43 protein-coding genes and 1 pseudogene (2 of these 44 cut by a window edge) are annotated in these 57,671 nt (G+C 44.1%); 21 read left to right on the forward strand and 23 right to left on the reverse strand.

The features are described 5' to 3' along the window. Nucleotides 1–663, reverse strand: partial view of a tyrosine-type recombinase/integrase gene (locus tag AC5JPT_RS03120; protein ID WP_493857088.1) — the 5' portion only. 603 nt of this gene lie to the left of the window's left edge; 663 of the gene's 1,266 nt are visible here — the first part of the coding sequence; it begins with the start codon at nt 661–663; its stop codon lies off the left edge, out of view. A 767-nt stretch (nt 664–1,430) separates the two neighbouring features. Between AC5JPT_RS03120 and AC5JPT_RS03125 the strand changes: the two genes are divergently transcribed. Continuing rightward, nucleotides 1,431–2,144, forward strand: a complete 714-nt coding sequence (locus AC5JPT_RS03125) for a DarT1-associated NADAR antitoxin family protein (protein WP_493857089.1) — start codon at nt 1,431–1,433, stop codon at nt 2,142–2,144. 442 nt (nt 2,145–2,586) lie between these two features. Here AC5JPT_RS03125 and AC5JPT_RS03130 read toward each other — a convergent pair whose 3' ends face one another. Then, on the reverse strand, nt 2,587–3,069 hold the full coding sequence (locus AC5JPT_RS03130) for a hypothetical protein (protein ID WP_493857090.1): 483 nt from the start codon (nt 3,067–3,069) through the stop codon (nt 2,587–2,589). A gap of 198 nt (nt 3,070–3,267) precedes the next feature. On the opposite strand from AC5JPT_RS03130, the gene AC5JPT_RS03135 reads away from it, so the two are divergent. Beyond that, on the forward strand, nt 3,268–3,936 hold the full coding sequence (locus tag AC5JPT_RS03135) for a hypothetical protein (protein WP_493857091.1): 669 nt from the start codon (nt 3,268–3,270) through the stop codon (nt 3,934–3,936). Nucleotides 3,937–4,035: 99 nt separating this feature from the next. On the opposite strand, the gene AC5JPT_RS03140 is transcribed toward AC5JPT_RS03135, so the two are convergent. From AC5JPT_RS03140 to AC5JPT_RS03155, 4 genes are all read right to left on the reverse strand, one after another. Beyond that, a complete protein-coding gene (locus tag AC5JPT_RS03140) occupies nt 4,036–4,788 on the reverse strand; it encodes a M90 family metallopeptidase (RefSeq protein ID WP_493857092.1) in 753 nt (250 codons plus the stop codon). A 29-nt stretch (nt 4,789–4,817) separates the two neighbouring features. Continuing rightward, a complete protein-coding gene (locus AC5JPT_RS03145; protein WP_443526462.1) occupies nt 4,818–5,171 on the reverse strand; it encodes a helix-turn-helix transcriptional regulator in 354 nt (117 codons plus the stop codon). Nucleotides 5,172–5,270: 99 nt separating this feature from the next. Beyond that, nucleotides 5,271–6,668, reverse strand: a complete 1,398-nt coding sequence (locus AC5JPT_RS03150) for a type II toxin-antitoxin system HipA family toxin (RefSeq protein WP_493857093.1) — start codon at nt 6,666–6,668, stop codon at nt 5,271–5,273. A 151-nt stretch (nt 6,669–6,819) separates the two neighbouring features. Then, entirely contained in the window at nt 6,820–7,389 is a 570-nt protein-coding gene (locus AC5JPT_RS03155; protein WP_319051687.1) for a TetR/AcrR family transcriptional regulator, read from the reverse strand. Nucleotides 7,390–7,508: 119 nt separating this feature from the next. On the opposite strand from AC5JPT_RS03155, the gene AC5JPT_RS03160 reads away from it, so the two are divergent. After that, the gene (locus AC5JPT_RS03160; protein ID WP_493857094.1) at nt 7,509–8,948 is read left to right on the forward strand and encodes an NAD(P)-binding protein; all 1,440 of its coding nucleotides are present in this window, start codon (nt 7,509–7,511) and stop codon (nt 8,946–8,948) included. 25 nt (nt 8,949–8,973) lie between these two features. Then, on the forward strand, nt 8,974–10,068 hold the full coding sequence (locus tag AC5JPT_RS03165) for a DUF2855 family protein (RefSeq protein ID WP_493853121.1): 1,095 nt from the start codon (nt 8,974–8,976) through the stop codon (nt 10,066–10,068). A gap of 179 nt (nt 10,069–10,247) precedes the next feature. On the opposite strand, the gene AC5JPT_RS03170 is transcribed toward AC5JPT_RS03165, so the two are convergent. Further along, complete coding sequence (locus AC5JPT_RS03170) at nt 10,248–10,886, reverse strand: GDSL-type esterase/lipase family protein (RefSeq protein ID WP_493857095.1); 639 nt, start codon at nt 10,884–10,886, stop codon at nt 10,248–10,250. Between the two features lie 348 nt (nt 10,887–11,234). Here AC5JPT_RS03170 and AC5JPT_RS03175 point away from each other — a divergent pair. From AC5JPT_RS03175 to AC5JPT_RS03190, 4 genes and pseudogenes are all read left to right on the forward strand, one after another. Next, nucleotides 11,235–12,731: pseudogene (locus tag AC5JPT_RS03175) on the forward strand (circularly permuted type 2 ATP-grasp protein); the annotation flags it as partial. Nucleotides 12,732–12,869: 138 nt separating this feature from the next. Continuing rightward, nucleotides 12,870–13,502: an alpha-E domain-containing protein gene (locus AC5JPT_RS03180; RefSeq protein WP_443526639.1), complete on the forward strand. Its 633-nt coding sequence runs from the start codon at nt 12,870–12,872 to the stop codon at nt 13,500–13,502. Nucleotides 13,503–13,589: 87 nt separating this feature from the next. Beyond that, entirely contained in the window at nt 13,590–14,375 is a 786-nt protein-coding gene (locus AC5JPT_RS03185) for a transglutaminase family protein (RefSeq protein WP_443526454.1), read from the forward strand. Between the two features lie 41 nt (nt 14,376–14,416). Next, a complete protein-coding gene (locus AC5JPT_RS03190; RefSeq protein WP_319051692.1) occupies nt 14,417–15,157 on the forward strand; it encodes a proteasome-type protease in 741 nt (246 codons plus the stop codon). A gap of 61 nt (nt 15,158–15,218) precedes the next feature. Here the strand turns inward: AC5JPT_RS03190 and uvrA are convergent, their stop codons facing one another. From uvrA to yghU, 5 genes are all read right to left on the reverse strand, one after another. Continuing rightward, entirely contained in the window at nt 15,219–17,786 is a 2,568-nt protein-coding gene (uvrA, locus tag AC5JPT_RS03195; protein ID WP_493857096.1) for an excinuclease ABC subunit UvrA, read from the reverse strand. A gap of 245 nt (nt 17,787–18,031) precedes the next feature. Continuing rightward, complete coding sequence (locus AC5JPT_RS03200) at nt 18,032–19,276, reverse strand: DUF819 family protein (RefSeq protein ID WP_443526450.1); 1,245 nt, start codon at nt 19,274–19,276, stop codon at nt 18,032–18,034. Nucleotides 19,277–19,545: 269 nt separating this feature from the next. Beyond that, nucleotides 19,546–21,216, reverse strand: a complete 1,671-nt coding sequence (gene csdA, locus AC5JPT_RS03205; protein ID WP_443526449.1) for a DEAD/DEAH box helicase CsdA — start codon at nt 21,214–21,216, stop codon at nt 19,546–19,548. 569 nt (nt 21,217–21,785) lie between these two features. Next, the gene (locus AC5JPT_RS03210; protein WP_493857097.1) at nt 21,786–23,063 is read right to left on the reverse strand and encodes a DUF1176 domain-containing protein; all 1,278 of its coding nucleotides are present in this window, start codon (nt 23,061–23,063) and stop codon (nt 21,786–21,788) included. A gap of 230 nt (nt 23,064–23,293) precedes the next feature. Beyond that, complete coding sequence (gene yghU / locus AC5JPT_RS03215; RefSeq protein WP_493857098.1) at nt 23,294–24,133, reverse strand: glutathione-dependent disulfide-bond oxidoreductase; 840 nt, start codon at nt 24,131–24,133, stop codon at nt 23,294–23,296. Between the two features lie 384 nt (nt 24,134–24,517). Between yghU and AC5JPT_RS03220 the strand changes: the two genes are divergently transcribed. Next, nucleotides 24,518–25,894 (forward strand): DHA2 family efflux MFS transporter permease subunit, encoded by a 1,377-nt coding sequence (locus AC5JPT_RS03220; protein ID WP_493857099.1) that lies wholly within the window; start codon nt 24,518–24,520, stop codon nt 25,892–25,894. 193 nt (nt 25,895–26,087) lie between these two features. Here AC5JPT_RS03220 and bfr (AC5JPT_RS03225) read toward each other — a convergent pair whose 3' ends face one another. The 3 genes from bfr (AC5JPT_RS03225) to AC5JPT_RS03235 all read right to left on the reverse strand — a co-directional run bounded on the left by bfr (AC5JPT_RS03225) (nt 26,088) and on the right by AC5JPT_RS03235 (nt 27,691). After that, nucleotides 26,088–26,570 carry a bacterioferritin gene (bfr, locus tag AC5JPT_RS03225; RefSeq protein WP_443526441.1) on the reverse strand — a complete coding sequence of 161 codons (483 nt, stop codon included), beginning with the start codon at nt 26,568–26,570 and terminating at the stop codon, nt 26,088–26,090. 63 nt (nt 26,571–26,633) lie between these two features. Then, the gene (gene bfr, locus AC5JPT_RS03230) at nt 26,634–27,122 is read right to left on the reverse strand and encodes a bacterioferritin (protein WP_319051701.1); all 489 of its coding nucleotides are present in this window, start codon (nt 27,120–27,122) and stop codon (nt 26,634–26,636) included. 377 nt (nt 27,123–27,499) lie between these two features. Next, complete coding sequence (locus AC5JPT_RS03235; RefSeq protein ID WP_319051702.1) at nt 27,500–27,691, reverse strand: (2Fe-2S)-binding protein; 192 nt, start codon at nt 27,689–27,691, stop codon at nt 27,500–27,502. A 290-nt stretch (nt 27,692–27,981) separates the two neighbouring features. Between AC5JPT_RS03235 and AC5JPT_RS03240 the strand changes: the two genes are divergently transcribed. Then, nucleotides 27,982–28,311, forward strand: coding sequence for an ArsR/SmtB family transcription factor (locus tag AC5JPT_RS03240; protein WP_443526439.1), 330 nt, complete (start codon nt 27,982–27,984; stop codon nt 28,309–28,311). 101 nt (nt 28,312–28,412) lie between these two features. Here AC5JPT_RS03240 and AC5JPT_RS03245 read toward each other — a convergent pair whose 3' ends face one another. The 5 genes from AC5JPT_RS03245 to AC5JPT_RS03265 all read right to left on the reverse strand — a co-directional run bounded on the left by AC5JPT_RS03245 (nt 28,413) and on the right by AC5JPT_RS03265 (nt 33,775). Continuing rightward, nucleotides 28,413–29,135, reverse strand: coding sequence for a sulfate/molybdate ABC transporter ATP-binding protein (locus tag AC5JPT_RS03245; protein WP_319051705.1), 723 nt, complete (start codon nt 29,133–29,135; stop codon nt 28,413–28,415). Nucleotides 29,136–29,245: 110 nt separating this feature from the next. Next, entirely contained in the window at nt 29,246–30,181 is a 936-nt protein-coding gene (gene cysW / locus AC5JPT_RS03250) for a sulfate ABC transporter permease subunit CysW (RefSeq protein WP_443526436.1), read from the reverse strand. A gap of 1 nt (nt 30,182) precedes the next feature. Continuing rightward, nucleotides 30,183–31,067 carry a sulfate ABC transporter permease subunit CysT gene (gene cysT / locus AC5JPT_RS03255; RefSeq protein WP_443526434.1) on the reverse strand — a complete coding sequence of 295 codons (885 nt, stop codon included), beginning with the start codon at nt 31,065–31,067 and terminating at the stop codon, nt 30,183–30,185. A 208-nt stretch (nt 31,068–31,275) separates the two neighbouring features. Then, nucleotides 31,276–32,370, reverse strand: a complete 1,095-nt coding sequence (locus AC5JPT_RS03260) for a sulfate ABC transporter substrate-binding protein (RefSeq protein WP_443526432.1) — start codon at nt 32,368–32,370, stop codon at nt 31,276–31,278. Nucleotides 32,371–32,653: 283 nt separating this feature from the next. Next, nucleotides 32,654–33,775, reverse strand: coding sequence for a sulfate ABC transporter substrate-binding protein (locus tag AC5JPT_RS03265; RefSeq protein WP_493851881.1), 1,122 nt, complete (start codon nt 33,773–33,775; stop codon nt 32,654–32,656). Nucleotides 33,776–34,122: 347 nt separating this feature from the next. Between AC5JPT_RS03265 and AC5JPT_RS03270 the strand changes: the two genes are divergently transcribed. Continuing rightward, entirely contained in the window at nt 34,123–34,644 is a 522-nt protein-coding gene (locus AC5JPT_RS03270; protein WP_443526430.1) for a hypothetical protein, read from the forward strand. Nucleotides 34,645–34,753: 109 nt separating this feature from the next. On the opposite strand, the gene sat is transcribed toward AC5JPT_RS03270, so the two are convergent. Next, a complete protein-coding gene (sat, locus tag AC5JPT_RS03275) occupies nt 34,754–36,004 on the reverse strand; it encodes a sulfate adenylyltransferase (protein WP_443526428.1) in 1,251 nt (416 codons plus the stop codon). A gap of 344 nt (nt 36,005–36,348) precedes the next feature. Here sat and AC5JPT_RS03280 point away from each other — a divergent pair, with 344 nt between their 5' ends. The 6 genes from AC5JPT_RS03280 to AC5JPT_RS03305 all read left to right on the forward strand — a co-directional run bounded on the left by AC5JPT_RS03280 (nt 36,349) and on the right by AC5JPT_RS03305 (nt 46,973). Beyond that, entirely contained in the window at nt 36,349–38,040 is a 1,692-nt protein-coding gene (locus AC5JPT_RS03280; protein WP_443526427.1) for a nitrite/sulfite reductase, read from the forward strand. Beyond that, on the forward strand, nt 38,033–38,650 hold the full coding sequence (locus AC5JPT_RS03285) for a DUF934 domain-containing protein (protein ID WP_443526426.1): 618 nt from the start codon (nt 38,033–38,035) through the stop codon (nt 38,648–38,650). Before AC5JPT_RS03280 ends, AC5JPT_RS03285 begins: the two co-directional genes overlap by 8 nt. A 72-nt stretch (nt 38,651–38,722) precedes the next feature. Next, nucleotides 38,723–39,361 carry a phosphoadenosine phosphosulfate reductase domain-containing protein gene (locus tag AC5JPT_RS03290; protein ID WP_443526424.1) on the forward strand — a complete coding sequence of 213 codons (639 nt, stop codon included), beginning with the start codon at nt 38,723–38,725 and terminating at the stop codon, nt 39,359–39,361. Nucleotides 39,362–39,649: 288 nt separating this feature from the next. Beyond that, entirely contained in the window at nt 39,650–41,269 is a 1,620-nt protein-coding gene (gene cysG, locus AC5JPT_RS03295; RefSeq protein WP_443526422.1) for a siroheme synthase CysG, read from the forward strand. Nucleotides 41,270–41,444: 175 nt separating this feature from the next. Further along, a complete protein-coding gene (locus tag AC5JPT_RS03300) occupies nt 41,445–43,022 on the forward strand; it encodes an exonuclease SbcCD subunit D C-terminal domain-containing protein (protein ID WP_443526421.1) in 1,578 nt (525 codons plus the stop codon). Nucleotides 43,023–43,109: 87 nt separating this feature from the next. Beyond that, nucleotides 43,110–46,973, forward strand: coding sequence for an AAA family ATPase (locus AC5JPT_RS03305; RefSeq protein ID WP_493857100.1), 3,864 nt, complete (start codon nt 43,110–43,112; stop codon nt 46,971–46,973). 164 nt (nt 46,974–47,137) lie between these two features. Here AC5JPT_RS03305 and AC5JPT_RS03310 read toward each other — a convergent pair whose 3' ends face one another. Further along, nucleotides 47,138–51,982 carry an NAD-glutamate dehydrogenase gene (locus tag AC5JPT_RS03310; RefSeq protein WP_493857101.1) on the reverse strand — a complete coding sequence of 1,615 codons (4,845 nt, stop codon included), beginning with the start codon at nt 51,980–51,982 and terminating at the stop codon, nt 47,138–47,140. A 470-nt stretch (nt 51,983–52,452) separates the two neighbouring features. On the opposite strand from AC5JPT_RS03310, the gene purD reads away from it, so the two are divergent. Next, complete coding sequence (gene purD / locus AC5JPT_RS03315; protein ID WP_493858419.1) at nt 52,453–53,769, forward strand: phosphoribosylamine--glycine ligase; 1,317 nt, start codon at nt 52,453–52,455, stop codon at nt 53,767–53,769. Nucleotides 53,770–54,075: 306 nt separating this feature from the next. Beyond that, nucleotides 54,076–55,467, forward strand: coding sequence for an ABC1 kinase family protein (locus tag AC5JPT_RS03320; RefSeq protein WP_493857102.1), 1,392 nt, complete (start codon nt 54,076–54,078; stop codon nt 55,465–55,467). A 130-nt stretch (nt 55,468–55,597) separates the two neighbouring features. Here the strand turns inward: AC5JPT_RS03320 and AC5JPT_RS03325 are convergent, their stop codons facing one another. Next, entirely contained in the window at nt 55,598–56,275 is a 678-nt protein-coding gene (locus tag AC5JPT_RS03325; protein ID WP_319051720.1) for a DUF938 domain-containing protein, read from the reverse strand. Between the two features lie 182 nt (nt 56,276–56,457). On the opposite strand from AC5JPT_RS03325, the gene AC5JPT_RS03330 reads away from it, so the two are divergent. Together AC5JPT_RS03330 and AC5JPT_RS03335 are read left to right on the forward strand one after the other, a co-directional pair. Further along, nucleotides 56,458–56,649 (forward strand): DNA gyrase inhibitor YacG, encoded by a 192-nt coding sequence (locus AC5JPT_RS03330; protein ID WP_493857103.1) that lies wholly within the window; start codon nt 56,458–56,460, stop codon nt 56,647–56,649. Between the two features lie 41 nt (nt 56,650–56,690). Continuing rightward, on the forward strand, nt 56,691–57,671 hold the 5' portion of the coding sequence (locus AC5JPT_RS03335; protein WP_493857104.1) for an aspartate aminotransferase family protein. Its footprint extends 201 nt past the window's final position; 981 of the gene's 1,182 nt are visible here — the first part of the coding sequence; its start codon is at nt 56,691–56,693; the stop codon falls past the right edge of the window.

Consider the following 57,671-nt stretch of genomic DNA (forward strand, 5'->3'; position numbering starts at 1 on the left):
ATTGCCTGAATTGGCGGGAGCCAGCTCACCGCGAGTATCGATAGCCACATTTCTATCGCACAATCCTCGAGCCACTGCAAACGAAAACACTTTTTCAGTATACAAGCGAGTGCTCGCACCAACAAAAGTGGCTTGATTGTTATTATTTTGAATTGACTCACATACACTCAGTATCATCTCGCTGGTGATATCGTTCATTCTCAAATCACCAATCTCGCTACACATATATCCTAGACATAAATCCCAAAATTTGAGGGTAGAGTCACTAAATGCGGATCTTTTAGACTTATTTTGATGGCGACCTGCTGTCTTGTGGTCGCGCCATGCTTGTGCAATCTCAGAAAACGTTGCATTTTTGAGGTGTGTGTATCTGTTGACTTGTTCTTTTTGCTGAATAGCTTTAGGGTCAGAGCCTTTGGCGACCATGTTGAGGATAGTCTCGGCTTTGTACTTCACCTCATATAAATCAATATCCTCGACTTTACCGAGCATCATTCTGGGGCGCTTGCCCTCGATATGCGGATGAGAGTAACGCAGGTAGTATTCTTTTTTGCCGTTTGGATAGACACGAATGCTCAAGCCTGCCACACCTGAGACACTAACTGAATAGTCCTTGTCTAGGTATTCAAGCTTATTGATATCGTTTATGTGATCGACAGCCATAAGGTATATCCGTAAATTTGATTGGGCAGTTGCATAAGGTTAATAACCAAAGAAGAGTATTCTCCAAAAAAGTACAAATAGTCATTGGACACCAATATGGACACTGGTATTTGTTCTAAAAATAAAGAATCTCTTATTTTATAAGGTCTGAAACGTACAATTATCCCCAAAGTTCACTTGGGGATAATTGTACCATATTTACCTACATATTCAGTAGACTACGTAAAAGTTGAGTTATAGAGCATTTTAACCGCTATTTAAAGACATAAATTTATAAAATAACAAGCTAAACGCTTTATTTGGTAAGCGTTACAGACGATTAATTACTAAACAAGCAGCCTTCTACTTGCATAGAATATAATAAACAGGGTGGTAGTACGGTTCTATGCAAGTAGGAGAGCGTATTTTGAGGTCTATATTTGTATCTTTTATCCTAAAAATGAATGTGTTCTACAAGTAACAGATAATTGATTACAGAAATCTAAAAATAGCAGTGAGTGTTTTATGGATTACTTACACCGAATCTATAGGAGATATCAATAATATTTAAATAGGGTAGGATAAATGACAAAGAATAAGATAAACTGCCATCGCAAGCGTTGACTTGATATATTTTATTTCAGACCAAGCAGTGGTATTAAATTACCAAGAGCTATCAGCCAAAACGGATAAATCTGAGCAAGAGCATAGAGTGATTAGTTAGGAATATAGTAGGTCGAGCATAAAAGAGCGCTTATAAAAGATTATTGATATTAAGGTGAATTACTATGGAACCAACACAAAACGCTATAGAACATAAACCTGTATTCATGCCCAAAGTCAACAGTGACAATCTGGTAAAAACAGATATGGTAAGAGTTGAGCGGCATGTGGGATTTGCTACCAGACAAAAGAAAAAAACGATCAATGACTTGCATCAAGTCATTCGTAAAAAATATGGGTTTAAACAAGTGCTGGAGCTGTCCAGTAAATCGGGCAATAAACTGAGTTTTCCGCTGAGTCCATTTAGCCTACAAATCACTAATGAGTATGATGGCAAGCAGTATAGTGTCGAAAATGCTTTTCAAGCCAGTATGGTGTTTGAAGATGGTGGTCCTTATGAAGACTTGTTGACTGTAGCACCCAGACAAGCCAGAAAAGATGAGCGATTGATGACATCAGGAGAGCTCACTGGTTACGACTACTTCGGTATGGAATGGGGCGTAGAGCCATTGACGACGTTTTATGATTGGCTATATGTGAATGCACTAAAGCAAAATCCTCATTTACATGAAGAGGTAATGCAATATCAAGCCTTTACTGATATTACTTTTAATCCTGCAAAATCTATTCATAATGCAGCCTACGCACTAGCTCTATTTGTGGCACTAAATAAACGTGAGCTGCTCGGTAATATCGAAGATCCAATGGCGTTTTATGACTTATGCAATGAGTTCAAAGTTAGCAATACCGAGCACCTGTTAGAAGAAGGTTGGGTTTAAGCGCTAGGCTAGCGCTCAATTGAGAATAATAAATAGTTTTGAATAAAGGTTGGGTTGCAGACAATAGTGCTAATCCAGATCTGAATCATTCCGCAAAATGTCATTTGCGAAATTAAGACTACCGAGGATGATTCGGTAGTTCATAGTAATGATAGCGATCACTTATTAAATACTTAGAAAGCAGTTGTCGCAAATTTTGCGACAACTTAAGTAATAGAATAGTTTTAACTTATTCTGGTTTTCATGTACTTAATGTACAAAGACCTGAAAACAATCTATGAACCCAGTCTTTTATAGAATCTATTTAACATAATATACATTATGCGAAAACAAACCAGCGGTTTTAGTAATTGACTGAATAGCAATTAGTCATAATATAATTTAGATTTTTTGCCCTGTGTTTTATCTTGGCTCAGTACTTTCAATATTAGTTTGGCCGTTGTTAGCGGCAAGTTTCAAGCAAATGATTACGCAAAGTATCGCCATCTTTGTTTAAGATCACGTCTGCAACTTGGCAATTGGCATTCTTATCATCACATGATAACTCATAATAAATATCGCTACCTTGCGCTAAGCTGACGTGAACCAATCCTTTATCAGTTACTGAAAACTTCTTATCCTGCGTATAGTCAGGATCTTGAGCGTTCCACAACACATCATAATCCACATTGCATGACATTTGGTGCTTATCAAAATAATCCTGTTCGAGCTGTATGGCTGCTTGTAAATCATCATCAGCATACTGCTGTAACACGGTAGGATTACTCATACCTTCGTCATCGATGTCTTGTTTATACATCTTGGTGATGGCAGCGATTTTCGTAGCGGCTCTTGTGTCATCTATTTGTGTTACATCTGCTATAGCACTACCGACAGTTGTCAGTCCTATGATCGATAGCAATGTTAGCGTTCTATACGTTGACATGTCAGTCTCTACAAGCTTTATCCTATAAGTGTTACGGTCTATTACATCATAGCCATATTAGGACTATGATGTAATATCGTATCATTCAGGTTCACTTACCAAGATCTTGATTACATAGTGCTTTTATATTGTTCCCTTTATCGGTTTCTATGATGATTTTTGGGGCTAATACACTCATTCATTGCCAAGGATATTTCTATGGCTATATTGACCACTTCTTATGAGAAAAAATCTGTAACATTGGCCTGTAGTAGCTTGTTATTGGCTACTTTGACTGCGACTGGCTGCCAGTCTGCCGCTGAGCCCGTCGAAACTACTAACTCTCAGGCTATGAGTAGCTCATCAACGATTGTCAGTACTGATATAAGTCGACAAACCCTTAGACAGCAAGCATTACGTATACAACGCGCACTGGCAAATAAGGACTTTTCTAGGATTGCTAATGACATTCATCCCACACGTGGCGTTCGTTTTTCCATGTATGCTTATGTACGTCCTGAATCTGATAAAGTCTTTAGTCGCATTCAATATGAGCAGTATTTGAGTCAGTCCAATATCCGCTTTACTTGGGGCAAAAAAGACGGCACTGGCGATTTACTCATCACGACACTACCTACATATTTGGATACATGGGTGAATGGTAAAACGTTCGATAACGTAGCCATTAGGGTTAACGAGTCAACCAATAATGGTAATTCAATCAATAACCTAAAAGAAATATACCCACAATCAGAGGTTGTAGAGTTTTATTATAATAGTACTGAAGCATACGCTGGCATGGACTGGCGTGTACTACGCTTGGTATTTGACGAATATCAAGGCAAACGTTATCTCATTGCGGTTATTAACGATCAATGGACGACTTAAAGACTTCAAAGGTGGATACCAAACTTAAGGAAGAATTATCGTAGCGCACTACCCTTTTCTGATTTTTAATAGTATATATTCATTTGAAAGAATGTTTTACTATTTTGACTCGAGAGGCTCTTGACGAAAAAACTTCACCATAATCTCATAAATATCGGGATAAGCATCTACCAGCTTTTGCGGGGTTTCAAAAAACACCTCACTAAGCACCGCAAAAAACTCCGCGGGATTGGTCGCTCCATAGCGATCTAATCCTGACTTGCGATGTGTTTGAAAATCCTCGAAATCACGGCTCATAATCTTTGTCCATCGCGCAGGATCCATATCGGGTTGCATTGGTGGAAAGCCATTGGCGCGGCCATTCATCATATCGAGTTTATGGACAAACTCATGAATAACCACATTGTGCCCATCGCGTTCGCCTGAATGTTTGGCATCCTTCCATGAGAGAATGACAGGCCCGCGCAGCCATGCTTCTCCACTACGATGCTGAGTACCTTCGTGGACAACACCGAACTCATCTATTGTGGTACTGCTGCTCTTGTATGAGCCGGGATAAATGATAATGGATGACCAACCAGCATACCATTCAAGACTTAGGTTTAAGATCGGCAGACACGCTTGTAGTGCAATGGACTGTTTGACAGCATCGGTAATCTCAAAGTCATGGGCACCAGTGATTGATTTGTCAGCTAAGAATAAAGTTGCTAAATCAAATAAATGTGACCTCTCATCAGCATTTAATCGATCTAAGATAACGATACGTTTGGCAGCCTGCATCCAATCAGCATGGTTGAACTCACTATTGTCTAATATACGCTGCTCACGCCAGTCTTTTATAATACCAAACATCGTCGCTACCCCTATTCTTAAGTTATATGTTATCTGTTTTTTATTGGTACTAAGCCTACTTGCAAGCCAAATGGGCGAAAAACTTGATTAAGCAGATCCACACTATAGTTGCCATTATCATTCTCTATATCTGATATCGTCTTGCGCGATACTTTTACAAGTGTTGCAAACTGCTCTTGGCGTACGTTTAATACTTGTACACGCAATATCTTTAATGCTTCACCTTGAGTAAGTATACCGTCTTGTAACTGTTCGACGACGTTGTTTTTGAATACCTTACGTGCATGACTGTCAAGCGGCAGCGCGTTTTTTGATGCACGCTGTTTTTGGTTGTTATTGATGAGTAAAGCCTTGTCTTCATGAATATCTTTATGGTAATTCATAATCCTACCTTTATCTTCGATACGTCTGATAGTGTCTGTTCTATCGGTCGATCTTTGAGTTTCTCAATTATGCAGGTCACACAGTTCATATAGGTCATGTTAATTCAGCAATCGCCATGCTTCTAAATTCTGGGGTAAATAATCAAAACCAATGGCTGGAAAGGATAGAATGTGCTCAGGCACACCCCTAGCAGCTAAGCGCGTCTTTAAATTCAATAATTTTTCTGCTGTGGTTTTAAGCTCGCCTAATAACACTTCAGGCGGTACTACGTCTGCTAGCTGCTCAGCGATTAAATCAAAGCGATAGCGACCTCCTGATTCAAGCTTATCAGGTGACCGTGCATCTGCCGTTTTCCATTTTATGCTGCGCGGTATCCCTTCAGGGTCTGCACGCATCGTTGCAAAGTCGTATATAGGTGTCAGCCAAATCTGATCTGCATCTCGCATAAAAGCATGATTACGTCCATGATTGTCTGAGTTGCCAAAAGCAATATTTAATAAATCGCACTGTACCCATTCGATGACAAAGGCTTGCTTATCAAAATAAAAGCCCTCATCCACCATGTTTGAGCTTTCAATAATTGCAATAAGTTCATGTATCACTGCATAATGATCCAACATAGCACCAGCACCCTTCTTCAGCATGCTATAAATAGACTCCATCGCAAAGCGCTTATAAGGCGAAGCTGACTGACCTATCTGAATATCAAAACGAGGCAACCACAATGAGGGGTACCTATCACCTTCGATTAGCCTCATACCATCAATATCAATCGTCTTAAACCCCATAGCCGTCAACTCATGATAATAATGATACTCTGCACGCAAGATGTCACAGTCTAGACTCGTCCGCTGACCTCGAGGGTATTTGACCAAATAGTACCTGTCCTCGCTGTCCGCCAGTTGCTGATTATCAATCCAAATTGCTTCGTCATCACGCCAGCGTAATAGTAACTTGGGGGCCTCACCGCCAGCACCCGTTGCACCGCCTGCCATGGCACCCTGCTCGCTTGCATACTCCAAAAAATTGACGTCGCGATCCGTGATGTCAGCCAGCGTAAATAAACGCTGCTCGTCTTGTGTAGGTAGAGGGACAGCCTCTTTGATACGCAAATGACCTATCGGTGCGATAGTTGCACGCCTGAGCAGCTCATAATCTTGCTCTGTCTTTGATAGCCGCGTTAAATCTAAACGTTGCATCCAATATCTGCGACTAGCGCCAGCCGGTATCATGTCATCTAAGACAGGTAACCAACCCTCTGTTATTGTCGTACCAAATAGTTCTACAGGATAATTGATAGATACGGCAAAGTGATTATCAGCTAAAAAATGCTCATAGCTATAATTATCACTGCCTTTATTATCTTGAGACAGACTTGTCGTCTCATCACTATATATAAGCTCTATCAATTCTTTGTCATCATTAAATATTAGCTTAGCAATGTCTTGCCAGCTATCATCAAGAAAGGCTTGTATGGTTAGTGATAAATCAGTCATATCAACTCAGATATATGATAAATATATTACTCATTATATATAGAATTTATTGATTATGAGTAATATATTTATCATATCATACTAATTTACAAATTTATGAGCGTTATATTACTCATAAAACTGTATTATTTTTTACCTTATTCATCCTCTTCTAACCTATCGAATCAAGCTGTACTTCAACCACACGCAGCGCCATTGATTTCCAGTCCAAGTCCAAACCATCAGTAAATACCACATGATGACTGATACTGACGTACCCGTGCACAATTGCCCATATGTCTAGAGCGATTTGCTGACGCTCTATCATACTCGTATCTTCGGATAAGTAAGATCCTGCGACTCGTACCAATTTTGCAAATGCGCTGTCCCGTGCAGCAATGGCTTCCTCTGATGGCTGATAGCCTGCATCAGACTCTCCAAAAATTAGCCGGTAATGCGCTTCATATTTTTCAGCCACGTTGAGATACCCCAAGCACGACTCTAGTACTTGCGCTTTGCTGGCTCTGCCATCATCAGGTATGACATCCATGGCTTCACGTACCAGATGAAACCCCTCGATATACAATGCATCTAATATGCCCTGCTTACCTTGGAAATGACTGTATATGCCGATGGTAGATAGTCCTGCACGCTTAGAGATAGCACGTACACTCAAAGCACTCCCGCCACCCTCCAAAAACAGTTGGGAGGCTGCATTTAGGATTTTAGTTCTAGCGTCCATTAGATTCTCACTATGTCTTGACAATTATAACAGTGTTATTTTAGTATATAACACTGTTATATACAAACAGTTGTTATTAAATATCATGGATGAATCATTACCTTAGGAGCAAGGATGCGATGAGTATTCAACAACTAGAAACGGACTACCTAATTATAGGCAGTGGTGCAGTCGGCATGGCTTTTGCTGACGTATTGCTAGCAGAGACAGATGCCAATATCGTTATCGTTGATAAGCATCATAAGCCAGGCGGTCATTGGAATGATGCCTATTCATTTGTCACACTACATCAGCCATCATCATTCTATGGCGTCAGTTCGCGCGAGCTGTGCGGCGGTACCCTTGATAATATAGGCTTAAATAAAGGGTTGTCTGAGCTAGCGACAGGCGCTGAGATCATGTCTTACTACGATAAAGTCATGCGGCATACCTTTTTACCTAGCGGGCGCGTCCAGTACTTCCCTATGTGTGAGTATCAAGGAGACGGTCACTTTACGTCATTGCTGTCAGGCACTACTCACAAGGTCAAGGTCAATAAAAAAATCATCGATGGTACCTACTTTAAAACCTCCGTGCCAGCAACCCACACGCCAAGTTTTGATATTGCTGATGGCGTCAAGTTTGGTCCATTGAACGACTTACCAAACCTAACTGAACCATGCGATGTTTATGTGGTCGTTGGCGGCGGTAAAACAGGTATTGATGCAGTTTTGTGGCTATTAGAAAACCAAATTGACCCTGATCAGATCACGTGGATTATGCCTAGGGATGCTTGGTTGATTGATCGTAAAAACACCCAACCATCACGCGACTTCTTTGTGCATACTATTGGGGCACAGGCGACTCAAGCAGAGGCAATTGCTGAAGCTAAAAGTATCAGCGATTTGTTTGATCGTTTAGAGCAAGGTGGGGTGTTGATGCGCATCGATCCAAATGTACGACCGAAAATGTTCCATGGTGCCACCGTCAGTAGTGAAGAAATAAAACAGCTACGCCGAGTCAAAAACATCATACGTAAGGGCCGCATCACTCGCATAGATAAAGACACTATTTATTTTGCTGATACGCATATCCCAACGACAACCAACACTATGCATATTGATTGCTCTGCCCGTGCGGTACCAGTGACAGAGACCTATACCGTATTTCAGGATAACACCATCATCGTACAAAATATGCGTACTTACCAGCCTGTATTTAGTGCCGCATTTATCGCGCACATTGAAGCCAGTTACGATGACGACGCCATCAAAAATAATCTATGCCGCGTGGTACCACTACCCAATCATGACACGGACTGGTTGGTAGGTATCGTGGCACAAATGCAAAACCAGATGCGCTGGTCACAAGAGCCTGCACTACGTGAATGGTTGGTGAACAATCGCTTGGATGGTTTTACCAAGTTGGTACAGCCCTGTGAGAGTAGAACGCCTGAAGAGCTGGCTATCTTGCAGCGTCTAAAAAAATCGATGCCACAAGCTGCTGCCAATATGCCCAAACTAATGGGTGAAGTCATGCAAATCAATGCAGAGCGTCAAACTAATACTGCCCACGCCTAAATAGATAGCTATCAAGGAGATAGATATGCAAGAATTTCAGACCAATAAAACGGATTTTTCTAAAGCACGTTTACAGGAAACACCAGCATGTACCCTCAATGAGGGTGAAGTACGTGTCAAAGTCGATCGCTTTGCCTTTACGGCTAATAATATTACTTACGCTGTCATGGGTAATCAGCTGCGATATTGGCAATTTTTTCCGCCGAATGGTGACGAGCCTGAAAAATGGGGAGTCATTCCAGTATGGGGATTTGGTGATGTTGTGGAGTCTAGTAGCGACGCCCTACCTGTTGGTGAGCGTCTATTCGGTTATTTCCCGCCAGCGAACGAGCTGATTATCACGCCCAAACGCATCACGCAAACCAATCTGATGGATGGTAGCGCCCACCGTTCCGAGCTACCACCTGGTTATAACCTGTATCAGCGCGTCAATCACGAACGAGGTTATGATCGCGCCAACGACAACCAGCGGATGCTGCTCTTTGTACTGCATCTAACTTCATTTTGCTTATATGACTTACTAAAAAGTAATGATTGGTTTGATGCAGAACAGATCGTTATCATCAGTGCCTCGAGCAAGACCAGTATAGGTTTGGCATACGGTCTGGCCGAGGATACAGATGCCCCGCATGTCGTCGGTCTTACCTCCGACCGCCATACAGACTTCGTTGATTCGATTGAGGCTTATGACAGTGTATTGAGCTACGACGCTCTTGAGCGAATTGATGCAACCAAACCTACCGTTATTGTAGATATGTCAGCCAATACCGATGTCCTGAGTAGGCTACATAAGCACTTAGGCGACAACATGCGTTACACCAGCAATGTCGGTCTTACCCATTGGGATGAGCCGAGACATTCTGAGGGCATCATTCAAGCGCGTAGTCAGCAGTTCTTTGCACCCAGTCATGTGCAGCAGCGTATGAAAGAATGGGGCCCTGAAGCGTTCAATAAGCGCTCTATGCGCTATATTATGATGAGCATGGCAAAGACCAGTTCATGGCTGAACATTCAAGAGCTTGACGGAGTAGATGGTTTATTGAGTGCTTATCAAGATATCTGTGATGGCAGGATAGATGCTGATAAAGGCTTGGTAGTGGTCATGAAGGATGAAGATTGATATAAGTCAAAGTGACTGTTTATTCGTTACTAATAACTAATTAGCTGCTAATAGCGTTACTCATAACATCAAATAAAAAAGCAGAGAGCCAATTACTGCGCTCGCTGCTTTTTTGTGTTGGGTCTTTATTGGGAAGTCTCAAGTTAAGTTTTTAGAGACTATAACTTCAAGACTTAATATCAGGGCGCCAAACCTTCCTCTTGTAAGTAATCATGCAGTCCTTCTGCAAACTGACGATATCCTGTAGCATTGGCATGGATTCTATCGGATTTTAGTGTGTCATCAGATAGTACCGCTGACCAGCCGCCTGAGTATAGCGGTATGTCCTTCTCACCAGCTACCTCTTCATACAGCGGATTGTCACTTACTTTACCGAATAATGCACTGGCACTTAGGTATGGTTCAGCAATCAGGACGACATCAATATTTGCAGAGTGTAAGGTATCAACCGTTCGCTCAATATTGGCACGGGTCGTATCAGGCTTAATACGCTGCAATACATCGTTCCCGCCCACCCCAAGCAGTACCAAATCAGGGGACTGTTTGGTGATATCTTCTACTCGAGCCAGCACATCGGCAGAGGTATCACCGTTGACACCTGCATTCACCACTTCCCACTGGCTCAAGTCAGCAAGCACGCTAGGGTAAGCTGTCTCTGTACTAGCGCCATAGCCATAGGTGAGTGAGTCCCCAAGCGCTATCACCGTACTACCAGCGGGCAATACCTGGTTCTGTGGTTCACTACTGCACCCAGTCAATCCGATACCAAATGAGAGTCCTATACTCGCCAGCAGCGAAAACCGTCCCCGTAGCTTCATGCCTGCTCCTGTTTCTATACCAATTAAATTAAATTTATCATCATCAAGCTGTTATTTTCTAAAACCTATTATTTAACTCTTGTTGTATGTTACTCAGTAACCGTTGTATAGTTCATACAGGAGATAGACTGCCTGTTGGGCGAAATACAAGTGCTACCTAGCTTAGCACAGACAGCGTAGTCGTCATAAAGTATAACTTTACCAAGGATACGTGAGGTACTTATGAACAAAAAATCATCTCAATCCCAGTCTCAGAGTCAATCTCAAGAAGACTCTTCAAAAGATCAAACCAAAGAACAAAGTCAGACGCAAAACTCGAATAAAGCCAAAGCCACCTCTGACGCCAGTATAAAAGACAAAAACAAGGATAATGTTTCGGAGCAAGCGCAAAACCAATCACAAAATTCAGCAGATGCCACCCCCTCACAAGCACCCAGCTTTGATGAACTCCAAATAAGCGAAGGTCAGTATCGTCCAGTTGCAAAGGCCGTTGGTGATTGGCTTGATAACATCAATATGGACGCCCTCAATTATCTAAACGAACAGGCAGAAAACATCTTTTACCGCAAAGGGGTTACCTTCACGGTCTATAGCGATGCCAAGAATATTGAACGTATGATTCCGTTTGATATTATTCCGCGTATTATTGCCGCGAGTGAGTGGAAACAAATAGAGGCCGGCTGTAAACAACGTATTACCGCTCTGAATGCTTTTTTGCATGATATTTACCATGACCAAGCCATTATGAAAGCCGATATCGTACCTGCCAGCTATGTGTATGCCAGTGGCTGCTATGAGCCATGGATGATGGGTATTGAACTCGACAAACCGATCTACTCACATATCAGTGGTATCGATTTGATTCGAGACGAGTCGGGTAAGTTTTGTGTTCTAGAGGACAATTTGCGTACACCATCAGGTGTCTCATATATGCTTGAAAGCCGTAACATATCAGAGACACTACTGTCCGACATGTTCGCTGATACTCCTATTATGGGTATTAGCGACTACCCTAGCCGTCTTAAAGCCTGTCTTGCCAGCTCAACCTCCAAATATGATCCACAAGTCGTCATTTTGACCCCAGGACGTTTCAACAGTGCCTATTATGAGCATGCCTTCTTAGCACATGAGATGAATGTACCACTTGTACATGGCTATGACCTGGTCGTTGAGGACAGCAAAGTCTATATGCAGGGTATTCGAGGTAAGGTACAGGTCGATGTGATCTATCGCCGCATTGATGATCCCTATATTGACCCGCTCGCCTTTCAGTCTGACTCTATCTTGGGTGTGTCAGGATTGATGAGTGCGTACCGTGCTGGCAACGTGGTTATCGTAAATGCACCAGGTACAGGCGTGGCAGACGATAAGAGTCTCTACCCCTTTGTACCAGATATGATCAAGTTTTATTTGAATGAAGAGCCTATCTTACCCAATATCGAAACTTACCAATGCCGTAAACCTGACGATCTTAAGTACGTGCTTGATAACCTAGACAAACTGGTGGTAAAAGAAACGCAAGGCTCAGGTGGCTACGGAATGCTCATTGGCCCAACCTCAACCAAAAAAGAAATCGAAGACTATCGCGTACGCTTGCTTGAAAACCCAGCCGGCTTCATTGCCCAGCCAACCATCTCGCTCTCGACCAACCCTACGGCTGTAAGCGACGGTATCGCGCCGCGACATATCGACTTGCGTCCCTTTATTCTCAGTCACGGTGATGGCACGGTAGATATTGTGCCGGGCGGATTGACCCGCGTGGCCATGGTTGAGGGCTCTTTAGTCGTCAACTCATCACAAGGCGGCGGTATCAAAGACACTTGGATTGTCGATGACAGTCATTCAGAGACTCAGCCAGCTGGCAAGTGTACATCTTTATCATCAGTCGACGCCAATGCGTCAAACAACGTTTCAGGGCATGCAAACTACTATGATCGCGTACAACCCTTGGAAGCAGGTTACGAGAGTTTAGACGATGCACCTATGATACTGCTACTCTCTACCGCCAGTCATTTAATATGGCTAGGTCGATACAGCGAACGCCTTTATCACTATGACGATGTCATGAAACAGCTCATCAAAGGTGATCTCAAAAAATCTCAGGTCAAACATCTGATTAGTCACTTAGGGTTCAATGCCGATAGTGAAGAGTCCCTTAGAGCCATGAAAGTACAAATGGTGTCTGATCTGGAACAAAACATCATTCCCAATATCGTGCAGTCGATTGAAGACAATGTACAAGAAGCCAAAGGTGTCATTGGTAAAGATACGGCTGAGCTCTATAACTTGATTAAGCGTCTATCAAGTGCTGGTACTTATCGCGCCGCGACTTTGCAGCTACATGCGTGTAATGCGGCGATGAAGCAAGAGAATCCGACAGTGACTTGTTTTTGGCAATTAGGTCGTCACTTTGAACAGCTTGAGCGAGCCGTCTTGTTGCAGGAGGACTCAATAGAGATCAGTCTTGACTTTAAGTACTGGATTAATCAATTACCAGAGAACACACGCTGGCGTGAGCTTATCCGCTTGACTAACCAGATGATTCGATCGAAGAAATTTAGTGACTTTGAGCTGATTAGCAAGGAGTTCAACCTCATACTGCGTCAGGGTGTATAGAAGGTGTCTAGCCAATAACTAAGAGTAATTGCTTATTGAGACATACGAAATAAACAAAAAATAGAAAGATGCTATAAGGAAAATGCCATGAAACTTCAAATCAGTCATCAAACCAACTATTATTACGATGAGCTGGCGCAGCGTAGTGTACAGTATATACGCATGACCCCTATGCAAATGCCGCACCAAACCATCCATAAATGGAATGTCATGCTGCCTAAAGTGGCAACCAGCCAAAAGGACGGTTTTGGTAATGACTGGCTCACGCTCAGTCGTAACGAGGCACATAACAACTTACAGATGCAAGCATCTGGTGTCGTTGAGATCAACACCGAAACCGAACGCTTGGAGGACATGGATCATGTCCCCTACCTGCTATTTACGGTACAAACCCCGCTGACTAAATGCTCACAAGCAATGCGCGAATTTGCAGCGCCGTATCTAAAAACGCCTACCCATGACAGCCTAAAATCTATGGCAAATGCACTCATCATGAAAATGCCTTTTGTCAAAGATGTCACGCATGTGGGCACAACTGCTGCAGAGTCTTTTGCGATTGGTGCAGGTGTGTGCCAAGATCATACGCATGTATTTTTGAGTGTCCTACGAGATCAACAGATTCCAGCGCGCTATGTGTCCGGTTATCTGTACGACGATACCGAAAACCATATGGCGAGTCACGCGTGGGCTGAGGTGTGGCTAGAGGGTTATTGGTATACTTTTGATATCTCAAATCAGGCATTCACGCCGAACTCACACGTGTATGTGGCTATTGGACGAGATTATCTAGACACGGCACCTGTGCGCGGCGTACGAATGGGCGGCGGCTACGAAAATCTTTACAGTCTTGTACTGGTCACAAAGCTATCATAGCGTTTGCTATTTTTATTACATTTATTTATTGAGGATACCTTATGACCTATTGTGCTGCCATTCGTCTAAAAGACGGTATGGTTTTTGCCAGTGACACGCGCACTAATGCTGGTGTTGATCACATATCGACATTTAGAAAACTGTATCAATACGGAATTGAAGGCGAGCGCTTCATGGTGCTGCAAACTGCTGGTAGCTTAGCGACATCGCAAGCGGTATTCAACAAACTACAAAACGACATTGATCAGCGTCTTGAGAGTAATCTTAATACGGTCGCCACTTTGTTTGATGCTGCGCAAATGGTTGGTGAATGTATGCGTGAAAAAATGAACTATGCCAAATCAGTCGCCAATTCTAGTCGCGATGGTGCTTTTACCAGCTCATTTATGCTTGGTGGTCAAATCAAAGGTCAGCCCCCTGAGCTATACCTGATTTATCCTGAAGGCAATTGCATCAAAGCCACAGAAGACACGCCGTTTTTTCAGTTGGGTGAAAGCAAGTATGGTAAACCTATTTTGGATCGTTCTGTCAGCTACGACACAGATGTGAGACATGCAGCGCGCGCCTTGATGCTCTCATTCGACTCAACCATCCAATCAAACTTGTCAGTAGGTATGCCTATAGATTTTGTGCTTTATGACAATGACAGTTTAACCTTACCAGTAGGCCGCCGTATCGATGAGAATGATGAATACTTTAATACGATTCGTCATCAATGGTCAGAGGCGCTACGTCGCACTTTGGTTGAACTGCCTAAATGTCCTGATGGTTATTGGGGGTAGTGTTTTCTACTAGGGCGTGCCCTTAAACCCAATTTAAAGACCAGTCGTCATATCCATAAAATCACACCATCAAAAACGGTGCGGTACGACTGTCTTTTGATTGGGCTACCTCTTCTGGTGTCCCTTGAGCGACAATCAGCCCGCCTGCATCACCAGCCCCCGGTCCGATATCAATCATCCAGTCGCTATTGCTAGCCACCTGCATATCATGCTCAACCATGATGACTGTGTTGCCTGCATTGACGAGACCATTTAACTGAGCCATCAGCATGGACACATCAGCAGGATGTAGTCCTGTGGTTGGCTCATCTAGTATATAAAGGGTATCACCTCGCTGGGTGCGTTGCAGCTCGGTAGCAAGTTTAATTCGCTGGGCTTCACCGCCTGATAGCTCAGTAGCCGGCTGACCTAAGCGTAAATATCCAAGTCCAACCTGTAGCAACGCATCTAGGGCACGCAGTATAGACACTTCATCAGTAAAAAACTCATGAGCGGCTTCAACCGTTAAGTTTAATACCTCAGCGATGTTTTTGTCTCGATACGTGATAGCAAGCGTCTCGTCATCATAGCGCTGTCCATGACAGACTTGGCAAGGCGCATAGACGCTTGGTAGAAATAATAGCTCCACACTAACAAAGCCTAAACCTTCACAGTTTGGGCAGCGTCCTTTGGTCGTATTAAACGAAAACCTGCCAGCATCATAACCGCATGCTTTTGCTTGCTCGGTTGCGGTAAATATCTTGCGTACGTTATCGAACAGCCCTGTATAGGTTGCTAGGTTCGAGCGTGGCGTCCGTCCGATCGCTTTTTGATTGATGTTGATAAGACGGCGTATATGCTCCATGCCAGCAACAATCTCCCCGCCTGTGACTGATTCAAACTCTTGTTCAAGCAAATCGGCCTCACCTACTGGCGCCTCTGTAATTGTTTTTTGTCCCAGTGCTTCATTGATAAGATCAACCAGCGCTTGGCTGACGAGGCTTGATTTGCCCGATCCTGACACCCCTGTGACGCTCGTCATCACCCCAAGCGGAAACTCAACGTCTAAACCTGCTATGTTGTTTCGCTCGATACTTGCAAGCTTAAGCCATGCTGAGGGTTGCCTTGTATTAGATTTTGACTGAGCATTAAATGTTTTATCGGCAAAGAGGTATCGACCCGTATGCGACTGCGTGACGTCACGTAGCCCCTCTACAGGACCGCTATAGACAATCTCGCCGCCACGCGTGCCCGCTTTTGGCCCAACATCAACCACCCAGTCAGCGTGTCTAATGACACTGACATCATGCTCAACGACAAACACAGAATTACCTGCAGCAATCAGCTCATCTAACGCCCCAAGTAGTGCTTGCGTGTCGGCAGGATGCAGTCCAGCTGATGGCTCATCAAGGACATAAACGACCCCGAACAGCTGCGAGCGAATTTGAGTGGCTAACCGCAGGCGCTGTAGCTCACCAGGAGAGAGTGTCGGAGTGGTACGTTCAAGCGAGAGATAACCCAGACCGAGCCTTGTCAACGCCTCAACACGAGAGAGGATATCGCTGGCGATACGCTGAGCGACAATAGCCTTTTCGCGGTTTGGGGTGTTATCAGCGATTTTGGTACGCGCAGTTTTCTCTAGTTTTTTTGCCATATCTGTAAGCGTAAGCTGTGAGAGCTCACCGATATCAAGACCTGCAAATTTGACTGATAACGATTCTTTTTTTAACTTTTTGCCGAAGCACTCTGGGCACTCAGATATCTGCATAAACTGCGAGACACGTTTTTTGGTACGCGGGCTTTGGGTAGTGGCAAAGGAGTGTAATATAAAATTTTTGGCACTGGTGAACGTACCCATGTAGTTTGGCTTTTCGCCCTTTTCAATCGCTTCACGTGTTTGCTTGATATTGTATTCAGGATAAACGGGCACTGTTGGCGTCTCATCCGTAAACAAAATCCAGTCACGCGTTTTCTTCGGTAATGTATGCCATGGTTTATCAATGTCATAGCCTAGTGTGGTCAATATACGGCTAAGATTTTGCCCTTGCCATGCTGGCGGCCACGCTGCAATCGCGCGTTCTCGTATGGTCTTGGTGTTGTCTGGAACCAATAATTCTTCGGTAACTTCAAACACACGGCCAATCCCCGAGCAGGTCGGACAAGCACCATCTGGTGTATTGGGCGAGAATGCATCGGCATATAGTATTTCTTGCTCTGCTGGATAATCCCCTGCACGTGAGTACAGCATGCGCAAACCATTCGATATCGTCGTCACACTACCCACAGAAGATCGTACCGAAGGTGTCCCTCGCTGCTGCTGCAACGCGACTGCTGGCGGCAACCCTTCTATAGCATCAACATCTGGCTCATCAACCTGATCGATCAGTCGTCTGGCATAAGGCGACACCGAATCAAGATAGCGACGTTGTGATTCGGCAAACAATGTACCAAATGCCAATGATGATTTTCCTGAGCCTGATATACCAGTAAAGACCACCAATGCATTACGCGGTAGGTCAACATCAATATTTTTTAGATTATGAACGCGCGCACCTCTAACCTGAATATTTTCTTGGTCGGGGTTGTATAGAGCATTTTTCACTGTGCTGGTCTTATTGACCGTCTTTTCTATATTTTTTGGGTTCGCCATAGCGTTATTATTCCTATCAAGTCATTATTTATTTTTAACGTGCTTAGCTGTCTGTATTCTTAGTTATCTTTATTTGATTAGCAGAAATACTAACACGTACCTATGCAAGGCCATGGCTGGGCTTACGTATCAATAGCATAGATAGACAAAACAATAACTCAAGCTCTCCAGCATTTAATAATAAAAAACCTACATTGATGCAGGTTTTATTTAGTACTAAAGTTAGGATAACAGTGACTTGTAGGTTAAGACACGACCAACCGCATCAACTGGGTACTGATATAACCGCCAAACGTCCCGACGGCATAACCCAAAATACCCAAGAATACACCAACGGGCGCAAGCGACGGATGAAACGCAGTTGCAACAATAGGCGCAGAGGATGCGCCGCCCGTATTGGCATTGGAGCCAACTGCTAAGAAAAAAAATGGCGCCCGAATGAGTCTAGCGACGGCAAAGACAATCACGACGTGGATACTCATCCATAGTAAGCCGATGAGCAATAACCGCCACTGAGAGACGATACCGGCCAGATTGATTTGCATACCGATCGCAGCGATCAGCACAAAGATGAATACCGTCCCTACTTTGGATGCGCCTACGTGGTCAAGGCGACGAATTTTGGTGAACGAGAATGCCACCCCTATCAAGGTGATAATGACTACCATCCAAAAAAATGAACTGGCAAAGCTGTATTGCACTGCCCATTTGTATGGTGCAAAGAAGGCAGCAATTTGTCCGCCAGCAAAGTGCGCGACTCCTACCATGGCAAAACATAAGCCGAACATCACCATCAAATCATTGATAGTCGCTGGGCGGGCATGATCGCGCTCATAGCTCTCGACGGCCTTAATGACTTTATCAATACTACTGGTATCCGCCCTTAAGAATCGATCAATCTTAGCACTATGCTTTGCCATCACCAAAATAGCGAGTAGCCACAATGAGGCGTTGGTAGCATCGACCAAAATCATCATACCAAACAAGTCATCACTGACCCCAAACAGCTCCTTCATGGCCGCTTGGTTAGCTGCGCCGCCGATCCAACTTCCAGCCACGGCAGAAAACCCACGCCATAGCGTATCATCAGTGAACATGGCAGGTGACACCCATTTGGCAATCCCTAAGCTGATAGGTCCGCTGATGATAATAGCGACACTGGCGGCAAAGAACATTGCAATGGCCTTCCAGCCTAAGCCCAATATTTTGGGTACATCCATAGATAGCGTCATCAGTAACAAGCTGGCTGGCAACAGATAAGTGGCGGTAAACCCATAAATTTGCGCGCCAACCCCGTCAGCGAATACCCCTAAGCTGTTTAGGGTTGCTGGGATAAAGCAGCAGAGCACAATACCAGGCAATACCGCATAAAACCGACGCCAAAACTTACCCGGTAGACCCTGAGTATAAAAAACCAGACCAATGATGGCCATGATTATACCAAAGGCCAATGGCAAGTTATCGATTGCTAGATTTGAGGTGGCAGGCATCAACGTGCTCCAAGACAGACAACAGACAAAAGTAAATCAGTATAGACAAGGCAAAAAACTCGCGCAAGCAGCCATCAATGATTAATTTGCTGAATGCTCTTTGATTGAAATAGCAAAACCACAGTAGCCAAAACACTCACTAAGTACCTAAAAGTATGGCAAGACCACATAAAAAAACAGACACGCACAAAAAAGCCAGATAACAAGTATCTGGCCTTTTATTACTATATATAAGCGATCAATGATATCAATCGCTCAATATAACAGTACTACGAGTTGTTACCACGGTTGCCGCCGTTAGAGCGACCTTGGCCACGGCTGTCAGAACGACCCGCTGGACGACCTTGGCTACCGCTTGGACGACCGCGACCTGTTGCAGCGCGCTCACCACGTGGAACACCATTGCTATCGCCACGGCTAGGACCACCAGTACGCTTGCCTTGATACGGCTTACCGCCTGAACGCTCATTTGGCTTGCCAGATGAGTCACGTGGCTTACCTTGATAACCGCTGTCGTTACTAGCACGTTGGCCAGTTGAGGCACTATCGCTTGAACGACCACGGCCTTGACCACCGCCACTAGATTTACCAGCATAGCCACCGCTTGAACGACCACGACCTTGACCACCACCGCCGTTAGAACGACCACGGCCGCGGCCACGACCTTTACCTTTGTTTTCGCTAGGTACGTACGTTTTCTTAGGCTCCATACCTTCAATAACACATACTTCCATCTTACGATCTAAGTAACGGTTGATGGCATTTAGCTGTGGACGATCATCCATGCTACATAGGCTGATTGCGACACCAGTACGGCCAGCACGACCACAACGACCGATACGATGGACGTAATCTTCTGTCTGACGTGGTAAATCATAGTTGATGACGTGCGAGATGGCTGGTACGTCTAGACCACGAGCAGCAACATCAGTCGCTACCAGGATTTTGCATTTACCATTACGCAAGTCTTGAACAATACGGTTACGCTTACTTTGTGGCAAGTCACCATGTAGGAAGCTTGCTTTATGACCGGCTTCTTGTAGCTGTTTTGCCAGTTTTTCAGTACTGCGTTTGGTCGCAGCAAAGATAATGATTTGTTCCATATCTTTATGGCAAACAATCTTATCAAGCAATTTGTTTTTGTGTTCAAAATCATCACAGTAGTACACTTTTTCTTCGATGTGTGCAGATTCTACTTTGATAGAAACACGCTCAGGGTTTTTAGTGAAGCTTGCCGCGATTTTACCTACTGGGCCATCCCAAGTCGCTGAACACATGATGGTTTGACGATCTGTTGGCGCTGCACGAAGGATGTCGCTGATATCATCAGCAAAACCCATGTCTAGCATGCGATCCGCTTCATCAAGTACCAATACTTCTAGGTTTGACAAGTCAACACGACCTGCATTGATATGATCAAGTAGACGACCAGGAGTTGCAACGATAACTTGAACGCCTTTTTTCAAAGCAGTGATCTGACCGTTGTATGGTGCGCCGCCAACTAGTGGTACACAGAACAAACCGCGCATGTCTTTAGAGTAGGTACGTACGCTATCGTGTACCTGCTGAGCAAGCTCACGCGTTGGCGTTAGGATAAGTGCTTTGGTTAGCTTGTCAAAGCTAGTCGCACGGCTCAAACGATCGAGTACAGGAATAACGAATGCGGCTGTTTTACCACTACCCGTTTGCGCTGATAATAGAAGGTCACGACCTGCTAGTGCAAAAGGAATGGCTTGTTCTTGAATAGGAGTTGGATTGGTATAGCCACTGCGATCAAGTGCAGTAAGAATTGGCTTAGCAATGCCAAGATCAGTAAAAGTGACTTTGTTTTCTTCAGTGGCGTCAGTAGTAGCCGCTTCAGTATTTGTAGTAGTGTTTGGCGTGTCAGTGCTTTCGATGATACCGTTTTCAGCGGCAATTGTAGATAAGATGTCAGTCATAAGAATCCTTGGTAAGTATAAGCTGCTGTAAATTCAGCAAACTTGATGCATACCACTGATAACCGTTCACCACGCTGCTCTTATTAACTGACTACCGAACAATATAAAATTATCGATAGCTAGAAACCAAGCCAATAGAGCTTAGCGTCTTTATAATAAATGCGTTCGTGCTGTCTGACGTATTTTGGTGGTAGTGCCGAGTGTCTTATCCTTGCTTGATATACGCTCATTATCGATGCTTTGTCCAAAGCAGATAAAGGCAAACAGCAACCAATCTAGACCCTATTTATGGGGCAGTAGATAAGATATGAGTCAAAAATAACGGATATTGTTATAAAAAGGTTATTTAAGTACACAAAATCATCGGCAACAATTACTTATGGTCATCCTAGACCCAAAATCGCAGGCGATGTTATCAATCTCATAATTCACGATAGCCTGAACTAACGTGGCGACGCAGTATAGCACAATAAAAAATTATATGTACCTATTTCTTCAGATACTGAGTAAATAGGCTTCATATCATCAATATTGAGACTATTAAATAGTTGATCTCATACGATATATGACTATCTGACGACTTTGACATCAGTGACATAGGTCGGTAGCTGCCAAGCACCGCCCGCATCGATAAGTCGGCAAAGTCCAGTGGTGCTCTCGTGACTTTTCTCAAACGCGCGTCCTGTCCATACCCAGTCAACTTTGCTCATACAGTCGCCGATACCGCGTCCTTTTTGTACTGAGCTCAGCTTACCTTTGTCATAGCTTGTGGCGCTGGTCGTCACCAATGTCGGCTTATATGGTTTGCTATCATTGAGGACCCATGCACCGCCACCTGCGTTATAAGCGGCTGTCCAGCAATCATGCTGTGCCAGCAATTGTGAACCATTCAAACGACTGACACGCCAAGGAGACTTGTCCGATAGATTTGGGCAGTCGCCATCTGCATCCTTCATCGTGCTCTTCATTAATGACGCTAATTGAGAAGACTTCATGACAAATTTTTTGTCATTACTCGAATCAGCTTTACCACTTGGCTCTACAAAACGTAATACTGGTACCGCTCTGGGTGGTAGTACGCTGCTATTCGACTTCGCTGTGCCATCACTAGTGATAAAAGCGCTTGGCGTGCCTACTCGTCCTTGGACATCATCAGCTTTTAGCATGACCGCACTAGCGCCTTTGTCTGAAAGCTCCCAGCGTGAGTTACGCAGCGTCAATGTGATCTTACTCGATCTCTGCAGTGCATTGATGAGCGCTGTCACCTGTGCTTGAGTGAGCTCAGCGTTACCTGCCGCTGTAGAGTATGGCTTGGTTTCGCCGTAATTTCTATCGTTAATAGATAGGGATATTCGATGACGGTTACCCAACTGCATTAAAGCTTTAGAAGAGCTGTCTCTTGCGCCGCCAAGTTTTACCTTGCCATCCACACCGGCATCTGCCCCTGCACGGCGTGTCAACAATATAGATACGGGAAACTCGCTGTTATTTTCTGCTTGATACCCTGCCAGCCGGCAAGTGCGGGTATTGTCACAGACCACTTGCCAGTCTTGACTGGTAAATTCAGTGTGTGCATGTGACACACTCGCTGTACCGAACAATGCAGCCCCGATAGCGGCAATCATGGGTAAGCGCATTTTGTTTTTTGTGCGAAAGACAGAGGCGTTTTTTATTATTTTAGCATCAGACTCCAAATGCCCGTCACTATCCACGTTATGAGCATCACAATTTCGTCCCTTTACATCCATGCGGTGATCAACCTCATTATCATCATTCAAGCCATTGACGCCCAAATGATCAGAACAGCTCAGCAGTGATCCTGTGTTCGTGTTGTTATAGTCCTTCATAGTCATTACCCATCAATCGAATAAGTATAAACACCTGTCCATTACGACAGTAAACCGCTATCTTAACGCACCAATGTTTCTATCTGTTATTCTAATGTAGCATTATGTAAGCATAAAATAAAGTGCACCTCTGTCCCTATATCCATAAACCAACATTAAAGCAAAAAAGGCTGATAAGTGAACCACTTATCAGCCTTGCTATGATGCTTAGACAGCCTACAACGTCTAGGTTAGTTGATTGGCTTTAGCTCCAATGCTATCGCACGTTTGACGGCAGGGCGCTCAGCAATGGCATGAGCCCAGCGCTGTACATGTTTATAGTCTTGTACTTGTAAAAACTCTGCCGCATCGTAGAGCTTACCGAGTACCAACTGTCCATACCATGCCCACACGATCATATCCGCTATATTGTAGTCAGCCTCGTCATTGCCACATAGGTATAGGTTGTCTTTTAGATGAATATCCAATACATCAAGCTGACGCTTAGTCTCCATTGTATAGCGGTTGATTGGGTACTCTAATGGCTCTGGTGCATAGGCATAGAAATGTCCAAAGCCGCCACCTAAGAAAGGCGCGCTACCCATTTGCCACATAATCCAAGATAGGCAATCTGCTCGCGCTTTGCCTGGTGATAAAGGCAAGAATTTGTCAAACTTTTCTGCTAAGTACATCAAGATAGCACCTGACTCAAAAAGTGCGATAGGCTCGCCTGCGGTATCTGCAGAATGGTCAACCAAGGCTGGAATTTTTGAGTTAGGGTTTATCGTCACAAAGCCAGAGCCAAATTGCTCACCTTGAGAGATATCAATTTTATACGCATCGTACTCAGCGCCACTAATACCAGCTTCAGCCAGCTCCTCTAGTAATATATTTACTTTGACACCATTGGGTGTGTTTAGGGAGTATAGTTGTAGCGGCGCATCCCCTATCGGTAGCTCTTTGTCATAGCGTGCTCCAGATGTTGGGCGATTGATGCTAGCAAACTTACCGCCATTATCTTTATCTTGTGTCCAGACTTTAGGTGGCACGTATTTGTCATTTTGCACATTGTCAGTTGTTTCAGTACTCATAAAATATCCTTAGTGATGACTATTCATTATTATTCAGCTTGTATTTGCTCTTATTGTTTGGTGACTGTCTTCTTAGTCACTCGATAATACGACTGGCTGGCAAGACTTTACTATAACGACAACCTCTATTGACATTAAAGTCCTATCTTGTAATCAATGTTGCGATTCCATGGCTACCATGACGTTAGACGATTAATAGATACCGTATGGAAAATGCTATAGCTCGCCACATAGTCTATTAGCAGGTTCTGTTATCGCCTCCGTTACCTTGAGTCACTTTTATTATCATTCAGGCTTTCTTATACTACTCAGCTTGTATGGCGCACTCTGATCGCAAACCTACGATCTTTCCTACTTCATAATCAGACCCCTAATGGGATTGACATGCTAACGCTTACCCCGACACAAGATAAATATCTACCCTATGTACTGGCGGTAGCGCTGTTTATGCAAATTTTAGACGCCACTATCTTGAATACCTCGTTACCGCAAATGGCGCAGGCATTAGGCGAGTCTCCCTTAAAAATGCAATGGGCAGTCATCAGTTACGCACTGACATTAGCGATTTTTATCCCTATCAGTGGGTTCTTAGCAGATAAATATGGCACCCGCCGTGTGTTCTTATCAGCGATTGTGATCTTCTGTATTGGCTCAGTACTGTGCGCCGCCTCGCCTACCCTAGATTTTTTGATTGGTTCACGGGTGATACAGGGTATTGGCGGTGCGATGATGACGCCCGTTGCACGTCTGATATTGGTGAAGTCATACCCACGCAATAAGCTGCTCACCGTCATGAACTTTGCGGTCATACCAGCGTTAGTCGCGCCCTTAGTAGGACCGGTACTGGGCGGCTATATCGTGCAGTATGCCAGCTGGCATTGGATATTTTTGATTAACATGCCAATGGGGATAGCAGGGTTTATCATGGGCAAAAAACTGGTGCCTGCTTTGTTTGAAGATACCAAGCGTCTGGATTGGACAGGGTTTTTACTGTTTGCCGCTGCCGCTTGTGGTTTTACGCTTGCCGTCGAGTTTGGCTCACATACAGGGCGCGGACTTTATGGCTTATTATTTGGTTTGGGCGCGAGTTTATTGATGGGCGCCTATGTTTGGCATGCCAAGCGACGATCAACGCCTCTATTCCCCTTGAGTTTATTTGATATTCGTACCTTTCGTATTGGAATTACTGGTAACCTATTCACCCGCCTTGGTATCAGTGCTGTGCCGTTTTTGCTACCGCTACTGCTACAGGTGGTGTTTGAATATTCACCCTCGCAGGCAGGGTGGTTGCTCGCCCCCATTGCTGTTGGCGCTATCGGTATCAAGCCTTGGGTTAGCAAAATTATCCAGCGTTTTAGCTATCGCAAGGTTCTGGTATACAACACTTTATTTATGGGCTCTCTCATCATTGTATTGGCGCAGTTTAATGATGCCTCGCAGTGGTTGTGGTTTATACCCATACTAACCATAATGGGCGCTTGTAACTCAATGCAGTTCAGTGCAATGAACACCATTACAATCGGTGATTTGCAAGGAGCGCAGACCAGTAGCGGGAATAGCTTGATGGCGGTCAATCAGCAGTTGGCTATTAGCTTCGGCATTGCTTTTGGGGCAGCGGTACTAAATATCCTGCGTGAGCGCTTGCAAATGGATACGCTAGTCGCCTTCCAAACCACCTACTGGATATTAGGGATCTTGACGATACTATCAGGGTTATACTTTTTGCGCCTAAAACCTGAGGACGGTCGCGGCTTATATTGAATATTAACGATAACGGTTCTAAAAATACACATTGTTAAAGGTCGTTAAAAGACAATGCTGTCAAAAATCATGTCATAGATGACATCATTACTTTTAAAGGCAAAGCGTACACACATAAAAAAGCCAGCGTATCACTGGCTCAAAACCAATAGTACGCTGGCAAGTTCATATTACGCCTATCTATAATAATGACCTAAGGCGCGTCATCATCGTTGATCTGTGATTGGATATAGCGCTCTGCACCAATACTCTCAATCAGATCTTCTTGGGTCTCTAACCAGTCCTGATATTCTTCGTTACCATCTTTCAAAGTGACCAGTAGTTGACGAGAGACATAATCAGACTTTGTCTCGCATAGAGTGATGGCATCAGTAATAATACTAAATTTTTGCTTTTCTAAACGCAGGTTGCAATCGATGACCTCTGGCACATCTTCACCAACCAACACTTTACCCAGTTCTTGTAAGTTTGGCAGGCCACCTAATAGTAAAATACGCGCAATCAAATCATCTGACCACTTCATCTCAGCAATAGATTGCTTATAGAGTGAATCGTTAAGCGCCTCTAATCCCCAGTGACGAGCGATACGCGCGTGCAAAAAATACTGATTGATTGCAATCAACGACTGCCCAAGCACTTTGTTTAGTGCGCGAATAACTTCTTTATCCCCTCTCATTACCTCTCTCCCTTTCATATTTATACTAAATGCTATGGTGTTTTATTCATGTCTATTATGATATCAGACAAGATTAGGAGTCACCTCAGCCATTTGGCTTTGTAGGTAATTGGGCAGACCAATCATATCAATCAAACGTAGCTGCTGCTCTAACCAGTGTGCATGATCCTCTTCCGTATCTTTTAGCTGCTCAACCAACATCTCACGCGTGACATAGTCATGCTCTGCTTCACAAAGCGCGATGCCATCTTTTAAATGCTGCTGTACTTGGTACTCTAAATCTAAATCAAGCTGCAACATCTCAGGAACAGTGCTACCGATATTGATTTTATCGACTGTCATCTTAGGGGTGCCGCTCAGCATCAAAATACGGCGGACAATCGCCTGTGCGTGCAGCGTCTCATCATCCATTTCGTGATGGATACGATCATATAATTTGCCGTAGTGCCATTCAGCATACATCTCTGAGTGGATAAAATATTGGTCACGAGCGGCAAGCTCGCCGCCTAGCAAAAAATTCAAATAATCAATAACTTTTTGGCTACCTATCATAATGCGTACTCCTCTATTTATTTTTTGCACTTCACCTTATATTCACAATTAAATATATAAGGACAGCATGATTGGTAAACTGGTCAGTAAAGAGCAAAGTCAACAAAACATCTTACAATCTTAGACAGATATAGTAGCATACAGGCGCTATATAGCATGTAATGTTGTGAACTAAGAATAAGATGCTAATTGAGAATTATAATTGTCTACAATTGCTAATCAGGATACTTGATACAAGTCTGTAGCAAGTAGGTCGGTGTATCAAAGAGGTTATATGGACGCTTGCAACCTACCCCTTATGTATAATGAAAGAGTAAATGCAATATATTGAATATATATTTTTATGTTGGAAATACAATAGCTTACGCTAAATATACTTAAACCGCATATGCTAAAACATCGAGACTGGCATGATGCTCGTCCAAGTAGTCATTAACCATAGGCTCGCAGCATCCACAGCACGTTGCCACATCTAGAGTGTCTTTTAGACCATCAAGGGTATCGACACCAGATGCAATAGCTGCCTTGATTTGCTTTTCTTTTACGTTGTTGCAGATACATACGTACATGAACGGGCTCCTCTGAATACCACTACTTATTCGATGAATCACGATATGCAGTATAATAACGATAACTATTATCATTTTCAATAACATTTAACATCTTTTTTTAGTCGCAGCAGTATTACTATGTCTTTTTTCATCTATTTATGTAAGTGGATATAAGCGTGCATGTAACCGAATATTGTCGAAGGTAGTGAATTAACGATGAACTGTAATTTTGCTTATTTTTTAATCGATTTTGTAGATAACTGCTGTTATATTGAACCCCTATAAACGAAGCCCATTGGAATTTTCCTATGTCTGATAATAATTTTACGATACGACCTATTGATTTGTTTAAAGTCTTATCTGATCCGACACGCCTAAAAATATTTCAAATTCTTTTCAAAAAAGAAACACGTTGCGTGGGCGATCTAGTAGACATGCTTGATCAGCCGCAGCCCACGATATCGCGGCATTTGAACCATTTGAAAAAATTAGGTATCTTAAGCTGTGTACGTGACGGTACATGGATGTGGTATGAGGTCGCTGATGATTTACCAGAGTGGTGTCAAGAGATCTTAGACATCACTTATGATCAACTTGCCCCAAGTGATATCGACAAAGACGAGTCAAAACCTGCTTAAGTATCATAAAGGCGACGGTTCAGTTCACTGTAGCTAAGATGATGAGAGCAGCCAATAAAAAAGCCTACATAAGTAGGCTTTTTTATTGGCTCGTCAGCTGCTTATGTCAGATCTAAGAAGTCACTGATAAACGCATTGGCTGGCTGATGTATCAGCTCCTCTGACGTCCCTACCTGCTCTACTCGCCCTTGGTTCATCACCACAATCTCATCTGATACGGCGCGAGCTTCTTCCTGATCGTGAGTCACCATGATGCTTGTGATACCGAGCTCATGATGGATGTTTTTTAGCCACGTACGTAGCTCTTTACGTACTTTGGCATCTAGCGCGCCAAATGGCTCATCAAGCAGTAATAGCTTTGGCTTTACAGCGAGTGCGCGCGCTAGTGCAATACGCTGACGTTGACCACCTGATAACTGATGTGGATAAGCATTGGCCACTTGTGGGAGCTGTACCAGATCTAGTAGCTCTGCCACACGCTTATTGATATCCGCTTTACTAGGTCGCTCATTTTTTGGTAGTAGTGTTAGACCAAAGGCGACATTGTCTGCGATGTTCTTATGGCGAAATAGCGCATAGTGCTGAAACATAAAACCAATATGGCGCTTTTGTACAGGGGTATTGGTGACATCTAACTCATCAAACAATACCTGCCCAGAGTCAGCATATTCTAAGCCTGCGATAATACGTAGCAACGTGGTCTTACCGCAGCCTGAAGGACCTAATAGCGTCGTCAACTTGCCAGTCGGTACAGTGATATTGATATTATCTAAAGCCGTAAAGTTACCGAATTTTTTATTAACGTTGCGAATCTCAATGCTCATAATCGTATCTCTTATTATGTCTTTTGTCGTATCGTAGCAAGGTACTGGGTAGCTACTATGTCAGTCCTATTAACACTGCCAAGTTGGATATCGTTGAATCGCGTTACTTATCACTTATCAACACTCTCAGCTGTTGCAGTCGTTGCATTGGCACTTACTGGTAGCTCAGGTGCACTCGCTAAACGCTCAGACTTTGCAAACTTACGTTCTTGCATTTTGGTCATGACTTGCTGAATCAATAGCGTTATCAAGGCAAGTGCGGCCAGTAAGCTCGATAAAGCAAACGCAGCAGTAAAGTTATAATCGTTGTAGGCAATCTCAACCAATAGCGGCATGGTGTTGGTCTCACCGCGAATATGACCAGATACAACGCTGACAGCACCAAACTCACCCATCGCACGCGCATTGGTCAAAATCAAACCATACAGCAGTGCCCATTTGATATTAGGCAGTGTCACATGCCAAAAAGTCTGCCAACCACTCGCACCTAAGGTTAACGCTGCTTGCTCCTCAGAGTCGCCTTGGGTTTGCATCAGCGGTATCAACTCCCGTGCGACAAAAGGAAAGGTCACAAATAGTGTCGCCAAAATGATACCAGGTACGGCATAGATCACCTGAAAGCCCATACTCTCAAGCCAGCCACCGATTGTAGAGTTCAGACCGAATAGCAGCACAAACATCAAACCGGCAACAACTGGTGATACTGAGAACGGTAAATCAAGCAGTGTGGTCACCAGCTGCTTGCCTTTGAACTGGTAGCGTGTGACCAACCATGCAATCGCAATACCCATCACCATATTGATCGGCAACACAATGGCGGCAGTAATCAACGTAAGCTTGATGGCTTGCAATGCTTCAGGATCAACCAATGAGGCAAGATATAACTGCCAGCCATTTTTGAATGCTTCATAAAACACAGCCAATAATGGCACCACAAGCATCAAGACCATAAACAGCACGGCAATAACAATAAAGGTGCGGCGTATCCATGGGGAATCTTTAGTCGCTGCGTTTTTTTGGTAGTCGTAGCTATTGGATATTTGCATATTAGCGAGCTCCTACACGGCGCGACAGTTTCCACTGCATGATATTAATGGTCAACAAGATAATAAACGATATGAGCAGCATAAATAGTGCGACCGCAGAGGCGCCTTGAATGTCAAACTGCTCAAGCTTACTGATGATAATGAGTGGCAAAATTTCAGACTGCATCGGTATGTTGCCAGCGATAAAGATAACCGAGCCATACTCACCAGTCGCACGAGCAAACATCATACCTGCACCCATCAGCAAGGCAGGCAATAACTCTGGCAAGATCACTTTACGAAATGTCGTGAGACGATTGGCACCCAAAACCGCAGATGCTTCTTCAAACTCGACTGATAGCTCAGCGAGTACTGGCTGCACGGCACGAACGATAAAGGGAAAGCTCACGACGACCAGTGCCAACCAAATACCTATTGGCGTAAAGGCCACCTGAATATCAAACTTGGCAAACCATTGACCAATTAAGCCATTAGGCGCATATAGAGTCGCCAGTGAGATACCTGTTACTGCCGTTGGCAACGCAAATGGAAGATCGACCAAAGCATTGATGAGTGACTTTCCCCAAAACTCATAGCGAACCAGCACCCAAGCGACCAATGTACCAAACACCATGTTGGTCAGCATCGCCAAAAACGACATCCATAAGCTCAGTTTGATAGCAGCAGTGACCTGCGGCTGAGTAATGGTATCCCAAAACCCAGTCCACCCCATCTGGGTTGTGGTATAGGCCATCATGGCAAACGGTAGGACTACCAATAACGACAAGCTAAAGACAGTTATACCCATGCTCAGACCAAACCCAGGTAGCACATTGCGCTGACGCAAACGGGTTAGCCAACCCTTTTTATTGGCGGGTTTACTGGCAGAAGAAGATGTTGCACTCATAGTGATGTCCTATTGCCTAACTGGTGGTACTTAGCGAGGGTGCTCACCGTAAGACCATTATTACTATTGTTATAAAAATTATTATTGGTCGGCTTATGATATAAAGGACATAGTGCGTACGACCATGTCCTTTATGGGGTGCTTCATAACTAACTGTCGAGCTAATCAATGTCTAGCGCAGTAGCGGCTCTAAATCATTGACTAACAATTACTGCGGTGCATTAATCGCTAGCTGGTCAAACACACCACCATCGCTGAAGTACGTGCTCATGATCTCGTCCCATGTGCCAAAGGCATCGTTCGGACGGAAAGTTTCAACTGGCGGCAGTTTATCTCCATTTTTTTCAAGAACGCTTTGGACACTAGGGCGCAAGTATAGGTCAGCTGCTAGCTGCTGAGCAGGCTCACTCCACAAGTAATCAAGATACGCTTTGGCAGCGTCTGTAGTGCCCTTTTTATCTGTTACGGTCTTCACGACAGCCACAGGGCTCTCTGATTTGATTGAGTATTTTGGATACACGATATCGACTTGACCAGCACCGAAATCAGTCGCTGCTAGGTTTGCTTCGTTTTCAAAAGTGACCAAAACATCACCGATACCGCGCTGTACGAAAGTCGTCGTTGCTGCACGTCCGCCATTCTCATAAACTTTGACATTTTTTAGCATGTCTTTGACGTAGCCTTTAGCTTTTGTTTCATCTTCATTAAAAGCATGTAGACCATAACCATATGCACCTAAGAACGCATAACGACCGTTACCTGTGACCTTCGGATTGGCCATGACGATCTCAATACCGTCTTGGGTCAAGTCTTCCCAGTCTTGAATATTTTTTGGATTGTCTTTACGTACCAAAAATACGATTGTACTGGTGAACGGAACCGCATTGTCTGGGAATTTGCTTTCCCAATCTGACTCAACCAAGCCTTTTTTCTCAAGTAACTCAATATCAGAGCCTTGGTTCATAGTAGCAACATCTGCTTGTAGGCCGTTAGCAACAGACAACGCTTGCTTGCTTGAGCCGCCATGCGATTGCTTAATTAAGATATCGCTGTCTGGGTTCTCAGCTTTATAGTGCTCAACAAACAATGGGTTGTAGTCTTTATAAAAGTCACGTGCCACATCGTATGAGACATTCAGTAGCTCAATGCTCTGCCCTTCTGCTGCCGTACCATCAGCGTTAGCAGCCGCATCAGTCGTCTCGCTATTGCTACAGCCAGCCAGACCAAGTGTCAAGGCAACGCCAGCAATACTTAAGGCACTAAGAGTTTTACTTTTTTGTTGATAACCGGCTACGTCTGTCATAAATACCTCAAAGATGTCTGTTGTGTGATGCAAGTATGCTAACAGTGCCATCTTATTATGTTTAATGATGAATATGCGTATGTTATTGCCAAAAGGGAATAACAAGCGGACAATTCTAAACATATCAATAATTTATCACACTACGAGTTATGTATAACTGTTGGTTTAGCAATGGACAGTGTTGCTACTGGCACAAATGCGATCTGCCTTACATATGCCTTCTTGTATGTACCTTAGTAATGATAGGCAAGATAGACAGTTCTACAAATTAGATAATCAGCGGCTACTTGCTGCTCGTCTTGGTGCTCGCCAGCTGATCAAAACGGCCGCCATCGACAAAAAATCCATCCATAATTTGGTTCCATGAGCCAAAGACCGTCACAGGATCAAACGTCTCGATATCAGGTAATGTATCCTTGTGAGTGGCTAGGACTTGCTCGTTACTTGGGCGCATGTACATCTCTGCCATGAGCTCTTGTGCAGGCTTGTCCCATAAACCTTTCAGATAAGCATTTGCCGCTGCCGTCTTACCTGATTTTTCAGTCACTGCCGTGACCACTGCTACTGGGTTGGCGATGGTAATAGAGTAGCTTGGATAGACGATATCGACCTGACCTTTGGCAAACTGCTTGGCTGTCAAATGCGCTTCGTTTTCAGTCGTAATCAGCACATCCCCTAGGCCGCGCTGAGTGAAGCTGGTAGTTGCTGCACGCGCGCCATTGTCATAAGTGACTACGTTTGCTAGCAGCTTTTTGATAAAGCCATCAGTTTTAGTAGGGTTTTCGCTGCTCTTTTCTTTAAATTGATGCAGCCCATAGCCATAAGCACCTAAGAACGCATAGCGTGCCGTGCCACTGGTCTTGGGGTTAGGGATAACGACTTCGACATCATTACGTGCCAAATCTGACCAGTCTTTAATGTTTTTTGGATTGCCCGTACGAACCAGTAGCACCATCGTACTGGTATAAGGGACAGCGCCATTGGGTAACGCTTGCTGCCAGTCAGTGCTGACTAAGCCTCTCTCGACCAATAAGTTCATATCGGTTTCTTGATTAAAAGTCACCACATCAGCCTGCAAACCATTGGCCACGGACAGTGCTTGCTTACTTGAGCCACCATGTGATTGGTTGACCTTTACCTCGCTGTCTGGATGGGATTTGAGATAATCAGTACGAAATAGCTCATTGTAGTCTCTATAAAAATCGCGAGATACGTCATAAGAGACATTGAGCAGGCTAACGTCTTGTGAGTCGTTATTGCCAGCTGCGACGGCATCATTCTGTGTGGCTTCAGTTGGGCTACACCCAGTCATTATGGCCGCTGCAGTAATGATACTGCTGATACCAAGAGTCTTGGCGGATAGGCGACGGTCACTCACGAACTGAATGTTTGTTGTTTTTTGCATGAGATTCTCAGTAAAGGTAATAGAACGTTTGTGCCAAAATAATTTTCACTATGAATGACTATTTTGGAGGACGTTTTTATTTTTGGGTCTTGGGGAGGATGAAAGCTATGCTATCAGCATAAATAGCAAACGCTTAGTGACGAATTCGCTTATCGAATAGTGATGTTGGCATAAGTGCTGTCAGTCTTTGTTTGACAGCATGAGGAGTAAAAAAAGGTACATCACTGCTGGCAGGTTTATTCAGTAGACTATAATTTGGGTAATCGGTACCATTGTTTGTATACGATAAGGTTTTCAGACCCTAGTAATTTGAATCTTTACCTTTTTACTCGACCAAAGGCATTTATATGACTCTTTCGTACCGTCGCTTTTATTCTGCTGGTAGGCTCATGATGATCACCTCTGCCCTTATGGCTTTAATAGGCTGTAACAACATGTCGCCTACTATGAATAGCGCTAATCAAAGCACTATCAAATCAGTAATTAGTTCAGTAGATGAAGTTTTTGCAGACAAACTTTCAGCGGATTATGCTTCTGCAGACTACGATAAACGTGCTCAAGGCTATGACTGGGTTGGCGTAAAGGTACGAGCAGAGAGTGATCAGCAGATTGATATTAAAGTTCGTTCACGCAGCGATATCAAAAAACCTACTTGTCACTTCGATGGCAAGGCGATACTCATGGGGCAAGATGCCGCTCACGGTACGATTTTTCAGGCACAGGTAAATGACAGCACCGCCTTTTTTCAATTTAAAGATGACACTCTCACCATCGACAGTACAGACAAGTATGCACTGAACTATTTTTGCTCAGGTGGTGGCTCGCTTGCTGGAGAATATAAAAAGTTGGCAGCAGGTCTAGAGATCTAATAGTCAGCGCTGGTGTTTGGAAATAGTAGAAAAAAAGGTGCCAGACCATAAGTCTGACACCTTTTTTATAACTGGTTTCGTACGCGTTATTTATACTGATGATCAGTCGTTATACCGCAGACGCCCCTGTTAATTTAACTTCAGCACGTTCTTCGCGAGCGATACCGGCGTAGTAATCACGCAAAATCTGTAATACTTCTGGACGACTAAAGTTATCTGGCACATCCATGTCTTCTGATAGTGCTTTACGCAGTTTAGTACCTGAGACTTTAACGTGCTCAGAGGCATCGTGCGGACAAGTCTTGTCAGAGGCCATCGCATTACAAGCATTACACCAGAACGTCCAGCCAATTTTTAGTGGTTGGGTGATAAGGTCATCTTTACCAACATGTTCAAAAATCGTTTGTGCATCAAACGCACCATAGTAATCACCCACACCCGCATGGTCACGGCCGACAATCAGGTGGCTACAGCCATAGTTTTGACGGAATAGCGCATGCAGTAGCGCCTCGCGTGGACCGGCATAGCGCATGTCTAACGGATAACCCGCTTGGATAACAGTATCTTGTCTAAAGTAATTATCGATTAGCGTTTTGATGGCTTCTTGACGGACTTCTGCTGGGATATCGCCCGGCTTTAGCGCGCCTAGTAATGAATGAATCAATACACCATCACAGATCTCAATTGCAATCTTGGCCAGATATTCGTGTGAACGGTGCATTGGGTTACGCGTTTGAAATGCCGCCACTGTCTTCCAGCCTTTAGCATCTAAAATTTCGCGTGTCTCTGCGGGCGTTTTGTAGATCTCTGGATATAGTGTTGGGAACTCGCCTTCACTCAATACTTCAACGCTACCGGCAATATTGACAGCTTCTTGATTCAGTACTTGCTGAACACCTGGATGCTCTGAATCGGTAGTTGTAAATACTTGCTGGCACTCGTGCTCTTTATCGATAGTGTAGGTTTCTTCTACTGTCAAAATACCCATGACTTCGCCATCTTGAGCAACTAAGGCTACTTTGTCACCTTGACTCAAACTGTCCGCAGTCTCTGTTGGCGCAGATAGCGTGATAGGAATTGGCCAAAACAAGCCTGCGTTTTCGCCGCTTTGCAAGCGCATGTTGTCTACCACGCCCTGCCAGTCCGCTTGATTCATAAAACCATTTAGTGGCGTGAAGCCGCCGATACCGAACATGATCAAATCACCGCGCTCACGTGAGCTGAGGGTAATAGATGGCAATGTGCTGGCAAGCTCTAACGCTTGAGCACGTGCATCATCATTTAATAGTAAAGGTTTAAGTACGTCACTACCATGTGGCGGAACGAGTTTTGACTGGGTCGGAGCTTGAGTTTGAGTCATATAATTTTTAAAACCTCTTAAATAAAAGAATGGTCGAAGAAAATAAGTTGCTGTAAAGTGTCGCTTATATAGGTAGCTGCTAGCAAAAAATAGTGTAATAGTCGTTAGAGGAGTAATAACCATCAGGCATTGAATTTGATACGCATAGGCTACCTAACTTTCGTTATGAAAATTTATGCTGTGTTTGGATATGGATATGTCTGAAAGGAATTTATGATTCTGAGTGCAAGCTTATATCATGTATAGCTGAATTATGCGCATTGCACCCGGCAATAAAACCTATTACACACGCAAATCATTTTCGTCGCTGATTTTAAAATTAAAAACAAAACTGAGATTACGTCATGTATCAATATAATTACGCTGACCAGACTTTGGTAGAGGAACGAGTTGCCCAGTTTCGCGACCAAACTGAGCGATTTTTGGCAGGTGAGCTGCCAGAAGAGCAGTTTTTGCCACTGCGACTGCAAAACGGCCTTTACATCCAGCGTTATGCGCCAATGTTGCGTATTGCCATTCCTTATGGCTTACTTGCCAGCTATCAATTGCGAAAATTGGCTGAGATTACTCGCAAGTATGACAAAGGCTATGGGCACTTCACGACCCGTACCAATATTCAGTTGAACTGGCCAAAACTAGAAGACGTGCCAGATATCCTAGCTGAATTGGCATCGGTACAGATGCATGCCATCCAAACCTCAGGCAACTGTATCCGTAATACCACAACGGATCCGTACGCTGGTATTCATAAAGAAGAGATTGCTGACCCACGTCCTTACTGTGAGATTATCCGTCAGTGGTCAACCTTCCACCCTGAGTTTGCTTTTTTGCCGCGTAAATTTAAGATTGCTGTGATCGGTACCAATGATGACCGCGCAGCAACGCAAGTACACGATGTCGGTTTACACGTAAAAACCAATGATGACGGTGAGATTGGTTTTGAAGTATTGGTTGGTGGCGGTCTTGGACGTATTCCTGTCCTTGGTAAAGTTATCAATAAATTCTTGCCACGTCAGCATTTGCTGAGCTATTTAGATGCTATCTTGCGTGTCTATAACTTGCATGGCCGCCGTGACAAAGGCAGCAAATACAGATCACGTATCAAAATTTTGGTCGAAAGCATGGGCGGTCCAGCGTTTGCTAAATTGGTCAATGCTGAATGGGAAGCCCACACCAAAGATGGCCCACTTACCTTGACTGATGAGAACTTTGCAACAGCGACTGGTTTCTTTAGTGAGCCTGACTATGCATCGTTCGACGCACTACAAGTACAGTCTGAGCTACAACAGCAACTAAACGCTGATAAAGACTTTGCCAATTGGTATAACCAAAACACCGTAGCGCATAAAGTAGCAGGTTATCGTGCAGTCGTAATCTCGCTTAAAGCGGGCTTGGTTGATGGTAAATACGTACCATCTGGTGATGTCAGTGACTCGCAAATGGATGCACTAGCTGATTTGTCTGATAAATACAGCTTTGGTGAGCTGCGTGGTACGTATCAACAGAACTTAGTATTCGCTGACGTACAGACCAACCATCTTTATGAGTTATGGCAGCAGCTATCTGACCTACATTTAGCACGCGCAAACATCAATACCCTAACAGATATGATTGTCTGCCCAGGTTGGGATTATTGCTCGCTTGCCAATGCAACGACGCATAACATCGCTGAGCAAATCGAAAAGCAATTCGATGATCTTGATTATCTGTATGATTTAGGTGAGATTCGTCTGAACATGTCTGGCTGTATCAATGCCTGTGCGCATCATCATACAGGCGATATCGGTATCTTGGGTGTTGATAAAAAAGGTGAACATTGGTACCAGATCAGTCTTGGCGGTAACTCTAGCGATGATGCCAAACTTGGCAAAATCTTAGGCAAATCCGTCCCTGCTCTTGAGGTCGCCAGCACCATACAGCAGATCGTTGATGTGTACGTGGACTTACGTGCCAGCACAGACAATGACGTCGAGAGTTTCGGTCAATTGGTTGAGCGCGTTGGTATTGATCCATTTAAGGAGAAGGTCTATGGCTAATCATCATATTTTGGACAATCATGGCGTAGACATTAGTAGCCAAGACACCTGGCATGTACTCACTACGAATGATCTGCCTGAAAGTATCGTATCGACTAATATCACGTTGCTTGAGCTACTACAAAAGCAAGAAAAGCCTGATGTGATCGTACCGCTTACTGACCTATTAGACGAGTCAGGCGCGCAGGCTGGTGGTCTGATTAAAGAGGTTTATGAGCTGATCGTACAGCACAGTAGCCGACTTGGATTATGGGTTACCGCCGATACAGATGCTGATGCACTAGAAGGCATTAGTGAATTACTATCAGCGCAGGCATTGATTGTTATTGATGTGCCTAAGTTCGCTGATGGTCGTCACTTTAGTTTTGCACGCACCCTGCGCCAAATCGGCTATACAGGTGAGATTCGTGTTGCTGGTGCGTTTGGCCGTGATCAAATTGCTTATATGTTACGTGTGGGCGTTGATAGCTTTGTATTGAGTGAGCATGACCTAGAAGCTGATTCTAAATTTGGCATTGAGCAAGCCTTTACAGCGCTTGCTAGCAGCTATGATGGTCGAAGTGCTTCGGATTTACCGATGTTTGCATCATCAGAGCCATCGGTCGCATAGTTGTCGTATTAACTACAAAACTTTATATTCATCACTGATAATTTTATATTAATAACCATTAAGGAACGTATTATGAGCCAACTACACCCAAACCTAGATATTGACCAAGCCAACCAAGACTTGCAAGGTAAATCACCTGAGCAAATCGTTGAGTGGGCACTGACTCAAGCAAAAAATCCAATTATCACCACCAACTTCCGTCCATACGAGTCAGCGATTTTGCATTTGGTTGCTAAGCAGCGTCCTGATATCACAGTATTGTGGGTAGACTCAGGCTACAACACAGATGCAACCTACCAATTTGCTAACAAATTGATCCGTGACCTTGATTTGAATGTTGTGACCTATATCCCAAAACAAACGGCTGCCCACCGTGACGCGACCATGAACGGTATCCCAGGTATCGATAACCCTCAGCATGACGAGTTCACTGAGCAAGTTAAACTTGAGCCATTCCGCCGTGCACTAGATGAGCTAAAGCCTGATGTCTGGTTTAACGCGATTCGTAAAGACCAAACTGAGTTCCGTCAAGGTCTCGACGTGCTTAGCTTGTCAAAAGACGGTGTATTAAAAGTAGCCCCATTGTTTGAAAAAACAGATGCTGACTTAGATGTCTACTTAGAAGATAACAACCTACCAAACGAGCATGACTACTTTGACCCAACGAAAGTAGAAGAAAGCCGTGAGTGTGGTTTGCATACTCAGCTATAGTAAGCTGCTTGCTGTAGCGATTGTTTGTTGAACAATGGCTACAGCTATATCAATAAAAAATCCCGCTTGGCTCTATGAGAACCAAGCGGGGTTTTTTTGCCTTAATTTATCAGTTACTTATACTGTCAGCTATTCCTGTTTTTAGATAAAATATGAATTTATATCCCAAAAACGAATATATTAATGCCAATTCACTAGGTGAGAGTATGCCTGTGATACCTCATAATGACGGCATTCCTTATACCTTCTCCACCCTTTATAATAAACAATTAAATATATGGTGACGCTATGAACACCTTCCCGCTATTTTTTAAATTAGAAGGCCGTAAAGTGCTCATCGTGGGCGGCGGCGAAGTGGCACTGCGTAAAGCGGACTTGCTCAGCCGCGCTGGCGCGTGCATTACGATTCTTGCGCCAGATATCAGCCATGAGTTACAAGCTTTGCTAACGGATGATAAACACCAGTTTATCTACGAGAACTATAATAAGCACTATATGTTAGGTGCACGCGTGATTATTGCCGCGACTGACGATGAAACGCTGAACCATGAGATTCACGCAGATGCAACTGAGCTAAATATCCCAGTCAATGTGGTCGATACGCCGCCATTGTGCGATTTTATCTTTCCAGCCATCATTGATCGTAACCCCATTGTGATTGGGATTTCATCAAATGGTAAAGCGCCGGTATTGGCACGGCTATTACGAGCACGCCTTGAAACCTTAATCCCTCAAGGTTATGGCAAATTGGCTAAGCTGGCTGGTGATTTTCGCAGTGAAGTAAAAGCCAAAATACCGACGCTCACTGGCCGTCGTCAGTTTTGGGAGCGCGCGTTTGAAGGTCAGGTCAGTCAGCTCATGTTTGCAGGTAACGAGACGGAAGCTATTGCCCAATTACAAGCTGATTTAGACAGTGCTGCCGCTGCTATTCATCATAAAAACCACTCTGATACCCCAGTAAATACAACGCCTACGCTATCGGATGATTCAGACAAAAAAACACCTCCCGTGGGTGAAGTCTATATCGTTGGTGCAGGTCCTGGTGATCCGGAGCTATTGACGTTTAAAGCGCTGCGTTTGATGCAGCAAGCAGATATTGTCTATTATGATGCCTTGGTATCGCCACAAGTGCTGGATCTTTGCCGCCGTGATTCTGATAAAGTATTTGTCGGTAAAAAACGCAGTAACCATACGGTCGCTCAGCTTGGCATCAATGAGTTGTTGGTCAATAGCGCCAAAGAAGGTCGCCGTGTGGTTCGTTTAAAAGGTGGTGACCCCTTTATCTTTGGACGTGGCGGCGAAGAGATCGAAAGCTTGCGAGCACATAATATACCCTATCAAGTTGTACCGGGTATTACTGCAGCTAATGCCGCTGCTAGCTATGCTGGTATTCCCTTAACTCACCGTGATCATTCACAATCCGTGCGTTTTGTGACAGGGTTCTTGAAGGCTGGCGCACCCAACAGCAACTTCAAAAATTTCTTGAATACGGATGAAACCGTCGTGTTTTATATGGGTTTGCATTCGCTGGCACGTTTGACTGAAGGCTTAGTTGACGCTGGCCGTAGTAGTGATACTCCCATTGCCATCGTCTCTAATGCCAGCATGCCCAATCAGCAAGTACTGACAGGTACGCTTGCAACGATTGTTGCCAAACAAGAGGACGCTCAGCTGCCCACGCCTGCCCTATTGATCATGGGAGATGTGGTTAGTCTGCATCATGATTTGGCTTGGTATAACTTGCAAAATCAGCAACATAGTGATGCTTTGGCTAAGAATTGGCTGCGCGGAGGAGTCACAGGCGAAGCTACTAAACAGCCTATAGACCAGCAAGCACATGCACTATCGATGGTAGCAAACCTCGCGATGCAGCAAGAGGATGGACCCGAGCAACTGATTATTGATTAGCCTTTCCTTACTATGTAAAGCTTATCAGCAAAAAGATTTTTCTTTATAACTATAAAAAACCCTGCCAATCATCTATTGGCAGGGTTTTATTTTGGCAACAGAGAAAATCCCAACGATTCTTGCTAGAATGAAAGCTACCTAACCCCTATTCTGACGTTTAATAATAAGCCGAACTATGCCTCCATCTATTGCTCCTAAATATACCTCTACTAAACCTTTAAAAATATTGCACACGTCTGATTGGCACTTGGGTCGACGTCTATATGGTCGTCTGCGTTATGAAGAGTTCGAGACGTTTTTACAGTGGCTAGAGGTTACCATTAGCACACAGCAAGTAGATATATTGATTGTCGCAGGTGACATCTTTGATACCATGACACCCAGCAATAAAGCCCAAGCGCTATATTATGAGTTTTTGGGTAGGGTCTCGCGCTCGTGCTGTCAGCATGTGGTCATTGTCGCAGGCAATCATGACTCACCGACGTTTTTGGATGCGCCAAGCAATGTACTCAAATTTTTGAACGTCCATGTGATAGGCACAGCTTGTGATGATTTAGAAGATGAAGTACTGGTCTTAGGTGATGATGATAACAATCCTCATTGCATCATCGCCGCTGTACCCTACCTGCGTGATCGTGATGTACGTAGCAGTAGCGCTGGCGAGTCTGCAGATAGCAAAGATGCCAATGTTATCAAAGGTATTCGCGCCCACTATGATGCAGTAGCAAGTATTGCAAAAGGACAGCAGGCAGAATTAATAAAAACTCATCAACGGCATATCCCTATCATTGCCACAGGTCATCTATTTGCAGCAGGCGGCAAAACAACCGGCGACGATGGCGTGCGTGATCTCTATGTTGGCTCACTTGGCAAAATCTCTGCTGATATGTTTGATGAAGGTTTTGATTATGTCGCCCTTGGGCATTTGCACGTGCCGCAGCGCGTTGGTGGCCGTGAGAGTATTCGTTACTCAGGTTCACCTATCGCCATGGGTTTTGGAGAGGCCAAGCAACAAAAACAAGTGCTACTTATACAATTTGGAAATTCTGAATCTTTTGATAATGACAGCTTAAGTCTAAACGTTATCCCTCAGCTTGCCAGCACAGACGCTCCTGTCCAAACCGCAAAAATTGAAAAGCCAATAGAGAAAACAGCTAAAAAAGTAGTTAGCCAAGTAGAGCTGTTCATGGACGATTTGTTTGGTTTTGACGAGCCAATAGAAGATACAGAAGCAGAAAAAATAGTGATTCCCAATGGCACTTCTACTCAGCAAGATCAAAGCAGTCAAACAATACCTGCTAAGACTACCACTGCCAATAAAATGCTGCACCATAATGAGGGCAATCAGATGCAAGTAGTTTCCCTACCCATTCCAAAATTCCAACAGCTGGCGCAGATATCTGGTGACCTGCCTATAATCTCACAAACGATAAAATCGCTCACTCCAGCTGAATCTGTTTGGTTAGAGGTAGTTTATACGGGTGACGAGATTGTGAGTGACTTACGTGAGCAAGTACAAGCGATGGTAGATGGCTTGCCATGTGAGGTGCTAAAAATTAAAAACACCCGCACTTATAATAAAGTGCTTAACCAACAGCAAACCTCTGAAAACTTGCAAGACTTAAATGAGATGGATGTGTTTGAGCGCTGCTTGACGATAAATGATGTGGTTGAGTCACAAAAAGACTCGTTGCGCGATGCCTATGGTCAGATACTCTATAATCTACGTCATGAGGACAAACAGGCGGAATGATATAAGGGATAAATCATAAGCGTACTTCTATTTTCTATCTTTCTAAATTTTCGCAGCTGCTGCTATCACTAATAATAAGACACCTCCATGCGCCTAATCGAACTCAGACTCAAAAACCTCAACTCTCTCAAAGGTGAATGGCATATTGATTTTGCTGATACAGCATTTATCAATGAAGGTATCTTTGCTATCACAGGACAGACTGGCGCTGGCAAGACCACCATATTGGATGCGATTTGTTTGGCGCTATATGGTGAGACACCAAGAATTAATAGTATTAGCAAAAGTAGTAATGAAGTCATGACGCGGCAAACAGCGGAATGCTTCGCTGAAGTCGTGATTGATTTGAATGGCGAGCAGTACCGTTGCCGCTGGGGACAGCGCCGTGCTTACAATAAAGCGGACGGCAATCTGCAAGACGCAACTCATGAAATCGCTCAGATACACGTTGATGATCCCTCAAAAGAGGACGAGCTGCTAGAAAGCACCTTAAAACATACCAAAAACAAAATCATTGAACTGACTCGGATGGATTTTCAGCAGTTCACTCGCTCCATATTGCTCGCTCAAGGCAGTTTTTCAGCATTTTTGAAGGCAAAAGCCGATGAACGCGCCGATATTTTAGAAAAAATTACAGGTACTGATATTTATGCCACTATCTCAGCACATGTCCATGATAAGAAACGCACTGAGGAAGAAATCCTCAACAAGCTACAATACGGTTTAGATGGCTTAGCACTTTTAGATACTGTAGAAGAAAGTCAATTAAGAGCCGAATTGCAGTCATCTCAAAGTGTTCAAAATACGCAGCAGCAAGACATTCAAAATTTGGCAGAAAAAATTAAATGGCTAGATAGTGTTGCAGAAGCAAAAGAAAAACTGAGTAGCTATCAACGCAATCTTGATAGTGCCCAGCAAGCGCAGCAAGATTTCATCCCTAATGCCAAGCGTTTAACTGCCGCCAATATGGCGTTGGAGCTTGATAGTCAGTTTAGCCAGCTGATTCATAGCCGCGACAACCTAAAACGCTTGCAAGATGAGCAGCAGCAGATAAATCAGACATTACCTCAGCAAAAAGACCATCAAAAACAAGCCACCACTCGTCTAGAGTCCGTACAAGTCCGAGTGCAAACGGCTAGCAACGTATTACGGGATACTCTGCCCGATATTGCAAAGGCGCGTAAATTGGATACAGACATTGCGCAGAATAGGTACGCTTTAGAAGAGACTAAACAAAGACAACACGCTTTATCTATGAGCACTCAGCATTTGCGTCAAGAAATAAACGATCATAAAAAGTCAGCTGAACATAATCAAACTCAGTTAGTAGAGGTAGAAGGTTATCTCACAAATAATAACGAGCTTAGCGACATTGACAGCGATATTGCTAATTTTGAGAGTTATTGCAAACATCTAAAGTCATTGCTACAAGACAATGTTGACCTAAACATCAACAAAACTAGCCAGCAAAGCGATATAGAGCAGTATCAAAGCCGTCTTAAGACCTTGCATGAACAGCAAGAGAGGCAAGTAATCGAAGAACAATCGCTGCAAACCAAGACCACAGCATTGCAACAAGAGCAAACCGCTTTAACTGAAGTACAATCTTTATCTGAGATGCGGAATGAACAAGAGCAGATCGATAACCTCAGTCGTCAACTTGAACAAATGGGGCTGAAAGCGGAGCAGCTTAATGAGATTAGTACACATACCAAAAACATAGATATCACGCTACCAGTGATAAAAAACGAGCTAGTAGAATTGATTAACATCATTGATGATACAGTGTCTGCTATCCACGCTGCTAAAGATAAGCGGCAAGACAAACAAACACAGCTGTATCTACTACAAAAAGTAGCCACGCTAGAAAGTCACATTGCCGATTTAAAAGACGGTCAACCCTGCCCCCTATGTGGATCGCTTGAGCATCCTTATCGCACAAATCATCCCCACGTTGTGTCAGATACCGAAGCGGAGCAGATTCAGCAGCATATAACAGATTTAGACACCACCATATCCAATTTGGAAAACCGATTATCTGCGCATCGTATCAGTCAGGCGACCAAACAGCAGCAGCTTGAGCAGCAGCAAGATCAGAAAAAATCGCTACAAGATCAAGCACAAAAACTAGCGGCTGATACCAATCAGTCAATCCGTTTGGTGCTTGATGGAAGCTACTCGCCATTTATCGCGGCAACGATACCGCCATTGCAGCAACGTGAGCCACAGGTAAATATACTACCTCTATTAGAGCGTATTCAGCATCAACTTGTAGCACGTAGAGCGTCCCTAAAAGAGACTCTGCTCAACTATGAAACGCTTGGAGAGAAGCTTGCTACCATACGCGATGACATAAGCGTGCTAGCGCAACAACAGCATAAGCTGGCAAGCGACATTAGTGAGATTGAGACGGATATCAAAATTAAGTCCGCGAGTATAGATAATATTAACAAAGAGGTTCACGATAACTTCTCCAAATTGGTAATTCTCAAGAATGATATCGTACAGTTGTTAACCAAATATACTGCGGGCAGATTTCAGTCAGAGTCGCTAGCACAGATACGTACTTCGCAGCTCACTTTATCCCCTCTGATGGATAGTATTGATAACCAGCTCATACTAAGTGAGGCGGATTGCCATACGCATATCAATACATTTCGTCAGCAGCGTGCAGCATTACTCAGTATAAGAGATGAATTCAATCAATCTAAAGAAACGCAGCACACGCTGACGACAGCACTAGGTCGTCTAGACCTACAGATCGATACCAAACAAACCCAGTTGGATAACAACCAACAGGAGCTTGATAAGCTGGTTAAGCTCGTGACTGAAAAGACAGAGACGCTTGAACAGCTAAAAACGAACAGAGAAGATGTTTTTGCTGATAAAGACCCTGAAGCAGAAGAAAAGCGTTTGCGTGAGTCGTTAGAACAAGCGCAAATTGAGCAAACCTCTGCACAGCGGCAGCTCGATAACTCTGAGCTTGAGCTTAAACAATTGCTTAACAAACAATCTCACGTGACTGAGCAAGTGACTACCGTAATAGGTGCGCTCAATACTCAAGAAGACGCTTTTAAATCAATACTTGCCGCCTCCAATTTCATCAATGAAACGGATTTTGCGAATGCGCGCCTGCCCATTGATGAACGTAATACGCTCAAGCAGCAGCAAGAACGTATTGATTATGCGCTAAAGCAAGCGCAGTCTTTATTAAAAGAAACACAGAAAGCATTGGAAGATAAGCAAGCTAACCCGCTGACAACAGATGACAAAGAGACACTCACTCAACAGCATACTCAAGCACAAGAAGCGTCTAATAAACGCATTGAAGCAATTGGCGCTATTAGTCAGCGACTAAAAGACAATGAGGACAAGAAAAGCACCCAACAGGCACAGATAGAGGCCATCAATGCTCAAAAGGATAAGCTGCAAGTGTGGCAACAACTACACAAATTGATTGGCTCATCCGATGGCAAAAAGTATCGCACCTTTGCACAGGGTTTGACCTTTGACCTCATGGTTAATCATGCCAATACTCAGCTGCAAAAAATGAGTGACCGCTATCTGCTAGCGCGTGATGATGACAGCCCTCTTGAGCTCAATGTCATTGACAACTATCAAGGCGGCGAGATTCGTAGCACCAAAAACCTATCAGGCGGTGAAGGCTTTATTATTAGTCTTGCTCTAGCACTCGGACTATCACAGATGGCCAGTCAAAACATTCGCGTGGACTCGCTATTTTTGGATGAAGGCTTTGGGACATTGGATGAAGAGTCTTTAGATATTGCGCTGGATACGCTGACTAATTTGCAGCAAGAAGGGAAATTAATTGGCGTGATATCCCATGTGCAGGCATTAAAAGATCGTATTTTGACCCAAATCAAAGTAGAAAAGCTCTCAGGTGGATTCAGTCAGATAACAGGACAAGGCTGTCAGCGAATCGCGAGCTAACGTTTTGTTATTGCACGCGTCTCATAAGGCAAAAATAAAAAACCACCGAACATTGCGCTCGGTGGTTTTTTTGAACATACGGCTATTTTGTGTTTAGTGGCTAATCATTCAGCTACTCGTTACTTAGTAGCTGATTATTTGGCGACTAGTTACTTAGTGACTACTTATTTAGTTACTAGGCCACTCAGCTCACTCATCAGTACGGATAGTGTTGAGAGACCAATTTGAGCGTCTGCATCGTCACTATACATATCGTCAAGCTTCTGCATTTCTGTAGTGACCGCTGCCAGTTGGTCAACGTGTCGTGCTCTCCACTCACTAAAGGCTTGCTTGGCATCTGGTTTTGATAGTATTGCATCCATCAGTAGGCGCAAGCTGCGTGACAGCTCATTGACTAGTGCATGACGTGCACGGCGATCCCAGTAGTCTTGCTGTGGTAAATTGGCAATATTGTCCATCATCCAATCTAACTGCAACACTTGATAAGCTTCGAAATACAAAGTTGCGATCTCATCGACAGGACGCTCATATTGCTCAGCAAGCAACGCAGCATCAAGCGCATCGACATGATACGGTAGCATTGCAAATAGCGTAGCATCGTTATCAGACAGCTCTTTTTGCATTAAATGCTTGGTATCTTCTTGCAGATATTGAGCAAATTGCTGCTCGATAAAGCCACTTGGTTTGGTCAGTTTTTCAACACTGTCACTAAAGCGGCTAATCATATCAGCGACTTGCAGATTTTGCCCAAAGGCATTGATAAACCAGACCACACCGCGCTCTAATGAATCACGTAAACGCAGCTCAAGGTTCAACAGCAGTGTTGCATCTACCTGATTATCTAGCGCTTCTAGTGCCTTCCAAGCGCGCGATACATTAAATACATCGCGGCTGATCACATAACCTCGGACGATGGCTGCCAACGATTGATCAGTTTCTTCAAATAGACGGAATAGCGCCTCAATACCTAAGCGGTTGACCACGCTATTGGTCAAGTAAGTACTGATGATCTCACGATGCAAGCGGTGTTCCGTCATCTCATCAAAGAAACGCGAGGCAAGCTCATCTGGGAAGTACTTACGTAGCTCATTAATGAAGTATGGATCATCTGGAAGATCGGACAATAACAGGCTGTCATACACCCACATTTTGCCATATGCCAAGACAACTGCCAGCTCAGGATTGGTCAGTCCACTATCTGTTTTTTGACGTTTTGTAATTTCTTCGTCTGATGGTAGATACTCAATCGCACGATCAAGACGCCCTTCACCCTCTAGCATCTGAATAAAGCGCTGATGATCACTTAAATTAGCAGCGGCTCTGATATGACTTAGCTCAATCGCTTGTGGCTGCAAGTAGTTCTGACGTAACACCAGTTCTGCTACGGTATCCGTCATACTCTCAAGTAACTCATTACGCTGTTTGAGCGTCATATCACCTTGTTCAACTACTTTACCCAGTAGGATTTTGATATTAACTTCATGATCCGAGCAGTTAACGCCGCCTGAGTTATCAATCGCATCGGTATAGACACGACCACCATTTTGGGCATATTCAATGCGGGCTTGCTGAGTAAAGCCTAGGTTGCCGCCTTCGCCAATGACTGCGGCGCCAAGCTCACTACCATTCACACGCAGCACATCATTGGCACGATCACCAACATCTGCATGTGTCTCATTCACGCTTTTTGCATACGTTCCAATACCGCCATTCCATAGCAAGTCCACTGGCGCTTTGAGTAAAGCACTGATCAGCTCATTGGGGGTTAACGTATCAGCACTGATTTCAAAGAGAGACTTCATCTCAGGACTGATCACGATGGTTTTGTCTTGGCGAGAGAAGATACCGCCGCCTTGGCTGATCAATGAGGCTTCATAATCTTCCCATGATGAGCGTGGCAACTCAAACAAGCGTGCGCGCTCAGCATATGAGGCTGCAGTATCTGGATTGGGATCAATAAAAATATGCAGATGGTTAAAGGCAGCAACCAGCTTAGTATGCGTTGATAGCAGCATGCCATTGCCAAATACATCCCCGCTCATATCACCAATACCGACCACAGTGAAATCATCACGGTTTTGAATATCTTTGCCTTGCATACGGAAATGACGTTTGACTGACTCCCAACCACCACGCGCCGTGATACCCATCGCTTTATGGTCATACCCTACTGACCCACCTGATGCAAAGGCATCATCAAGCCAGAAGTTGTACTCTGCTGCTAGCGCGTTGGCGATATCAGAGAATGTCGCAGTGCCTTTGTCCGCAGCAACAACTAAGTATGGATCGTCTTCGTCATGGCGTACCGTGTTGGCTGGCGGGACAATCGTGCCATCAACGATGTTATCTGTGACATCGAGCATACCACGCAAGAATGTCTGATAACAGGCGATACCTTCGGCTTGGAACGCCTCACGACCATCGGCCATACTCTTGGTCTTGACGATGAAGCCACCTTTAGAGCCAACAGGCACGATCACTGCGTTTTTGACCATTTGTGCTTTGACGAGACCCAGTACTTCGGTACGGAAATCTTCCATACGATCTGACCAGCGCAGACCACCACGAGCCACTTTTCCGCCACGTAAATGCACGGCTTCGACGCGCGGTGAGTAGACAAATATCTCAAACATTGGTTTCGGCTTTGGCAGATTTGGAATATCTGCTGCCAAGAACTTAAACGACAAGCGATCTTTGCGCTGACCATCACTATCCGTCTGATAGAAGTTGGTACGTACCATCGCGTTAATCAGGTCTAAGTACCAACGTAAGATACGATCTTCATCTAGGCTATCCACATCTACAAGTGCAGCGGTTATTTGCTCTTGGATTTGCGTAGATTTTGCCTGACGATCGTCTTCACTATGCTTAGGATTCATACGCGCATCGAATAAACTACCTAACGCTACGCTGATATCACTGTTTTTGACTACCGTTTGCTGGATATAGGTACTAGAGAACGGCGCGCGTGCTTGTAACATATAGCGCGACAGTGCACGCAGCAGCACCACATCATAAGTATCAAGCTTAGTAGTTAGTACAAGCTCATTGAATGAATCACTCTCAACACGTCCTGCCCAGATTTGTTTTAGGCTGTCTTCGAACTGACCACGAACGACTTGCATATTGACGGTATCGACATGCTCAAGGGTCAACTCGTACTCTTGCATCCAGATAGGCTGCTCTGGCAAATCAAACTCATATGTCTGTGCTGAGATGACTGACACACCAAAGTTCTCGAGTATCGGTAATACTTTTGACAAGATAACAGGTTGCTCGCGACCATACAGTTTTAGGTGGAGCTGGTTACGTGCATCGCCTGTCGACTGGTATAAATGCCACAGCATCGGGTTCTCTGTAGTCAATCCAGCCAAACGCTTGGTATCCTCGACGGCAGTACGCGCATCAAAACGCTCTTGGTATGCCGCGGGAATATAATCTAAAAAGCGACGACTCAAGGCATTGGCTTGTTGCTCACCGACATTATCGAGTAGCATTTTTTGGTAGTTATCATCCCATGACTGCATGAGTGCTGATAGTTTGGCTTCAAGCGTTGCAATGTTGACGTCATTTACCTGACCGGGCACAGTACGCACATGGACATGTACGCGGGCATGCGCAGATTCATTAAATTCAGTCGTAAACCCTGATGACATGCCGTTGTAGGCATCTTTTAGGACGTTCTGTACCTTAATGCGTAGCTCCGTGTTGAACTTATCACGCGGGATATAGACTAGGCACGACACAAAGCGCTGGTAATGATCGATACGGCTAAATAGACGTAGGCTTTTCTTATCTTGTAATTGACTGATACCAGAGACAATTGGATATAGCTCTTCAACGCTGGCTTGGAACAAGTCATCACGCGGCAAAGTATTGATCACATGCATCATCTTATGGTGAGCATGACCATCACGTGGCAAGTCTGCCATAGCCATAATCTTATTGGCTTTTTCACGCAATAGCGGAATTTGCTGAACTGTCAGCTGATACGCTTGTGACGTTAGCAGACCGATAAAGCGATACTCACCAACCAACTTACCATTATCATCAAATTTATGGATACCCAAAAAGTCCATATATACCGAGCGATGGATCGGTGATACACGACTTGATTTGGACAGCATCAATACGCGTGGTTCAGTCAATAACTGCTTTAGCCCTTTAGGTAGTTGACTAAAGCTCTCTGACAACTTGTCTTGTTCAGAGCCGCGTAACAGACCAAGTCCACTATTGCCAATGGCAAACAGATCTAAATTGGTCGGTTCGCTTACTTCGATTTCGTGACCACCTTCTAAGCGATATTCGCGATAACCTAAGAATATAAAGTGGTCATCTAATATCCAATCCAAGAACGCTTGAATTTCTTGCTGTGAATAAAACACTTCTGGTAATGGTTTGTTAGACAACTCAGCTTTGATGTCATTGAGCTGAGCACGCATTTGTTTCCAGTCACCAACGACCGTATCAAGCGTATCGATTTTAGACAGCAGCATTTGCTGTAGAGCATCCAAGTCTTCATTATCTTGATAAGCGATTTCACAGTGAATCAATGACAAATGAGAGGTTGCACTTTCATGTGCGCCTTCAACATAGGTAATCTGACCATCATCATCACGCTTAACACTAACGATGATGTTGTACGTGCGGTGCACATCGATGCCTTCAGCCTCAAGGCTCATCAAGATGGTATCGACTAAAAACGGTCTATCATATGCGACGATTTGGATCACCGTGTGTGAGCTATGAAAGTGTTGCTCTTCCGCCAATGGGTTAAATACGGCTAGCTGCGGCTTGCTGCAATCATAGGCTTTGAGCAACGTAAAATGATGTAGCGCCATGCCCGCCAAGTCAGCATTGCTAATCGCCTCTGCAGTCTCTTGATGCAGCGGCTGATAGTAGCTATGAATAAAATGATCAAATAGTGATTTGTCTTTTTGTACATAGCCGGTAGCAATATCGCTTATCTGGCTAATGCGCTCTTTTGCGATACTGAGGGAGTTTGGCATTGTCCTTCGTCCTTTTTATAGATTTGGTTTGTCTCTTTATTTATGTTTATCAATCCGTATCAACTGCTTTTATTGCACATCTCTTTTCACAGAATCGTTGTCAAAAATTGCAATATAATGGCAGTGTGTCCAGTCACGTGACTTATTATTTTATAACTTCTACAGATTTTCTCCTTTTTCGTTCTTATTTTTATAAATATGTAGCAATCAGGATGTAATCCTACTATTACAGTGAAGTTTAACGCACCTGCGGCGTTAGCTAAAGCGTACAACATCATTTCATGAATCAGTGATATGTCGATAACCTTTGCTAATGAGACAATGATGACGCAGCCAGTAATATTCAAGATTAAATGCTGGCACGTGGATACTCATAGTAATCAAGACTGTTTTTTTGTTAGAATATGTCGACATATTTACGAGCGTACGACTAGCTCATTATTAACTTAATGCTAAGGGCAAACGGTATGATGAATATTTTGGTGATTGGCTCAGGTGGTCGCGAACACGCACTGGCATGGCAGTGTGCAAAAGATGACAATGTCGAAAATGTCTATGTCGCTCCAGGCAATGCAGGCAGTGCACTTGAACCTAAATGCCAAAACGTCGTCTTAGCGTCTGTGAACGCTGATGCGAGTGAGCACGCCGCTGTCATCGAATTTTGTCAAAATAATAGTATTGATATAGTTATTGTTGGACCAGAAGCACCTTTGGTTACAGGTATCGTCGATGCCTGCCGCGAGGCTGGTATTAAGGCATGGGGCCCTACTGCTTACTGCGCGCAACTAGAAGGTTCTAAAACCTTTGCCAAAGAGTTTATGGAGCAGAACCATATCCCAACAGCCGCTTATCAAGGGTTTACAGAGGCTACTGCGGCTAAAGCCTATGTCGATGAGCAAGGCGCACCCATCGTGATCAAAGCGGATGGACTTGCCGCTGGTAAAGGCGTCATCGTGGCTGAGACCATCGAGCAAGCGCACGAAGCAATCGATGATATGCTCGCGGACAACAAATTTGGGGATGCTGGTAGCCGTGTGGTGATCGAGCAGTTCTTGCAAGGCGAAGAAGCCAGCTTTATTTGTATGGTCGATGGGGAAAATATCTTACCCATGGCAACCAGCCAAGATCACAAGCGTGCTTTTGAAGGTGACACAGGTCCGAATACAGGCGGGATGGGTGCGTATTCCCCTGCGCCTGTCGTGACCGCAGATGTGCATAATAAAGTTATTGAGCGCGTCATTCAGCCAGTTGTTGATGCAATGAAAGACGCAGGACATCCCTATACTGGATTTTTATATGCAGGTCTTATGATTGACCAAGCAGGCGACCCATATGTGATCGAATTCAACTGCCGTTTTGGTGATCCAGAGACGCAGCCTATCTTGATGCGTCTGCAATCATCGATGGTAGATTTGGTCGCGCAAGGCTTATCAGGTCAACTACCTAGCGAAGCAAAATGGGATGAGCGTCCTGCTTTGGGTATCGTTGTTGCCTCAAAAGGTTATCCTGAAACCTCATCGAAGGGCGATGTCATCGCAGGCTTGCCAGAACTAGATTCGACAAACAACAATGCTGTCAAAGTATTCCATGCAGGTACAGCGTTTTCTGATAATAATGAAAATGAGATCGTCACTAATGGTGGTCGTGTATTATGTATTACTGCCTTAGCAAGCAATATCTCTGAAGCCCAGCAAGCAGCACTAGCAGTCACTGCTGCCATTAGCTTCGACGGTGCACAATATCGCCGTGATATTGGTCATCATGCCATCACTCGTGAAAATGCGTAACGAGCTTATACCCATCAAGAGCCATTAAACGCTCATCTTGCGTTGTCGTTTCAAAATTGGTGCGTATACTTTACAGCATTATTCGACCTAGCATAAAGCTAGGTCTTATTTTTGGTACGCCGTATAACGCTCAGTAATAATACTCGAACCATCTCACGGCTTACAAAGTAACTATCAACAGCCAGCCTACGCTCATAAACCCAATGTGCTTTATATGGTACAATTTTATACCCGTGCATCACATCTCCCTTGTATTGTGGGTATCGAACCCGCAAATCAATAGCAACTGGATGAATGATTATATTTATGGCAAATGATACGTCTAAACCTTCTAGCAACAAGCAATCAATTGATAGTCTAAAAACCTCAGGGTTTGATCGCCGAATGTCGATTGCCAAAACCTCCTTGAATATTGGTCGTCGTTGGGCGGGCAATAGCGTGTCTGGCATGTTTTTAAATAAAGAAGCACGTACAGCACGTAACCAAGCGTTTATGGAAGCTCAGGCAAATTATCTAGCATCAGAGCTTGGCAAGTTAAAAGGTTCAGTCGTCAAAATCGGTCAAATGCTAGCAATCTATGGCGAGCACATACTGCCGCCAGAGATTACACGTGCCTTACAAACGCTCAATGATGATACCGCAACGTTGACGTGGCCTACGATTGAAAAAACATTGCATAAATTATTGGGTGAAAAACTAAGCGAGCTAGATGTCGACCCTATTCCTATTGGAACAGCGTCTCTTGCTCAAGTTCATCGCGCTACCGTACTGGCGACAGGTGAACAAGTGGTACTAAAGATTCAATACCCAGGCGTGGCTGATGCCATCAACTCCGATCTTGCTTTATTCAAGCAGTTGCTAAAAGTAAGTAATATCGTTCCTCAAACACGCGCACTTGATGCTTGGTTTGAGGAGATACGTGACCTACTCCACCATGAGGTTGATTACGAAGCAGAGGCCGCAACGACAGAGCGCTTTTATGATCGTTTAAGTGACGACCCGCGCTATATCGTTCCGAAGATCAACCGTACCTACTCTAAAAAGCGCTTACTTTGTATGTCTTATGAGCCAGGTATCACCGTGGTCTCTGATGAATTACAGTTACTACCTCATGAGCGCCGCAGTGCAATCGGTCAAGCTGCTATCGAAATCATGATGCAAGAGATTTTTGTATGGGGTGAGATGCAGACAGATCCCAACTTTGGCAATTATTTAGTGCGCGTCAGCGAAGGCGACGACATCGATAAGCTTGTTTTGTTAGATTTTGGCGCTATCCGCCAATTCGATAATCATTTACTGACTATAGCCCGCGGACTGCTACGAGCAGGATACCGTCACGATCATCAATCAATGATGCTTGCGATGACAGGATACGACTTTTTCGACAGTATGAGTGACAAAGTACGCTCTGATATTGCCTCGCTATTTTTACTGGCGACAGAGCCTTTCAGTGATCCTGACAATAATAAAGATATCCCTAGCGAGTGCTTGAATGAGCAAAAATGCTATATCTGGGCTAACAGTAAACTGCACTCACGCTTATCCGCCAAAGCCACTCGCGCAATGCAGTCCTTCGAATTCAATCTCCCGCCAAAAGAGTTTATGTTCATTAGTCGCAAATTCATTGGCGCATATACTCTTCTGACAGTTCTTGACGCTTATACCAATTCTAATAATTTGGTTAAACTCTACCTATAGTTGTTAATTCTAGTTTTTAAGTTCGAGATTTTTTGGACTGCTCTTCCGGAGCAGTTTATTATTTTTTCTTTTTACTTGCTTAGGCTATTTTTTATTCGATCTAGTGTCTAGCATTCTTCTGTTACTTAGGTCATTTTCCTTCATACAATGATGTCGCTTGCCAATCATCAAATCTGGTTTTATACCATTTAGGCTTACGGATATTCAACTCCCAGCACACTTCTTGCCGTGCCAAATACTTCACTTCAAAGTGAGTACGCTGACTATCTGCAGGGACTTGATAACGAGAATTTGGAAGACACCATACCTTAGTTGCCTGAAACTCTGCGTTGTCCATATATGCTTCAATATTGGTGACCACTACTACCTCACCATTTACCTGCAAGCGAGACAATAAGAATTCAAAGAAAGGCATATTTAGCCATTGTTGATTGGGGTTCTGCTGTTCGGGGTTAGGATAAAGAATAAAAATCTTGCACAGGCTATTGGGCTTTATAGCATGTACGGTCCAAGCAATAGCATCCGCATGAATCGCATCTAGGTTTGATAAGGCCTGTAGCGTAGTCTGTTTTGAGAAAGCTTCAAATTTATTACGGGTGCGCTCAATCGCTATTAAATGCTTGTCAGGATTCTGCGCTGCAAAGCTCAGCGCGTGCTTGCCCTTCCCTGCTCCGATCTCTAGTATCAGCGGTTTTTCACTCAAATTTTCGTTGATGATTTTAGGTATCACAAAGTCACGCGGTGCTGAGAGTCTCTGTGGTTGAAACGCTCGCGCTTGCTGATGAGTGAGCTCAGTATTGTCTGTCATTTATTATCCTTAAAGCATTTGTCTTTTGTCATTATTCGGCCCCATGCTATTATATAGCCAATCTAATTTAATAGTAATATAGTGATGACCAGTCCTTCAAAATGCATCCTAATGTAGATGATGATAGAAGAAGGCTGCGCGTAAATGATATTAATGACATCAAGGATACTTCCACTTTTATTATGACTGACTCTAATTCCAATGCTACGCCCAAAACCTACCCTTGCCCACGCTGCGGCACACAGACTGCCTGGCAAGACAATAAATACAAGCCATTTTGTAGTAGTCGCTGTAAGCTAATCGACTTAGGGGCTTGGGCAAATGAAGACTATACGCTACCTGCAGAAACCACGCCCTTCTCTGACGAATTATAACCCCCTATTTTACTCAATTTACTATACCAAGGATGTCTTACATGTCTGCTACCTACCTCATGCCTACTTACAACCGTCAACCTATTAGTTTTACACGTGGTGCAGGTAGTTGGCTCTATACCAAAGATGATACACCATACCTAGATGCTCTAACTGGTATCGCGGTATGCGGACTCGGGCACTGCCATCCACAAGTGACAGAGGCGATTGAGCAGCAGGCGTCTACTTTGATTCATACCAGTAACTTGTTCGGTATTGACTGGCAGGAGCGTGCGGGAGAGGCGTTATGTATGGCCGCCCAAATGGACAGTGTGTTTTTTGCCAATAGCGGTGCTGAAGCGAACGAAGCTGCACTAAAAATTGCACGCCTGTATGCGCATCAGCAAGGCTTTACGCGTCCAAAAGTGATCGTGATGGAGCAGTCATTCCATGGTCGTACATTACTATCGCTATCAGCTACTGCCAACCCAAAGGCTCGTGAAGGGTTTTATACGCTAGATGAAGACTTTATCCGTGTGCCATTTGGTGATATTGCTGCAGTTAAGCAGGCAGCTTTGGATCATCAGGATATTTGCGCCATTTTTGTAGAGCCAATCCAAGGTGAAGGTGGTCTAAATACTGCGGCAAATGGTTTCACCTATTTAGAAGAGTTACAGGCAGAGTGTGATGCTCACAACTGGCTATTTATGCTCGATGAAGTACAAACAGGTAATGGCCGTACTGGTAAATATTTTGCTTATCAGCATAGCAGTGCTCGTCCTGATGTATTGACGACTGCTAAAGGCTTAGGTAATGGCTTTCCAGTCGGCGCTTGTATGGTACGAGGCCGTGCTAATGGTTTGTTTGGTGCAGGCAGCCATGGCTCTACTTACGGTGGCACACCTTTAGCCAGTCGCGTGGTACATAGCGTGTACGATGTACTCACCAATAGTGACATTATGGAAAATGCAGTGACTGAAGGTTTGTTCATTCGTGAAAGCCTCGTTAATGCATTAGGACAACATGGTGTGAGTAGCCGCGGC

This window comes from Psychrobacter sp. H26 (assembly GCF_059073035.1).

Coding starts and splice junctions, on each gene's coding strand:
- AC5JPT_RS03165 (WP_493853121.1), top strand. CDS start 8,974: ATGCAAGAATTTCAGACCAATAAAACGGATTTTTCTAAAGCACGTTTA.
- AC5JPT_RS03180 (WP_443526639.1), top strand. CDS start 12,870: ATGATACTGCTACTCTCTACCGCCAGTCATTTAATATGGCTAGGTCGA.
- uvrA (WP_493857096.1), bottom strand. CDS start 17,786: ATGGCGAACCCAAAAAATATAGAAAAGACGGTCAATAAGACCAGCACA.
- AC5JPT_RS03240 (WP_443526439.1), top strand. CDS start 27,982: ATGTCTGATAATAATTTTACGATACGACCTATTGATTTGTTTAAAGTC.
- cysT (WP_443526434.1), bottom strand. CDS start 31,067: ATGAGTGCAACATCTTCTTCTGCCAGTAAACCCGCCAATAAAAAGGGT.
- AC5JPT_RS03125 (WP_493857089.1), top strand. CDS start 1,431: ATGGAACCAACACAAAACGCTATAGAACATAAACCTGTATTCATGCCC.
- AC5JPT_RS03185 (WP_443526454.1), top strand. CDS start 13,590: ATGAAACTTCAAATCAGTCATCAAACCAACTATTATTACGATGAGCTG.
- AC5JPT_RS03210 (WP_493857097.1), bottom strand. CDS start 23,063: ATGAAGGACTATAACAACACGAACACAGGATCACTGCTGAGCTGTTCT.
- AC5JPT_RS03190 (WP_319051692.1), top strand. CDS start 14,417: ATGACCTATTGTGCTGCCATTCGTCTAAAAGACGGTATGGTTTTTGCC.
- AC5JPT_RS03150 (WP_493857093.1), bottom strand. CDS start 6,668: ATGACTGATTTATCACTAACCATACAAGCCTTTCTTGATGATAGCTGG.
- AC5JPT_RS03285 (WP_443526426.1), top strand. CDS start 38,033: ATGGCTAATCATCATATTTTGGACAATCATGGCGTAGACATTAGTAGC.
- AC5JPT_RS03155 (WP_319051687.1), bottom strand. CDS start 7,389: ATGGACGCTAGAACTAAAATCCTAAATGCAGCCTCCCAACTGTTTTTG.
- AC5JPT_RS03330 (WP_493857103.1), top strand. CDS start 56,458: ATGACTGACTCTAATTCCAATGCTACGCCCAAAACCTACCCTTGCCCA.
- AC5JPT_RS03160 (WP_493857094.1), top strand. CDS start 7,509: ATGAGTATTCAACAACTAGAAACGGACTACCTAATTATAGGCAGTGGT.
- sat (WP_443526428.1), bottom strand. CDS start 36,004: ATGACTCAAACTCAAGCTCCGACCCAGTCAAAACTCGTTCCGCCACAT.
- AC5JPT_RS03300 (WP_443526421.1), top strand. CDS start 41,445: ATGCCTCCATCTATTGCTCCTAAATATACCTCTACTAAACCTTTAAAA.
- AC5JPT_RS03270 (WP_443526430.1), top strand. CDS start 34,123: ATGACTCTTTCGTACCGTCGCTTTTATTCTGCTGGTAGGCTCATGATG.
- AC5JPT_RS03280 (WP_443526427.1), top strand. CDS start 36,349: ATGTATCAATATAATTACGCTGACCAGACTTTGGTAGAGGAACGAGTT.
- yghU (WP_493857098.1), bottom strand. CDS start 24,133: ATGAGTACTGAAACAACTGACAATGTGCAAAATGACAAATACGTGCCA.
- purD (WP_493858419.1), top strand. CDS start 52,453: ATGAATATTTTGGTGATTGGCTCAGGTGGTCGCGAACACGCACTGGCA.
- AC5JPT_RS03200 (WP_443526450.1), bottom strand. CDS start 19,276: ATGCCTGCCACCTCAAATCTAGCAATCGATAACTTGCCATTGGCCTTT.
- bfr (WP_443526441.1), bottom strand. CDS start 26,570: ATGAGAGGGGATAAAGAAGTTATTCGCGCACTAAACAAAGTGCTTGGG.
- csdA (WP_443526449.1), bottom strand. CDS start 21,216: ATGACTGACATCTTATCTACAATTGCCGCTGAAAACGGTATCATCGAA.
- AC5JPT_RS03170 (WP_493857095.1), bottom strand. CDS start 10,886: ATGAAGCTACGGGGACGGTTTTCGCTGCTGGCGAGTATAGGACTCTCA.
- AC5JPT_RS03305 (WP_493857100.1), top strand. CDS start 43,110: ATGCGCCTAATCGAACTCAGACTCAAAAACCTCAACTCTCTCAAAGGT.
- AC5JPT_RS03245 (WP_319051705.1), bottom strand. CDS start 29,135: ATGAGCATTGAGATTCGCAACGTTAATAAAAAATTCGGTAACTTTACG.
- bfr (WP_319051701.1), bottom strand. CDS start 27,122: ATGATAGGTAGCCAAAAAGTTATTGATTATTTGAATTTTTTGCTAGGC.
- AC5JPT_RS03235 (WP_319051702.1), bottom strand. CDS start 27,691: ATGTACGTATGTATCTGCAACAACGTAAAAGAAAAGCAAATCAAGGCA.
- AC5JPT_RS03140 (WP_493857092.1), bottom strand. CDS start 4,788: ATGTTTGGTATTATAAAAGACTGGCGTGAGCAGCGTATATTAGACAAT.
- AC5JPT_RS03135 (WP_493857091.1), top strand. CDS start 3,268: ATGGCTATATTGACCACTTCTTATGAGAAAAAATCTGTAACATTGGCC.
- AC5JPT_RS03220 (WP_493857099.1), top strand. CDS start 24,518: ATGCTAACGCTTACCCCGACACAAGATAAATATCTACCCTATGTACTG.
- AC5JPT_RS03320 (WP_493857102.1), top strand. CDS start 54,076: ATGGCAAATGATACGTCTAAACCTTCTAGCAACAAGCAATCAATTGAT.
- cysG (WP_443526422.1), top strand. CDS start 39,650: ATGAACACCTTCCCGCTATTTTTTAAATTAGAAGGCCGTAAAGTGCTC.
- AC5JPT_RS03145 (WP_443526462.1), bottom strand. CDS start 5,171: ATGAATTACCATAAAGATATTCATGAAGACAAGGCTTTACTCATCAAT.
- AC5JPT_RS03260 (WP_443526432.1), bottom strand. CDS start 32,370: ATGACAGACGTAGCCGGTTATCAACAAAAAAGTAAAACTCTTAGTGCC.
- AC5JPT_RS03310 (WP_493857101.1), bottom strand. CDS start 51,982: ATGCCAAACTCCCTCAGTATCGCAAAAGAGCGCATTAGCCAGATAAGC.
- AC5JPT_RS03265 (WP_493851881.1), bottom strand. CDS start 33,775: ATGCAAAAAACAACAAACATTCAGTTCGTGAGTGACCGTCGCCTATCC.
- AC5JPT_RS03130 (WP_493857090.1), bottom strand. CDS start 3,069: ATGTCAACGTATAGAACGCTAACATTGCTATCGATCATAGGACTGACA.
- AC5JPT_RS03325 (WP_319051720.1), bottom strand. CDS start 56,275: ATGACAGACAATACTGAGCTCACTCATCAGCAAGCGCGAGCGTTTCAA.
- cysW (WP_443526436.1), bottom strand. CDS start 30,181: ATGCAAATATCCAATAGCTACGACTACCAAAAAAACGCAGCGACTAAA.
- AC5JPT_RS03290 (WP_443526424.1), top strand. CDS start 38,723: ATGAGCCAACTACACCCAAACCTAGATATTGACCAAGCCAACCAAGAC.